The organism is Kribbella sp. NPDC055071 (assembly GCF_053608045.1).
The window spans coordinates 1-57,671 of record NZ_JBSGUS010000026.1 but is presented as its reverse complement, the minus strand read 5'-3'; the positions used below and the strand labels follow the sequence as shown (position 1 = coordinate 57,671).

The following is a 57,671-nucleotide window of genomic DNA, read 5'->3' as shown; positions in this document are numbered from 1 at the left end:
CTCCGAGAATTCCTCAGATTTCTCTGAAACTGCTTCTTTCCCGCGGTAGACAGCGCTCACACCTAGCTGTTTCGGGGTATTTCCGACACCGCCGCGACCGTCGCTCCACAGTGGAGACGCTGTTCAGATCGCTTGTTTGCTTACCGTGCGTACGCGAACACAGAACGTAAGGATTGCCGTCCGCCCGAGCCCAGCTAACGCACGCGGGCTGCGTGGGCTCGGACTTTGGCTCGGTTGCCGCAGGTTGCCATTGAGCACCAGCGCCTGCGGCCGCGAGCGTCCAGGAACAGCCAGCCGCACGACTCCCCCGGGCATCTCCGGACGTGTGCTCGGGACGGTCCTGTCAGCAGGTCGCCTGCGAGTAGCGCGAGGTTGTGGAGCGGTAGGGCGAGATCCTCCGGTAGCTCCCAGGACGCGCCCTCGCCGGCCGGCACGAGTCGACGTCGTGCTGAGGCCTTTTGGATCACCCGGGCGACCGACTCGAACGTCCCGTCGGTCGCCTGGCCGGTGAGAACGTCGTACAGGTCGACTCTGAAGTCCAGCGCGGCATGGAGGCGCGGACCGACCTCGGCCGGGGTACTGCCGGCCTGCTCGATCAGCCGGAACACGGTGGCCGGCGACAGGAGTCCGACGTACGAGTTCCAGATCAGGAAGGCCTCGTACGACGTCAGCCACTCGGTCCGCGCCGGACCACCCGTGGTCCAGTCGGATCGAGTGTTGACGAAGTCGAGCACCGGGTCAGCGCCGACCGGCTTGGGCAGGACAACGCCCTGCACAAGCTCGAGGTGCGACGGGAGACCGGTCATGAGGTCAGCGTGGCGCTGGGGTGGTGGGGGTGGCCGGGACGGGGACCGGGACGCTGACGTTGCTGCCCTGCGGGATGACCATGAACTGGATCTTGCCCGATTCGATCGCGGTCTTCAGCAGGTAGCCGTTCGCCCCGAGCAGCTTGACCTGCTGAGCGACGGACTGCAGCTGGACGGCGACCTGCTGGTTCGTCTGCTCCTGCGTGGCCTTGGAGAGCTCGGCGCGCTGCTTGGCCTCCAGGCCGTCGATGATGCCCTTGTCCAGCGGCGTCGGCTTCTGGATCGTGAACGACAGCTCGCCGCACGCGTTGGAGCCGTTGTACGACGGTCCGCAGAAGTAGTCACCACCGACGGCGGCCGGCAGTAACCGGGTGAACTCCGTCGACGCCGCGGTCTGGAACTCGGACTTCTTCTTCTCGTTGTTGTAGAGCTCGGCCCAGTTGTAGTTGGTCGCGACTGCTGCCAGCGCCCGGTCGATCTGCGGCCGGAAGTAGCTCTGGAGCATGTCGTTCCAGCCATGCTCGGTGTAGGCCTCGGTCTTCAGGCCGATCCGCTCGTGGAAGGACTTGAGCACGTCCTTGTCGCGGTTCAGCGTGAAGTAGACCTGGACCCGGACGCCGAGCCGGACGTTGTCCTTGCTGACCACGGTGACCTCGTCACCGGCGTCGGTGTCCGCGCCGTCGCCGCCGATGATGTACGAGCGCTGGTCGATCGGGTAGTCGTAGACCGTGTCGCCGGGACCGATCAGCTTGTTGGTGGAACCGGGCGGGACGATCGACTTGAATTTCTTGTCCTCGATCACGCCGCCGCCGTAGTGCAGGCCGATCCGGTTCGCGTCGGTGCTCGCGAAGTTGAAAATGTTGAACAAGATGATGAGGAGGATCACGGCAGCGATCAGGCCGCCGACGACCTTCACCTTCGTGCTGCCCTTGGGCTTGATCGCGGCGGTGGCGTTCCCCAGCTTGGCCATCAGTTGTCGAGCTCCTTGCGTGCTAGTTAGATTCCTTCCCCGCCCCACCGCCCCGGTCGCAGACGCCGAATATCGGCGAGGGTCAGGTCGGCGGTGACCGCGACGTCACGCGGCACCGACGGATGCGAGCTGAGCGTACGCAAGCCCTGCTCGGCAGCCGCGACCGCCCGCTCGAGCGACCTGACCTCGTTCATCAACGCACGATGCTCGGCGTTGACCTCGGCCAGAGCCTGCTCCGCCTGGGCGGCCCGGCGGTACGACGCCCACGCGAACCAGCCGGTTCCGACCAGCAGGACGATGACGGGCAGGCCGAGTCTGATCATGTCCCCAGTCTCATTCATCCCAGGGCGAAAAACAGTTGAACGCAGCGGGCCGCCGACGTAGGTTTTCGGTACACGCGAAGGGAGGTGGTCCTAAGAATGAATTCTTATCGGACTCGTGAGGTGGCGGCGGGCTGACCGCCAACCACTAGCTTTTGGGCAAGTGGTCGGCCAATCCAACGCCGCCACCGGACCTGTGGGCAGTCAGGTAGTCCGCCTGACCCTGAATCGCTCGGCCACCCGGTCGGGGGTTCCGGAAGCGCCCACAGGTTTCTTTTGTTCAGCGCCAGGTTCTATTCAGGCGCGGGGCAGTCCAGTCCGAGCGCCAGGCCGATCTCGTAGAGCTGAGCCTCGAAGTAGCTCGCCGCGTCCGGCAAGACCCAGTGCAGCTGGCCGAAGACCTCCATGCAGATCAGGCCGTAGAGCCTGGTCCAGTAGGTGAGCGACAGGTAGATCGCTCCCGGTGGCATGCCCCCGAAGTGTTCCGACTCCTGCGTCAGCTGGCTGACCAGCTCGGTGCCCAGCTGCTCGTCCGGCGGGTACGGGAACGGCTGCCAGTGCCAGATCTGCGCCACCAGCTCCTTGAACAGGCTCCCGAAGCGCATCGCCGCCTGATGCCCGACCGTCTCCTCGTGATCGTCCACGTCCGGGCTCTGGACGGCGGTCCCGAACAGCAGCGCGAACTCGGCCGGGTGGGCCAGACCCCAGTCCCGGAAGCCGTTCGCCAGCAGGTAGAGCCGAGCACCCAGGTCAACCGCCTCGTCGGTGTTCTGCAGGTCCATCAGCGCCGTCGTCAACTCGTCGTACAGGTCTGCGATCAGCGCACCGACGAGCGCCTCGTGGCTCGGGAAGTACCGGTACAGCGCCGGCGGCGTGAGGCCGAGCTCGCGCGCGACCGCGCGCAGCCCGATCGCGGCCGTGCCGCCGGTGACCAGCAGCCGGCGCGCGGCGGCCTTGATCTCGGCGAGCGTCGCCGCCCGGCGTTGCTCGCGTCCGGACTCAGCCAAACCCACTCCTTGACATGACCTCAGGGCGGACGTTTACAGTGTTAACAGTTAACACTGTTCACTCGCTGTCCGCTGCTTCAATCTAACGCCCTGGGAGAGTTTCGTGTTCGAGACGCTCGGCCACTTCACGTATCGGCGCCGCCGGCTGGTGCTCGCGCTGACCGGTGTCTTCGTCGTCCTCGGCCTGGCCTGGGGTACGGGCGTGTTCGGCTCGCTGGCCAACGGCGGCTTCGACGCGCCGGACACCGAGGCGGCCCACGCGGTCGCGACGATCGAGCAGAACATCGGCCGCACCGGCACCGACGTGGTGGTGCTCTACCGCTCGGACCGAACCATCGCGGATCCCGCCTTCCGGCAGTCCGTCGAGAAGCATCTGGCCGACCTGCCGTCCACCGCGGTGACGAGCACAGCGACGTACTGGAGTACGAAGTCGCCGGCGTTCGTCTCCACGGACCAGCACAGCACGTACGCCGTCCTGACGCTGGCCGGCTCGACTCAGGACGAGCGGCTGGACACCTTCCACACGATCGCCGATCAGGTCCGCACCCCACCGCCGGGGCTGGACGCTAAGGTCGGCGGCGAGGTCGCGGTCTTCGACGAGGTGAACACCCAGACCGAGCACGACATCGTGACGGCGGAGTCGATCTCGACGCCGATCGTGCTGGTCCTGCTGGTGGTGGTCTTCGGTGGTCTGGTGGCGGCCGCCCTGCCGCTGTTCGTGGGTGCGCTCGCGATCCTCGGCGCGTTCGTCCTGTTGCGTGGGCTGTCAACGATCACCGACGTGTCGATCTTCTCGATCAACATCGTCACGATGATCGGCCTCGGACTGGCGATCGACTATGCACTGTTCATGGTCACCCGGTTCCGCGAAGAACTTGCCCGCGGCAACGATGTCGAGGCGGCGCTGACCGCGACGATGGCGACGGCCGGGCGGACGGTCGCGTTCTCCGGTGTCACGGTCGGGGTGGCGATCAGCAGCCTCGCGCTGTTCCCGGTGATGTTCCTGAAGTCGATGGCGTATGGCGGGGTCGCCGCGGTCGCTGTGGCGATGATCGCGGCCCTGACCGCGCTACCGGCGTTGCTCGGCGTCCTCGGGCATCGGGTGAACAGTCTGCGGATCCTCAAGCCCCGCAAGGCCGGCAGCGAGCACGGCGCTTGGTATCGACTGGCCCACAGCGTGATGCGGCGTCCAGTGCGGTACGTCGTCGTACTGGTGCCGTTGCTGTTGGTGCTGGGGATTCCGTTTCTCGGCGCGCAGCTCGGTGGGGTCGATCACCGGTCGTTGCCGGCCGGCGCGACGTCGCGGGTGGTGACCGAGACGCTGCAGCGGGACTTCCCCGGCGCCGGTGGATCGGACATCTACGCGGCAGTCTCCTTCGAGTCTGGTGATCCGGACGCGGTCCTGTCGCCGTACGTGGCTCGGCTGCGGCAGCTCCCGGACGTCGAGGACGTGCGGGTCGGCGGCTACAAGAACGGGGTCGCTGAGGTCGTAGTGCACACGCACTTCACGTCGCAGGAACTTGCCGCGCGTGACGTCGTACGGGCCGTGCGGGCTGTCCCTGCACCCAGTGGGACGGAGGTCCAGGTCGGCGGCGAGACGGCGGGGACAATTGACCTGCTGCAGGTGTTGAAGGTGCGGGCGCCGTACATGGCCGGGTTCATCGTGGTGGTCACGTTTGTGCTGCTGTTCCTGGCCTTTGGGTCCTTCGTGTTGCCGGCGAAGGCGTTGGTGATGAACGTGTTGTCGCTGTCGGCGGCGTTCGGGGCGATGGTGTGGATCTTCCAGGACGGGCATCTGTCCGGGCTGCTGGACTTCACGCCGGCAGGGTTCCTCGACGCGACCAATCCGGTGCTGTTGTTCGCCGTACTGTTCGGGTTGTCGATGGACTACGAGGTGTTCCTGCTCAGCCGGATCCGGGAGGAGTACGACCGGACCGGCGACAACACGCAGTCGGTCGCGCTCGGGCTGCAGCGGACCGGCGGGATCATCACCAGCGCCGCGTTGCTGCTGGTGATCGTCGTCGCGGCGTTCTCCACCTCGGGCATCGTGTTCGTGAAGATGATCGGGGTCGGATTGGTGATCGCGATCGCGCTGGACGCGACGATCGTGCGGGCGCTGCTGGTGCCGGCGACGATGCGCTTGCTCGGACGGGCGAACTGGTGGGCGCCGGCACCGCTGGTGCGGTGGTGGTCGCGGCACGGGCTGCGAGAGTCGGGTGACTCTCAGGGCTGGAGCCGGAGCACCTTCCAGACAGATGAGCTGGCCCGCCGATAGACCAAGCGGTCGTGCAGGCGACCGGTGCGGCCCTGCCAGAACTCGAACACCTGTGGCTCGATCAGATAGCCGCCCCAGAAGTACGGGGTGGCTATCTCAGTGCCCTCCGGCCATTGACGCTCGTACGACGCGTACTGCAGGTCGAGCTCCTCGCGGGACTCGACCGGCTGGCTCTGCTGTGAGGCCCATGCGCCGAGCTGCGACCCGCGCGGGCGGCCGGCGAAGTACTCGTCGACCTCTTCGGTCGGGAGCTTGGTGGCCGTGCCTTCGATGCGCACCTGGCGTTCCATCGCGTGCCACGGGAACACCAGCGCGCAGTTCGGGTTCGCCGCGAGGTCCTCGGCCTTGCGGGACTCCTGATTGGTGTAGAAGACGAAGCCGCGCTGGTCCAACCGCTTCAGCAGGACAGTGCGCGCGGACGGGCGTCTGTCGGCGCCGACCGTCGCCAGCACCATCGCATTAGGCTCCGGCAGACCGGCCTCGGTGGCCTGGTTCAACCAGGTCTGGAACTGAGCGATCGGGTTGGGGTCCAGCTGACTCTCGAGCAACTCACCTAGGCCGTACGTGCGCCGCATCTCCGCAAGGTCCACCCCTCGAGCCTACTGAGGTGGTCGCTGGCCCGGGTACGGCGGTTGCTGACCTGGTTGTTGCTGGCCCGGCGGTTGCTGCCCTGGTTGTTGCTGGCCCGGGTACGGCGGTTGCTGGGCCGGGTGCTGTTGTGGCTGGCCAGGGTGCGGTGGTTGTTGCTGCTGGCCCGGATAGCCCCACTGCTGGGGCTGGTGCGCCGGGAACATCGGCGGCTGGCCTTGGAAGCCCTGCAACTGGCCCTGGCCTGACGGGCTCGAAAGCTTGGCGTCCGCGATCCAGCGCCCGATGCCGGCGACCAGGAAGATCACTCCCATGAACAGCACCGATCCGTCCAGCAGCAGGTACGGCAAGTACCTGTCGCCGAACAGCTCGAACACCTTGGACACATCGACCGCCCGGGGCAACGGCAGGAGCTGAACGGCGAGGCCGGACAGGCTCATCAGCAGACCGGTGCCGACCATCACTCCGCCGCCGATCTTGCGGGGAGCCATCAGGAGACCGTTGACGAGGGCGATGACCAGGAGCAGCACGAGCCACTGCAGACCATGGCCGAGAGCGGTGTCGAACGTCACCTGGCGGGCGATCGCCAACCGGTTGGCGGCGTACGACGCGAGGGCGATATCGAGGTAACCGAGCACGAGCCCGAGCACAAGGCCCAGGCCGGGGTTGGGCTTGGCGGGCATGGTGCCGAGAGTAGACCTCTTCGGAGTTCACCGGAACGTGCCGACATGGTCACACATCTGTCCGGGGTGCGCCGGACAGAACTATGCTGCCTGGCATGTCAGATCCGAAGACCGAGGTGCAGCACGGACTGGAAGGCGTGATCGCGTTCGACACGCAGATCGCCGAGCCGGACAAGGAAGGTTCGGCGCTGCGCTATCGCGGCGTGGACATCGAGGATCTCGTCGGCCGGGTGCCGTTCGAGAATGTCTGGGGTCTGCTGGTCGACGGTGCGTTCACACCGGGCCTGCCGCCGGCCGAGCCGTTCCCGCTGCCGGTCCACACCGGTGACGTGCGCGTCGACGTTCAGTCCGCGCTCGCGATGCTCGCACCGGCCTGGGGTCTGCGACCTCTCTACGACATCGATGACACCCAGGCGCGCGAGGACTTGTCCCGGGCCGCGGTGATGGCGTTGTCGTACGTCGCGCAGGCGGCGCGCGGCATCGGGCATCCGATGGTGCCGCAACGCGAGGTGGACAAGGCGACCACGATCACCGAGCGGTTCATGATCCGGTGGCGCGGCGAGCCCGATCCCAAGCACGTGCAGGCGGTCGACGCGTACTGGACGTCGGCTGCGGAGCACGGCATGAACGCATCGACCTTCACAGCGCGAGTGATCGCGTCGACCGGCGCCGATGTGGCCGCTGCACTCTCCGGTGCGGTCGGTGCGATGTCCGGACCGTTGCACGGTGGCGCACCGGCGCGGGTGTTGACGATGCTCGAGGGCGTCGAGCGGTCCGGTGATGCGCGCTCGTACGTGAAGGGCCTACTGGATGCGGGCGAGCGGTTGATGGGGTTCGGGCACCGCGTGTATCGCGCGGAGGACCCGCGGGCTCGCGTGCTTCGTCGTACGGCTCGAGAGTTGGACGCGCCACGGTACGAGGTCGCTGAGGCGCTGGAGCAGGCCGCGTTGGCCGAGCTCCGGGAGCGGCGGCCGGATCGCGTGCTGGAGACCAATGTGGAGTTCTGGGCGGCGATCGTCCTCGACTTCGCGGAGGTGCCGCCGCCGATGTTCACGTCGATGTTCACCTGTGCCCGGACGGCCGGGTGGAGTGCGCACGTGCTGGAGCAGAAGCGGACTGGACGGTTGATTCGCCCGTCCGCCATCTACTCCGGTCCCGGCACGCGGCCGGCTACCTCGATCGAGGGCTGGGATCCCAAGTGGGCTTAGGTTCTTAGCTGCACGGGTCGGGGCGGACGATCGGCGCCAGGGTGCCGTTGACCGCTCCGCCGCTGTCGGCCAGGTTGAAGAACTGCCGTTGCACGGCTTCTTCGGTGGTGTCGTAGGTCCAGAACAGCCAGCCGGTCATGCCCTTCGCACAGGTCGCGCGCTGTACGTCGCGCATCCCGTAGGCGGCCTTGATGACGTCGTTGTCGTAGTCCGGCTTGTAGGCGCCGTACTCGCCGACGACGACCGGGCCTTTGATCAGGTCCCACTCGATGCTGTTCAGCTGCTGCTGCAGACCCGCGGGGGTCGTGTAGAGGTGCAGATCGACGTACGGAAGCTTCGCCCAGGTGGTAAGGCTCGCCAGGCGGACCGGGTACCTGTAGTCCACCTGCGGATTGCAGTCGGTCGAACAATGCGTCGGCAGCCCTTGCGGACCGGGCTTACCGACCGCTGCGTACGTGAACGCGCCCATGGTGGTCAGCGCCTGCGGGTCGGCCTCCTTGACCGCATTGGCCATCGTGATCGCGTAGTGCACGAAGTTCGCGTCCTGCGCCTGCTGCCGCTGGGCCGGGTCGCCCATGTCGTACGACAGTCCGTCGGCGGTCGCGACCTGGCCCGAGGTGAGGCTGAACGGCGGCTGGCTGCCCTCGACGAACGCCTCGTTGTCGGATGCGTACGCGAGCACGCCGGACATGCCCGCGTCACCGACCTCCTCGCGCAGGCCGTTGACGAAGTTCGTCATGTACTCGGCCTTCACCTTCACCAGGCCGGGGTGCAGGTAGTACAGGTTCTGGCCGTAGATCTTGGTCGGGTCGATCGGGCCCATCTGGTTGCGGTAGTAGTCGTTCTGCGGGAACGCATCCATCGAGAACTGCACGTAGACGTGGTGTTGCGTGGCCCGTCGTACGAAGTCGCCGACGTTGTCCAGGTACGGCTGGTAGTACTTGCTGTTGTCACCGGCGCCACGGCCGATGCCGTGCAGATGACCGTGCTCGGCCTGATACCCGTCGCCGGCGTCGATGAACACCCGGACGGTGTTGTACTGATCGTGCTGGAGCTGCGCCAGCATCGCGTCGGCCCGGGTGGCGTCGTACAGCCCGGGCTCGAACGTGGAGTGATAGGTCCGGTCCTGGCCGTCCAGCTGGAACGTGCTCAGCCGGATGTAGTTCACTCCGCGCGGGATGAAGCGCTCCTTGGTGTCCGCCCGGCGCAGGTATCCGCGCTGCCCGTCCGCTGGGGTGTAGGACTCGATCCGGGGCAGCACTATGCGCGGCTGCGCGATCTGCGCGGCGTCAGCGTGACGCAGCGGTCCGCCGGTCAGGCTGAGTGTGGTGAGGGCAACGGAGGCCGTCAGCGCGGCTGCGATCAGGTAGTGGGGCTTACGCACGTTCAGGACGGTAGTAGGGGCCGGGTTCAACGATCCTGACTCGGCGTCCGGCCGGTGCGTTGTTTGTACTGCCGGCTGAAGTACGGGACGTCGGTGTAGCCGAGGGCGGCGGCGGTCTGCGTGACCGTCATACCGCTCTCGGTCAGTAGCTGGTGAGCGCGGTCGATGCGGCACTGGATGAGGTACTGCGCCGGCGACATGCCGAGTTGTGCGACGAACCGGCGAGTGAACTGCGCCCTGGACAGCGCAGCTCGCGTCGCCATCTCCGCAACGGTCCACGCGTGACTGGGGTCCTGCCGAATCTGCCGGCCGACCTCGTCGACCGCGGCGTCGCTGACACTGCGGCCTGGGTTGTGTACGGCGTCCCACACCACGGTGAGTAGTTGTTCCAGGCAAAGTTCCGCTTGGCGCCGGCCGAGCGGGTCCTGACGCCGGTACGCCGCATCACACGTGCGCGCGAGGACACCGAGCAGTTCACGGTCCATCACTTCGCCCGACCGCGGTGACGGCGCCACTCCTCTTGGTGCGACGGTGAAGTGCATGCCGAACACCAGCAGGCGTCGGCGGGGATCGTGTGTCGCGCGCGGGGCGTCGCCTGGTGCGAAGACCGCGCAGACGCCTGGGTGTAGTTCGTACCGCTCGCCTTTGAGTTCGAGTTGGCCACGTCCGTCGAGGACACACCACAGGAGGTGGTCGGTGAGCGGACGGGATGTCCAGGACCAGCTCGGCTCACAACGCCAGAACGTCGGTGGTGTCAGCAGGGTGAGTGCCAGCGGGTCGTGGACTGCGGTGAGCTGCGCTGGCTGTTGAGGTGCTGGGTGCGACAAAAGTTCAACTCCTCGCGTGGATCGTCCGTGGCCCGTCGTACGCGCTGACGGGAGAATTGGTGGTCACAAGCAGAGTAGTTCGGGAGACGCGGGAGTGTGGATGAGCGTTTCGTACAAGCTCGACCAGTCGGCGGGCACGGCGTACAAAGAAGAGTTCGACGAGACCGGGTACACGCTGGTGCGGGGGCTGTTCGGCGCCGACGAGGCCGAACGGCTGCGCGATCACTACATGGAGCTCCGGCATCGCGGCGCGTACCAGAACGATTTCGCCGGCCACAACGGGACCGACCGCGACCCGCTCCGCCGGTATCCGCGGATGGCGCAGATGCACCGATGGGACGAGACGTCGCTGCAGTGGATGATCGACGCGCGCATCGACGAGGTGATCCGTGCCCTGCTCGGCAGGTCGCCGTACGCAGTGCAGACGATGATCTACTTCAAGCCGCCGGGCTCACGGGGTCAGGCGCTGCACCAGGACAACTTCTACCTGAAGGCCGAGCCGGGGACGTGCATCGCGGCGTGGATGGCGCTGGACCATGTAGACGAGGCGAACGGCTGTCTGGAGGTTGTGCCGGGTAGCCACCGCTGGCCGCTCCTGTGCACCGAGAAGGCCGACACGACGGTGAGCTTCACCGACGTGACTGTCCCGGTGCCTGAGCCGCAGGCCGCCGTACCGGTCGAGATGGAGCCGGGCGACATGCTGTTCTTCCACGGCGCGCTCGTGCACGGCAGCAACCCCAACGTCACCGAGGACCGGTTCCGGCGGGCGCTCATCGGCCACTACATCGAGGGTGAGGCCGAGAAGGTCGCGTCGTACTACCACCCGGCGCTGCGGATGGACGGCACCGAACTGACACTCGAGGTCGCCGAAGGCGGCGGAGCCTGCGGCGAGTGGACCGACACACCGGACGGACCGGTCGCCGTACTGACCGGCACGCAGACCATCACCCGCAAACACGAGTAGACGAGCCACCGCGAAACACGAGCCGCGGGGTCGCCCGGGGAGCAGTCGCATGCTCCTCGGGTGAGACCCTCGGCGGTCGTCGTGAGGCGGTGTGACAAGATGGGGTGCGCTGACAGCGTCGTCGGCTTTCTGAAACGCAGACGACGAAGGAGACGCTGGTGACCAGCGAGATTGTCATCCCCGCAGAGCTCAAGCCCGTGGACGGCCGCTTCGGTGCGGGACCGTCGAAGGTGCGGCCGGAGGCTGTCGCCGCACTGGCGACCGAGGGCGCGAAGATCCTCGGTACGTCGCACCGGCAGGCGCCGGTGAAGAACCTGGTGGCCCGGGTACAGCAGGGTGTGTCCGACCTGTTCCAGCTGCCGGACGGGTACCAGGTGGTGCTCGGCAACGGCGGGTCGACCGCGTTCTGGGACATCGCGACGTTCGCGCTGATCCGGGAGAAGAGCCAGCACCTGAGCTTCGGTGAGTTCTCCTCGAAGTTCGCCAAGGCCGCGCAGCTCGCGCCGCACCTGAGCGACCCGACCATCGTGAAGTCGGACCCGGGGACGCGGCCGGTGGCGGTCGCCGAGAGCGGCGTCGACCTGTACGCCTGGCCGCACAACGAGACCTCCACCGGCGTGATGGCGCCGGTCAAGCGGGTCGAGGGCGCCGACCCGGGTGCGCTGGTCGCGATCGACGCGACCTCGGGTGCGGCCGGTCTGCCGGTCGACATCAACGAGGCCGACGTCTACTACTTCGCGCCGCAGAAGTCCTTCGCCTCCGACGGCGGACTCTGGATCGCGGTCATGAGCCCGGCGGCGCTCGCGCGGGTCGAGGAGATCACCGCCTCCGGCCGCTGGATCCCGGCGTTCCTGGATCTGGCCACCGCGATCGACAACTCGAGCAAGAACCAGACCTACAACACCCCGTCGCTGTCCACGCTGTTCCTGATGGCGGAGCAGACCGACTGGATCAACAGCCAGGGCGGCCTCGAGTGGAGCGTCGCCCGCACCACCGACTCGAGCAACCGTCTCTACACCTGGGCCGAGAAGTCCGACTACGCAACGCCGTACGTCGAGGACCCGGACGCCCGGTCGCTCGTCATCGGCACCATCGACCTCGACGACGCCATCGACGCCACCGCGGTCGCGAAAACCCTACGAGCCAACGGAATCGTAGACACCGAGCCCTACCGCAAACTCGGCCGCAACCAACTCCGCGTAGCCATGTTCCCGGCCGTCGACCCCGACGACGTAGAAAAACTAACCCAGTCCATCGACTACGTAGTCGACAACCTCAAGTAACCCAGCCCCACCCCAACGGCCGCCGAGCACACCCCCGGCGGCCGTTGTCACGCCCACCCACCACCCCGGCAGGATGCGCTCGATCCCCCTCCGGCAGCAGTTTCGCGAGGGTCGTCACGCCAGGTGCTCCCGATCCGGGGACCGCGTGGTTCCGGTTCCTGATCGTCGCGAGCCCCGGGCTCCCGCCGGCGACGAGCCTCCAGCTCATGGGTTATCCGCCGAGATTGTCGGTTCTCCCCTGAAATCCCCGTGGGAGAACCGACAATCTCACGGGATATCCCTCGAATTTTCCAGCGTCCGGGGCGCCCAGCTCCCCGACCAGCATCCCGAACCACCAGCCTCACCGCGGTCCACCGCCGCAGGCCCACCCACACCACACCAGACCGCGGCCCACCAGTTCCACCGGTTCCACCGAGTCCACCGGTTCCACCGAGTCCGGCGGTTCCACCGAGTCCGGCGAGGCCGCCGAGTCCGCCGAGTCCGCCGAGTCCGCCGAGTCAAGCATCCCCGCACGCCACCACGCCGCACCGTCAACCCATCCGATCGACCCGGGTGATCAGCCCTGCGTGCGACCACTCGTCACCTCAGCCCGACCACGATCCACTACCCGTGATCACACGGCGCGCGACCACTCCGGTCAGCGGTTCCGGGATAGCTGCGGTCTTTCCTGGTCGGGGTGGTGTGGGTCAAGGGTCGAGATCGCGCAGCGACGCCGAAGGCGCCCTTGAGGCACGCCAGCTCGACTGGCACGATCACGCAGCCCGGAGACCGCGCCACCACAGTCCGCACGCGCAAACCACCCGAGCGGCGGATCCACCACCCGCGCCCGCCGAAGGCGGCAACAAGACCGCCGCCGCGCAGCGGTGACCGCCCGGAACCACGACACCACAGCGCCCCGCGCCGACCAGGTCGGATCGGGACAGCAGCTCGGGCGCCCGCCGAAGGTGGCAACAGGGGAGCCGCCGCGGAGCGGTGACCGATTGGAGTTGGGACTGTCCGCTGGGGGTGGGCGGGGTTAGGCGTGGTGGCGGCCGTGGGGGGTTGGGGGGGATTGGCCGGTCAGGCGGGCGTTTTCGGCCATGCGGTCGAGGCGTTCGCGGCGGCCTGGGGGGAAGGTGAGGATGGTGATGATCAGGGCGAACACGGCGGCGCCTACGAGGATCCAGGTGAGGTTGTGGCTCTTGCCGCTCGAGTCGCCTTCGCCTGCTTCAGCGCCGGCGGGAGGTTTGGCGGCTGCGGTGGTCTTGCCTGGAGGTGGCGGCGAGGCAGCAGTTGGTTTGGCGGGGATCTGGACCTGGTAGACCGCCGAGTTCGCACCTTCGTTGCCGGCGAGGACCGTGGTGTCCGTCGGACCGACGGCGACCGACTCGCCCTGACCGAACGGCACGGCGCCGCGCGCGACCACGGTCGGAGTGTCACCCCACGCCACGGTCGCGATGTCCGTGTACGTGCGGAGCACCACGCTCTGACCGTCCGGCAGGAACGTGCCGTCCGTGATGATCCCGGACGGAGCCGGGCCGAGCTTGCTCAGCTTGTTCGTCCCCTGGCGGGTCGGCGCCGGCGGGGCCGCGTAGATGGAACCCGCGCCCTTGAGGGACTTCGTCACGATGTACAGCTGGTGGGTATCGGGCACGACGAGCAGGGTCTCGGCGTCGTGCGCACCGTCCGGGTAGGTGAAGTCGAATCGGTGGTAGCTGACGGCGGGCTGATCCTGCAGCGACGCCGGCTCCGAGAGGGTGTAGATCTCGATCATGTCGCGGTTCGCCTTGTTGTCGCCGATGTCCGCGATGTAGATCGTTCCATCGCCGTCGACGCCGATCGCCTCGACGTCCTTCAGGTCGGCCTTGAACCCGAGCACGACCTTCACCTTGCCGGTGGTGTCGATGCCGTACAGCCGGGGTGCATTGCCCGAGTCGTTCACCGTCCAGTAGATCCCCGGGTGCTTCACACTCTTCGCCAGCCCCGACGACTCCTTGATCCGCTGATCCCGAATCGTGAACAGCTTCTTAGGCGCCGGCGTCGGATCCGCCACCGGAACCACCCCAGCACGCGCCACCCCAGCACCCGACACACCAGCGGTCGACACGGCAGCACCCGACACGCCAGCACGCGCCACACCAGCGCCCGGCACGGCAGCACGCGCCACACCAGCACCTGACACGGCGGCACTCGACACACCGGTGCTGGACAAATCAGCTGCCGACGCACCGGTCGACGAGCCGAGGGCAGGAAGCGCGGCAGCCGCCACGGCGAACAGTGTCGCGGCGCTCAGAGCCAAACCCGTCCGGAGTCCGCTCACGACACCGCCCCAGGCCCGCCCGCCGAGCGGCCGACCGCTCGGCCCGCCAGGCCATCGACGGGATTGTCACCCGGGCGGTCTGCGGGATCGCCAACTGGGCTGTCCGCAGGAGCATCCACCCGGCCGACCGGAGGAGCCTCAGCCGGCTCGCGCGCAGGACCGTCTGAAGGACGCTGCGCAAGCGCAGCCGCAGCCGCAGTCGCGTCCGCGGCCGCGAGACGCTGTGCGGGCTCGCCCGCCGGGCCGTGTGCCGGCTCCCCTGCAGGATCCTCCGGCTCGCGTGCAGGAGGGTTTGTGGACGGGAGGAGGAGTTGGGCGAGGCGGGGGGTGACGTGCCACTCCGCGATCAGGGTTTCGTACTCGGAGTGGAGGGTGTCGGGGGGTGGTGCGCCGGTTCGGGCGGCGCGGAGGAGGAGATTGCGTGGCGTGTGCTGACTGTCCACGAACTGCACGACCTCCACCCGGTAACCCACCTGTCTCAGCACCGCTGCGCGCAGCGAATCGGTCAGAACGTCGGCGAACCGCTCACGAACGATGCCATATCTGGTCATCAACGCATACGGCGCCGGTGGTGAGACGCTCTTCAGCTGCTTTTGGATGTCGTGATGACAACACGGCGCGGCGAGCACCAGTGGAGCCTCCCAGCCGACCGCCCGGGCGAGCGCGTCATCGGTCGCGGTGTCGCACGCGTGCAGCGCGAGCACCACGTCGGGACGAACGTCGAGCTCCGCGTCCTGAATCGTCGCGTCGACGAAACGCAGATGCTCCTGCCAGCCGAGCGCCTCGACCACTCGGGTGTTCCGCTTCCGGATCGACGGGTTGCGGTCGATGCCGGTCATCCGCACGTCGTGGCCGGCCGTGGTCAGCAGGTGATACGCCGCGAGCGTGAGGTAGGCATTTCCGCAGCCGAGGTCGACGACCTGCAGCGGCCGGTCGGTCGCGATCCGGCCCGCAGCGACGGCATCGGCCACGGCCGGCCCGAGCAGTTTGCAGAACTCGTCGATCTGCCGGTACTTCGACTGTCGCGACGGCTTCACCCGACCCTGGTGATCGCTGATCCCCAGCTCGATCAGGAACGGCGCGTCGGCGTCGAGAGCGCGCTGCTTCACCCGGTCGTGGCCGGTCTCCTGCTCGCGGCTGTCCTCCTGCCGCTGCAAGAGCTCCTTGCCCTTCTTGGTGTACCGCAGCCGCAGCGTCTCGGTGGTCGTCTCGACGTGCCACGTCCCGTAGGGAACGTCGATCAGCTCGTCGACGACCTTCTCCAGGTCGGTCGCGGCGACGTTGCGGGTGTGGGCCTGGCGCTCGTCGTACTCGGTGATCTGCAGGTGGCGGCTGCCCTTGAGGTCGACATACCGCAGCTCCAGCCGGACGTACTCCGGCGGGTCGAAGCCGCGGCGACGGCCGGACGCGAGCGCCCGGACGAGACCGGTCTCGTCCAGCAACGCCGTACGGATCGCTGCCCACGCGCCGGGCTCCCCCGGGGACGCCGGGGCTGAACCGCCGGCGAGCGGATCCGTGTGCACCTCTGCCTGCATCGCGCCATTGTCGCCGACTGCTCCACCGGATCACAAAGTGGTCTCGTCGACAGACCGTGCCGGGCGGCGGGCTCACTGCAGTTTCTCCTCGTCCTGGAGGAGGCCGAGACCTCGCAAACGGGTGGCGATCCCGCCCTCCTGGCGGCCGAGGGCGGCGACGAGCTCGTCCTTGGTGGCCTCCTTGCGGAACATCTCGATCAGGGTCTGCTCGTCCTCGGGGGTCCAGGGCCGGAACGCGTTCGGGTGGTTGCGGCGGGCGGCTTTGATCTTGCGGGTCATCGAGCGTGGGTCCAGCAGCTCCAGTGACCGGATCCGGGCCTGGCGGTGCCGGCCGACCTCCTCCCCGTCACGCCAGAACACCACCGCCCCGTCGTCGAACGTCATCAGGTCGGCGGGAACGTCGCAGTAGTCGGCGTCCTCGAGCATCACTCGCATCACGGTGGGTTTCTCCCTCATCGTGCCGAACCGCCTCGCGGCAGCCGGCGTTGGTCTGGATCGGCATTGATCTGGATCGGCGTTGGTCTGGTCCGGCAGTTGCCTGGACCGGCAGGGCGAGAACCGGCGGCTCGCGGGCGCGCCCGGTTCTTGTCTCACCGGAGAAGATGCCGCGATTCGCCCCCGATCCCGGGACCGATTCGCAGCCTGTGGACAACAGATCGCACAATTTGTTTGCAAAAGGTCTTTGCAAACAGTCTCTGCAGTTCTACGATCAGACCCATGAGCGAGAAGAACGAGCCCGAGGTCATCAGTACGCCGCTGATCCCGGGCCGAACGGTCCGACTGGATCGGCACCTGGTCAAAGCACTCGCACACCCGATGCGGAACCGGATCGTCGGGCTCCTGCGGGTCTACGGCCCGCAGACCGCCACCACGCTGGCCGGACGGCTCAACGTGAATACCGGCGCGACCAGCTACCACCTGCGGCAGCTCGCCGACGCCGGTCTGGTCCAGGAGGACGAGAGCCGGGGCAACGCGCGCGACCGGTGGTGGAAGGCCGCGCACCAGGGGACGGAGTTCGACGCCGTCGAGTTGCTGGATCAGGAGCCTGAGCTGGCGCTGGGGTTCTTGCACGGCATCGGCCAGACCTACGCCGAGAACATCTTCAGCTTCATCGACTCGATGCAGACACTGCCGCCGGAGTGGAAGGAACCGAGCGTCCTGGCGGACTTCATCTTCCACCTGCGGCCGGAGGAGATGGAGGCCATGATGCGCGAGGTCCTGGCGGTCATGGAGAAGTACAAGACGCCGGATCTGACCGCTCCGCTGCCCGAGGGCGCCGAGCAGGTGTCAGTGCAGATCCAGGCCTTCCCGCGCGAGACCCGCACGACCCGAACCGACAACTGAGCCCGAACCGACAACTGAGCCGGGCCTGACAAATGCGCCGGACCTGACAACCGCGCCGGAGCTGACAAGCCAACCGGACCTGACAAGCCAACCGGACCGACAAGTGAGCCTGAACAGACACAAGAGGTGGGGCATATGGAGACCGAGCAGCAGCACAGGGCGCCGTTGGTGGCGTTCCTGGTGGCGAACGTGGTGTCGATCTGCGGGACCCGGATCAGCGCGATCGCGATCCCGTGGTTCGTGCTGGTCACGACCGGATCGCCGGTGAAGACCGGCCTGGTGGCGCTGGCCGAGATGACGCCCCTCGTGCTGGTGAAGGCGTTCGGCGGTCCCTGGATCGACCGGGTCGGTGCCCGCCGGATCAGTGTGCTGGCCGACACCGCGAGTACCGGCGTGGTTGCCCTCGTACCTCTCCTGCACATGCTGCACCTCCTGCACTTCCCGACCCTGCTGGCGCTGGTCGCCGTCGCCGGCGCACTCCGCGGCCCGGGCGACTCGGCCAAGGCGACCCTCGTCCCCGACATCGCACGGGCCGCGAGGGTTCCACTGGAGCGGGTGACCGGCCTGGAGAGTACGACGGAACGCCTGGCCAGCTTCTTCGCCTACGCGATGGCCGGCGGACTCATCACCCTGTTCGGCACGGTCAACGCGCTCTGGATCGATGCCGCTACGTTCGCGGTCTGCGCCGTACTCATCGCCCGTTGGATCCCCAAGCCCCAACTGGCGGAGACAGGTGCCCCCGAGGAGCCCTACAGCCATCGTCTGCTGGAAGGCTGGCGGTTCCTGCGCAAGGACAAGCTGATGATGCCGCTGGTCGTGATGGTCGCCGTGACCAACCTGCTCGACACAGCGGTCGCTGCCGTCTTCCTGCCGGTCTGGATCAGGGAGCACGGCTACGGTCCTGGACACACCAGTCTGATCCTCACGGCGTTCGGTGTGACCGCCACGCTCTTCGCGCTGGTTGCGTCCGCGGTCGGTGACCGTCTACCGCGCAAGCTGACCTTCACCCTCGCCTTTCTGATCTGCGGTGCGCCTCGCTTCATCGTGCTGGCGGTGGGCGCGCCCTTGTGGGCAGTCGTGGCCGTGTACGCCGTCGGCGGCATCGGAGCCGGATTCATCAACCCCGTGCTCGGTGCGCTGTTCATCGAGCGGATTCCGCGGGAGATGCTCGGCCGGGTCAGCTCACTGGCCGAGGCGGTCGCCTGGGTCGGCGTACCCCTCGGTGGCATCGCGGCGGGCGCAGCCATCGCCGGAATCGGTCTCGCACCGGCTTTGCTCGTGGCCGGCGCGGTCAAGCTCGTCGCCACCATGTCGCCGGTGCTGATCGGCCGCCACGAGAACTGGAACGCTACGCCGGCTCCGACGGATCCACCGGAAACGGAGGCTGCGTCGGATCCGGTGGCAGTCCCAGGAGCTTAGGGTCCACAGCGGTCTTCCGGGCGTTCTCCAGCTCACGCCGCATCCGGTCGCGCTCGGCTCGCAGCAGGCCGAGCATGACCAGGTCCAGCAACATCCCGAACGCCGCCGCGAACTGGGCGTTGGCGAACTGGAACACCTGCGTCATCAGCAGCGACACCAGCACCGCCAACTCGAAGAGCCGGACCGCCCGGGCCCGGTTGCCCTTCCGCAGCGCCAGCGCGCCCCGCACCGTGAACGTTGCCGATAGCAAGCTCCCGACCGTCACGCCCAGCACCGGCAGATGATTGAGGCCCTTGCCCACCACTGCCCCGATGACGAGCTCGGCGAGCACCTGTACGGAGAGAACGACGACGGCCACCGTCGCCGCCTTCGGGTGGGTGGCCAGCCGTTCGAACCCCCGCTGCAGCGCCTGCCAGGCCGAGTCGACCGGAGCGGCCAACTCCACCTCGTCGTCCGGGCAGGCCGCCAGCAGTTGCTCGGTCTCGCGCCGGCCCTGGACCCCCGGACCTACCGCCCGCAACAGCTCGACGGCCTGCGCCCGGCGCCGGTGCGACAGTCCGCCCGCGACTCCTTCGACCGCGTGGTCGATGACGTTGGCCAGCTCCTCCCGCTGGTCGATCGGCCGCCGGGTGGACAGGAACCGGAATCCCAGCACGATCAGGACGAAAACGACGTACACGATCGCTGCAGTGGGCTTGTAGAAGTAGTTGTTGTCCGACGTGACGAACTTGCCGACCTCGTCGATGAACAGCCCGAACCCGATCCCTCCGACCGTCGCAGCCGTGGGCCGGACGACCGGACCGACGTACCCGAGCAGCAGTGAGATCGCGATCAGCATCAGCAGGCCACCCGGCAGCACGTGGGCGATGTGAAGCCCCTTGCCACCGATCTGCGGGTACCCACTCAGGCTGAGGAACAGCCGGGTGATCAGCACGGTCGCCACACCGGACACCACGAAGGTGGTGAGGTGCTCCCCCGACCGCACGTTACGGACCAGACCCGCCCGCATCAGGTACGACGACCGCCCACTGGAACTCATGCGGCCAAACCCTAGTCCCCCGAACGCGCACCGGCCTCAGGTCAGCGGACCAGAGCGGCGACAACCACGATGACGACCAGGGCCGCCAGAACGAGCGAAGTCACCAGTCGGCGCGTGCGGGGGTCCACACCGTCAGGGTAGGGGGAAGTTGCTCACCAACGTGCCGAGGGGGTCGACTCGGTGCTTGATCTCCCGCAGCCGGGCCAGGTCCACCTCAGCAATGCTGTCCTGCAGAGTGCCCCAGGCCGATAGACCGGTGGGCGGCATGTCGCCCGCGTGCCACTGCGACAGTGCGTCCTTGAACGCCGTCAGCGCCAACTCGGCCGAATGCTGCAGCTCCGGCACCGGTAGGACCGAAGCGGCCAGCACCATGTACTGCGCGGCCGGATCGGTCGCGGCGACACCCGGATGACCGGTCTGTTCACTGGCCCGCAGATGCCGCACCTGAACCTGGGTGATCAGCGACGGCTGACTGGCGTACTCGAGCAGCGTGTCGATCACCTCTGGCGTGAACTCGTCGAACGTGCTGGTGATCAGTGCTTGCGCCTGTGCCGGGGGCGGCGTCACGTTCCCCTCCCCGACGCCACCGGGCTGCATCGGTCCGATCGTGTCGACGACCGGCGTACCCGCGGCGCGGAGGGACGAAAGCACACCCTCCAGCGCTTCCGGCTCGTACGGCGTGATCGCATCGACCATGCAGAAGGACTTGCCCCGGACCTGATGCGGCAGCGCGGGTGAATGCGGGTAATGCACCAGATAGGCCCACAGCGTCACGTGATCCGGCGCATCCCCCGTCGCTTTCGCGTACGCCGCGAGTACCGCACCGGCCTCCTCGATTCCGTACATCAGCCGGCCACCGGTGATCGCGGGAGCAGGATGCAGATCCACCTCGACCGAGGTGACCACACCGAAGTTCCCGCCACCACCGCGGAGCGCCCACATCAACTCCGGGTCGCTGGAGTCGTCGATCCAGCGGCGAACCCCAGCCCCGTCGACGATCTCGGCCGCGCGCAGACTGCCGGCCCCGCTGCCATAGGGACGGCTGAACCAGGAGAAGCCACCACTGGTGCAGAAGCCGACCACAGAGATGTCCCCGGTTGATCCCGGCAGCCCGGTCAGGCCCGTGCCGTCCAGAGCAATCTGCAGAGTCCCCCACCGAACCCCTGCCCCCACCCGGGCGATTCGGGCGTGCGAATCGACCCACACATCATCCATCGCGTCGGTACGGACGACGATCGTTGCGTCGAGCGCACGGGTCGCGCCGTGTCCGCCGGCCTGAGCCGCGACCTTCAGCTCGTGCGCGCCGGCGTACGCGATCGTGTGTTCGACGTCACTCGGGCCGGCCGCCTCGACCACCGCCAGCGGCTGCTGGTCGACAGACAGGTTCCACGGCCGGCGGACCTGCTCCCAGTCCTCGTGGTCCGGGGTCAGCAGGCGTCCGGTCAGTACCTCACGGAGTTCATCCATCATGCGAATCACGATCGGTGCGGGATCCCCGGAGCGGTATCCCAGGTTTCTGGGTGATCACATCCCACGGTAGGCGCCGGCGATCACGGAAGGATTCATTGGTGTCGTCATGACCACAACGGTGACCCGATCGGGCAGATTCGGGTATCCCAGCAGGCGGGGGACTTCCACTCCCAGATTTCTGGGATGCCTTGGGCACCTATGCGGAGGCACACTGACTGTGTGAAGACCTACCACGCGGAGTCCGCGCGCGCAGGGCTCGAAGCCTGCGCGGACGCCGGACTGTCGTGGCAGGACTTCTCCATGGCCGCCGTCGAGCTTCTGGAACGGGCGATTCCGTACGACGCGCTCTGCGTCGGCATCGCGGATCCGGCCACCGGCATGATGACCGGATCAGCCGGCCTGGATCGCCGGCCCGCTGACCAGCAGGAGTTCCTGCAGCTCGAGTACGGCGCGCCGGACTACAACCTGTTCGCGGACCTGGCCAAACAGCCGGTCGGGGTGGGGATTCTCGCCGAGGCGACGGGCGGTGACCCGGATCGGAGCCCCCGGCAACGAGCGTGGCTCGGTCAGCAAGGACTCGGGCACGAACTGCGCGGAGTGGTCCGCAGCGGCGGCCGAATGTGGGGCGGCTACGCCCTGTACCGATGCCACGGCCGGACCGGATTCTCACCGGCCGAGGCGGCGTTCATGCATCGGGTCGAGCAGACCCTCAGCCTCGGTCTGCGGCGGGGTCTGATCGCCGCGAGCCTGGACAAGAGCTTGCAATCAGCAACGACCGGCGCTGCGGTCGTGGTCTTCGACGCGAACGGCGAGGTCGTGTCCGCGACGCCCACAGCCGAACAGCGGGTCATCGAGCTGGGTGGTGAGCTCTGGTCCGACCTGCCACTGGCAGTGGAAGGGCTGGTGCTGGCCGCGCGCGCCACGGTCGCGGGCACGGGCAGCTTCGTACCGCAGGCCCGAGCCCGGAGCCGGACGGGCGAATGGCTGTCTCTGCACGCCGGACCGATCCGCGACCGCGACGGCTGCACCGGCCACATCGCACTGACCATCGACACTGCCGGTGCGGCCGGAGTCATCCCCCTGGTCGTGTCCGCGTACGGTCTGACCGAGCGCGAGCGGGACGTCGTACAGCAGGTTCTCGAAGGCGCTAGTACGCGGGAGATCGCGGCCGCACTGCACCTGTCGCCGTATACGGTCCAGGACCACCTGAAGGCTGTCTTCGACAAGGTCGGGGTCTCGAGTCGACGCGAGCTGACCGCACGCATCTTCTTCACCCAGTACGCCGGACGCATCGACACCGACGACCTCAACGCCGCCGGCTGGTTCGACCAGTGAAGACCTACCACGCGGAGTCCGCGCGCGCGGGGCTGCAATCGGCGTCTGACGCCGGACTGACCTGGCAGGACTTCTCGACCGCCGCAGTCGAATTGCTGGAGCGGGCCATCCCGTACGACGCGATCTGCATGGGCATCACCGACCCGGCGACCGGTCTGGTCACCGGGCGGGTGCTCCTGGACATGAACGAGGAGAGGGACCAGAGGTTCGCTCAGCTGGAGTACGGCGTACCGGACTTCAACCAGTTCAGGGATCTGGCCAGGCAGTCGATCGCGATCGGCAACCTCGCGGAGGCTACCGGTGGCGATCCGGCCCGCAGCACACGGCAACGGGAGATCTTGGCGGAGCAGGGGGTGGCGCACGAGTTGCGCGGCGCCGTCCGCGGGGGCAGCCGGATGTGGGGCGCCTGGGCCTTGTTCCGAGACCAGCGCCGCAGCGGTTTCTCCCCGGCCGAATCCGACTTCATGCACCGGGTCGAGCCGCTGCTGTCGGCGGGCCTGCGTCGGGGCCTGATCGCAGCGAGTGTGAACCGGGCCATGCGGCCGGACAACCCCGGCGCGGCGGTCATCGTGTTCGACGAGGCCGACCAAGTGGTGTCGGCCACCCCGTCGGCTGAACACCGGTTGGCCGAGCTGGACGGGGACCTGTGGACACACGTCCCGCTGGCCGTCGCCGGCCAGGCCGTCGCAGCCCGCGCCATCATCAGCGGCCGGAGTGCTCCCGGCTTCGTGCCGGCCACCCAGATCCGGACCCGGTCCGGTGATTGGCTGTCGTTGCATGCGGCACCGATCCGGAATCGGGACGGGTTCACCGGCCACGTCGCGGTGACGATCGAAGCGGCCGCACCGGGCGGAGTGATCCCCTTGATCGTCGCCGCCTACGGGCTGACCGAGCGGGAGCGTGACGTCGTACAGCTGGTCCTGGAAGGCGCCAGTACGCGAGAGATCGCAGCTGGCCTGCACCTGTCGGCGTACACCGTGCAGGACCACCTCAAGGCGATCTTCGACAAGGTCGGCGTCACCAGCCGACGCGAGCTGACGTCCCGGATCTTCTTTGCCCAGTACGCCGGACGTCTCGGCGGCGACGTCAGCGCCTCCGGCTGGTTCGAGCAATGAAGACCTACCACGCGGAGTCGGCCAGCGCCGGGCTGGAAGCCGCAGCAGACGCGGGCCTGCGCTGGGACGACTTCAGCCGCGTAGTCGCCGAGCTGCTCGAGCGAGCGATCCCCTTCGACTCGATCTGCATCGGTACGGCGGACCCCACGACCAACCTGCTCACAGGCGCGGTCCTGCTCGACCTGGAGCTACTCGACACCGCGCAGTTCGTCGAATACGAGTACAGCGTCCCCGACTACAACCACTACATGGACCTGGCCCGCAAAGACGTTGCCGTCAGCATCCTTGCCGAAGCAACAGGCGGGAAGCCGGACCAGAGCACGCGCTACCGGGACTACCTGACCAAAGCCGATCTCAACCACGAGATGCGTTCCGCAGTGCGGACCGGTAGCCAGATGTGGGGCGTCTGCACGCTCTACCGGACCCTAGGAAGGACTGGGTTCTCGCCGGCCGAAGCAGACTTCATGCGGCGGCTCGAGCCGGTGCTGGCCCGTGGTCTGCGGCGCGGACTGATCGCCGGCGACGTCGGCCGGCGACTGGCCGGCGCGGGCAGCGCAGTGCTGATCCTGGACGCCGCGAACCGCGTGGTCTCCGCGACCGAGGCAGCCGAGCAGCGGATCGCGGAGCTGGGCGGGGACTTGTGGTCACGGCTGCCGGCGGGAGTGGAGGTCGTGGCCGCCGCCGCTCGCGGCCTGCCCGTCGCGGCACCGGTCCCGGAAGGACGAACCCGTCTGCCCAGCGGTGAATGGATCATGCTGAAAGCAGCACAGGTTCGCGGTCAGGACGGCCTCACCGGCGACGTTGCCGTGACGATCGAAGCGGCCGCACCGGGCGGGGTGATCCCCTTGATCGTCGCCGCCTACGGACTGACCGAGCGGGAGCGTTCCGTCGTACAGCAGGTGTTGGGCGGCGCTAGTACGAATGACATCGCGCAGCGGCTGCAGTTGTCGCCGTACACCGTGCAGGACCACCTCAAGGCAATCTTCGACAAGGTCGGCGTCACCAGCCGACGCGAGCTGTCGTCCCGGATCTTCTTCGACCAGTACGCCGGACGCGTCGGCGGCGGCGTCGACGCCTCCGGCTGGTTCGAGCAGTGAAGACGTATCACGCGGAGTCTGCGCGGGCGGGCCTTGAGGCTGCGGCTGGGGCCGGGTTGTCGTGGGAGGACTTCGGGCTGGCTGTGATCGAGCTGTTGGGGAAGGCGATTCCGAACGACGGGATCTGTCTCGGGCCGGCGGATCCGGCGACCAGTCTGCTGACCGGGCGGGTGAAGATCGGGATGCACGATGCGGACGAGATCGCCTTCGTCCAGCACGAGTACGGGATGCCGGACATCAACCGGTTCGCCGAGCTGGCCCGGCGGGACGTCGGGGTGAGCATCCTCGACGAGGTGACCAACGGGCACCCGGAGCTCAGCATGCGACACCAGGAGCTGCTCAAGAGCGGCCTGCGGCACGAGATGCGCGGCACGATGCGATCCGACCTGCGGATGTGGGGTTTCTACACGCTCTACCGGGAGACCGGACGCATCGGCTTCTCACCGGCGGAGGCCGAGTTCATGCACCGGCTCGAGCCAGTCCTCACCCGTGGCATGCGACGCGGTCTGATCGCGTCCGACGTAGCTGTGACGCACGAAGGATCCGGTGCGGCCGTTGTGATCGTGAATACCGCCGACCAGATCATCTCGGCGACCCCCGCGGCCGAGGAGCGGATCACCGACCTCGGTGGCGAGCTGTGGTCCAGACTGCCCGTTTCGGTCGCGATTGTGGTGGCTGCGGCCCGCGGCGCCAACGAGCTCCCGCAATTGCGCTTAAGGACGAGGTCAGGTCAGTGGCTCACCGTGCACGCCGCACCGGTTCGAGGGCCGGACGGGCTCACGTCAGACATCGCCGTCACCATCGAGACTGCTGGAGCGGCGGCGATCATCCCGTTGATCGTGGCTGCGTACGGACTGACCGAACGGGAGCGTTCCGTCGTACAGCAGGTGTTGGGTGGCGCTAGTACGAACGAAATCGCGCAGCGGCTGCAGTTGTCGCCGTACACCGTGCAGGACCACCTCAAGGCAATCTTCGACAAGGTCGGCGTCACCAGCCGACGCGAGCTGTCGTCCCGGATCTTCTTCGAGCACTACGCCGGGCGGCTCGGCCAGGACCTCGACGCGAGCGGATGGTTCCGACCATGAAGACCTACCACGCGGAGTCGGCACGTGCCGGGCTGGAAGCCGCAGCCGACGCAGGCCTGAGCTGGGACGACTTCAGCCGGGCAGTCGCCGAGCTACTGGAGAAGGCGATCCCGTTCGACTCGATCTGCATCGGTACGGCGGACCCCTCGACCAGCCTGCTCACCGGGGCCGTGCTGCTCAACCTGGATCACATCGACACCGCGGAGTTCGTCGAGTACGAGTACGGCGTCCCCGACTACAACCACTACATGGACCTGGCCCGCAAGGACATTGCTGTCAGCATCCTTGACGAGGCGACCGGTGGGAAGCCGGATCAGAGTCGGCGCTACCGGGAGTACCTGACCAAGATCGACCTCCCGCACGAGATGCGCTCATCGGTCCGGGCTAGCAACCGGATGTGGGGCGTGTACACGCTCTACCGGACAACCGGCCGGACCGGGTTCTCGCCGGCCGAGGCGGATTTCATGCGGCGGCTAGAGCCGGTGCTTGCCCGCGGACTCCGGCGTGGACTGATCGCCGGCGACGTCGGCCGGCGAGTGGCCAGCGCCGGCAGTGCAGTGCTGATACTGGACGCCGCGAACCGGGTAGTCTCCGCGACCGAGGCCGCAGAGCAGCGGATCGCCGAGCTGGGTGGCGAGTTGTGGTCACGGCTCCCGGTAGAGGTGGAAGGCGTGATCGCCGCCGCTCGCGGCCTGCCCTTCGCGGCGCCGGTCCCGGAAGGGCGACGCCGCCTGGCCAGCGGCGAATGGATCGTGCTGCGGGCCGCACCGGTCCGCGGCCGGGACGGCCTGACCAGCGACGTCGCCGTCACGATCGAACCGGCCGGACCGGCGCAGGTGATTCCGCTGGTCGTCGCCGCCCACGGGCTGACCGAACGTGAGCGCGATGTCGTCCAGGGAGTTTTCGGCGGCTCGAGTACGAACGAGATCGCCCAGCGGCTGCACGTCTCGCCGTACACGGTGCAAGACCATCTGAAGGCGATCTTCGACAAGCTGGGCGTATCGAGTCGGCGCGAGCTCTCCTCCCGGATCTTCTTCGAGCACTACATCGGCCACCTCGGCGAGGACATCGGTTCGCGCGGATGGTTCGTCTAACTGATCAAGGGTTCGGGCCGGTGGACGCCGCGGGGACGATACCCCAGGGCGTCGGCGCGGCCGAGGTAGTCCGAGAGCAACCAGATGACGGCCAGCCACATCTCGGTCCCTTGCAGGCCAGGGATCGCGCGGTCGTCGGTACCGTCCGGGGCGAACGCGAAACCGGCGCCGTCGACCCAACGGTCGAGGATCCGACTGAGCTGGTCCTCGGCCCAGCGCTTCCCCTCCTGCTGACCGTAGGTGGTCTGCTTGCGCGCGAGCCAGAGCGGATGGATCACGTCGAGGACGTTGCAGGCGTTGTAGTTGTCGCCGATGAACATCCGTCGGTCGTTGCTGTGGGCAAGTACTGTGGCAACGGCTTGTTCGGGGTACGGCAGCGGGAGGCCGAACTGGGAGTACGTGCCGCGAGTGAGGCGGTAGAAGCCGTTCACCACTTGCAGCCAACCGTCGTCGGGATGCGTGTGTCCCCACGCGCCTGAGGTCGGGTCGGCCCGGGTCAGCAGCCATCCCAGCAGGGGTTCCAGCGGGCCGGACTGTTTGTGATCGTGGAGGTTTCGGGCGATCGCCGTACCGAGTGCGTCGATGGCGGCACCGGCCGACCACGATCTTCTTGCCCAGGGCAAGTTGTCGAGTTGATCCAGGGTGAAGTCGGTGCGGATCGGGTATTCGAAGGTGCTGTCCAGGACCTGGAGTGCGTAGCCGACACAGAGGACGTGATAGCTCGCGGGCCCTTCCAGCACAGCGAGTTCGGCGTCCGATGGTTGATCAAGGCCCGCATCGGAGAGGTCCCCGGGTGATACCAGTCCGGTGGACGGATCCTGGCGAGCGCGGAGTCGACGGACCAGGTCGTCGCGAGTGTGACCGTCCGGCGTACGACGAACCAGCAGGTCGGCGATCTCGATGGCGTCACACCAGGGGCGGATAGCTGGCTCGTGGTCGAGACCAGGCCGGTCGACGACTCGCTCACCGTCCCAGGAACGCGCGAGTACGTCGTCCACCTGGTCGCGAGCCTTGGCCGCGAAGGCCGTCAGCTTGTCGGCTCCCGAACTGGAAGACGTGCGCGACCGAAGCACCCGGGCAGGATTGCCGGCGGCAATGGTGTTGGCGGGCACGTCCTTCGTCACGACCGCGCCGGCACCGATGATCGAGTGCGGCCCGATCGTCACGCCGTCCAGGATGGTGACGTTCGACCCGATCCAGACATCGTCGGCGATAGTGATGCCGACGGCCGTGTGGGGTTGCTGGAAGATCGGACGGCCCGGCTCGGTGCCGTGATTGAAGGCGAGGATCGAGGTATGAGCGCCGATCCGGACACCGTCGCCGATCGTGACCCGACCGCGGACGGTGGTGAAGGGATTGATGGTCGAGTCCGATCCCAGCACGATCTGGCCGGTGACGTAGGCGTGCGCCGCGATGTACGAGCGCTCCCCCAGCCGAAGCTCGTCGCAGTACACCGCTGCCGACTCCGCGACGTACACGTCGGCCGCGAGCTCGACCGATCCGTCGAGCCGCGCCTGCCGTTCGGTCTGCCGCTCACGCTCCTCGTCGGACGCCTTTCGCGCGTACTCCCAGGGCAGGAAATCCAGCCGCAACGGCTCAGCAGAGGTCATGGGAAAACGCTATCCCGAAGTGCTGGGTCCCGCTAGCCCGGGAGAGCCGCTGCTAATCTCCCGTCTGTGCGGGGAGGCAGGCAACGATGACGACTACCGGGTCCCTGGCGGACGGTGAGGGCGCCGACGACGGTACGGCGAGCACTGGCGGCCGCCGGAATCACCGCGTCACGATCAGCGACCTCGCGCGCCGCCTGCAGATCTCGAAGGCCTCTGTCTCGTATGCGCTGAACGGCCGCGCAGGCGTCAGCGAAGAGACCCGCCGGCGCGTGCTCGACCTCGCCGAGGAGCTGGGATTCCACCCGAACTCGGCCGCCGTGGCACTGTCGGCCAGCCGGACCCAGACGATCGGCATCGTGGTCGCCCGCGACCCCGCGCTGATCTCGACCGAGGCGTTCTACATGCGCACGCTGGTCGGCATCGAGCAGTACCTGAACGAGGTCGACTCGTCGCTGCTGCTCCGGCTGACGGGCGAGCACGGCGAGGACCTCGAAGTACTGCGCCGGTGGTCGCGGCAAGGCCGGGTCGACGGGTTCATCCTGTTCGACGAACACAGCAACGACCCACGGATCCCGCTACTGAAGGAGCTCGGCGTACCGTGCGTCGTGGTCAGCTCGAACGATCCGGGTGACGGGGTCGGACGCCTGGTCAGCTCGCCCGAGGAGACCGTCACCCTGCTGCTCGATCACCTGGCCTCGCTCGGTCATCGCGAGATCGCGCACGTCAGCGGGCCGTTCACGTTCCTGCACGAGCAACTGCGGGAGCGGATGCTCAAGGAGCGCGCGGCGCAGCTCGGCATCACAGTGCGCCACGTCGAGGGCAGCTACCGGTACGACGACGGCGCCGAGCTGACCCGCCGATTGCTGACCGGGCCGAACCCGCCGACCGCGATCATCCTCGGCAACGACCTGATGGCGGTGGCCGCACTCCGGGTCGCGATGGAGCTCGGTACGCCGGTGCCCGGCGGCGTCTCGATTCTCGCCTGGGACGACTCGCCGCTGTGCGAGCTCGCCGGACCCGGGATCACCGCGGTCGACCAGAAGACGATGGAACGCGGCCGGGCTGCCGCCGACCTGCTCCTGCGGATCGCCGCCGGCCAGACCGAGCTGCACGAAGAGGCCCCCGAGGGCGAACTCCGCGCCCGCGAGTCCTCCGGCCCCGCCCGCACCTGACCCCACCCCCGCGAACACCCACCCCGACCCCGGCCAACACGAGGGGATATCCGGCTCTTGTGTCGGATGTGTGGGTCGCTTGGTCACCGCTTCGCGGCGCTGGTCCGTTTGCCGCCTTCGGCGGGCGCGCAGGTCGTGGATTGCCGCTCGTGTGGTTTTGCGCGAGGCGACTGTGGTGGCGCGGTCTCCGGGCTGCGTGATCGTGCCAGTCGCGGTGGCGTGCGTCAAGGGCGCCTACGGCGTCGCTGCGCGATCTTCGACCCTTGACCCACACCACCGCGACCAGGGAAGGATCGCAGCTATCCCGGAGCCGCTCACCCGAGTGGTCGCACGCGTGGGGTGTGCTCACGGGAGTGGACCGTGGTGAGGGCGGGCTGGGTCTTTCCGGAAGTAAATCTGCGGATAGCGACCAGGAAGTTCCGGAAAGACGGCGGCGGCCGCGGTCGGCGCATCGAGTCGTGGCGAGTGGTTCGGGCCGGGATATCGAGTCGTGGATATCGGCGAATCTCGCCGCCGATTCCTGACCCGGATCCACGACTCGATCACCTGAACCCGGCTCACAACTCCCCGCGGGGTTCGGAGACCGCGATGACCACGTCGCCGGCACCCGCTGTCACCACCCGGCTCGCGAACACGACCTGAGCGCACAACAGCCATCTGCGCGCCCGCCGAAGGCGGCAAACGGGCCAGGCGCCGCGGGGCGCTGTCCGCATCAACCCACACATCCGACACAGGAGCCGGATGTCCCCTGGCGTGGTTCTGGCCGGTCTTTCAAGACTGTGTGAATTCGGGTGGATGCGGAGGGTGTTGGATTGCGTTTTCCCGACGGGCTTGGGAGGTTGGAGGAGTTACGAGGTCGTAACGAACCTGCCTCCACTTAACCGGTTAGGGTTTCGAAACTTAACCGGTTAGGCCACTATGGGGCCGATCCGCCTTCGCAGGTCCGCGGAGGCTCGAATCGACGAGGGAGTCCGACGTGAGACTGCGTTCGCTGGTAGCCGCGGCAGCGGTGACCGCCTTGGGAATCAGCCTGGCCGCCTGCGGAGGCGGCGACTCGGGCGACTCCTCCGGCGGAGGTTCGGGTGGTGACCAGACGCTGACCTACTGGGCCAGTAATCAGGGCACCAGCCTCGACAACGACAAGCAGGTGTTGACCCCGGTCCTGGAGCAGTTCACCAAGGACACCGGGATCAAGGTGAACCTCGAGGTGATCGGCTGGAACGACCTGCAGACCCGGATCCAGACCGCGATCACCTCCGGCCAGGCACCCGACGTGGTCAACATCGGCAACACCTGGGCGGCCTCGCTGCAGGCCACCAAGGCGTTTCTGCCGTTCGACGGCGACGCGATGAGCGCTATCGGCGGGAAGGACAAGTTCGTGCCGACGGCCCTGGCGACCGGCGGCAAGGAAGGCACCGACCCGACCTCGGTTCCGCTCTACGGTCTGGCCTACGGCCTGTACTACAACAAGGCGATGTTCACCGCGGCCGGCCTGCAGCCGCCGAAGACCTGGGAAGAGATGGTCACCGACGCCCAGAAGCTGACCAACCCCGCCAAGAAGCAGTGGGGAATGGCGCTGGCGGCCGGCAGCTACACCGAGAACGTGCACTTCGCGTTCATCAACGGCGCGCAGAACAAGGCCTCGTGGTTCGACGGCGACGGCAAGCCGACCTTCACCGGTGACGGCAACGTCCAGGGCATCCTGCGGTATCTCGACCTGATGCAGAAGGACAAGGTCGCGAACCCGTCCAACGCCCAGTACGACAACGGCACCAAGTCGGTGAACGACTTCGCGACCAAGAAGGTCGCGATGGTGATCAACCAGAACAACGCCGACTCCTCGATCGTTGCCAACGGCATGAAGGCCGGCGAGTACGGCGTCGTACCGTTCCCGGCCCCGTCCGGTGCCGACCAGGTGGCCAGCCACGTGGCCGGTATCAACCTGTCGGTCTTCAAGAACACCAAGCACAAGGACGCGGCGCTCAAGTTCGTCAAGTACATGACCGACGCGACCACCCAGACCACGCTGGGCAAGCCGTTCTCGTCGCTGCCGGTGCTGAAGGACGCGAAGCCGGTGTTCACCACCGACGCGACCGAGGCGGCGACGTTCCAGGACATCTACAACACCAAGTCCAAGCCGCTGCCGCTGGTGCCGGCCGAGGACCAGTTCGAGAGCACCGTCGGCAAGGCGATGAACACGATGTTCGCCAAGATCGCCACCGGCGGGACGGTCTCGGCCGACGATGTGAAGGCGGCACTGCAGACCGCCCAGGATCAAGTGGCCGCAGGCAACTGATGCGGTGAGGGTGGCCCGGACGAGTCCGTCCGGGCCATCGCCAGCGTCAGCCCTCGACCGACCCCGAGAGACAGGAGGCGACCAGAAGGATGACCGTCGCCACGCAGGAAGCGACGCCGGCCGCCGCGAAGCCTGCCAAGAAGAAGCTCAAGCGCCGCCCCGAACACCGGCCGGGTCTGAACCGGTGGCTCCCCTACCTGCTGCTCGCGCCGGCCGTGCTGGCCGAGTTGCTCATCCACATCATCCCGATGGTCGTCGGAATCTGGATGAGCTTCGTGAAGCTGACCAAGTTCTTCATCGCGAACTGGTCGGCCGCGCCGTGGACCGGGCTCGGCAACTACAAGGTCGTGCTCGACTTCAACAACGCGGTCGGCGAGGGGCTGCTGAAGTCGTTCGGCGTCACCGTCGCGTTCTCGCTGATCACGCTCGCACTCTCCTGGATCTTCGGGATGGCCGCGGCCGTCGCGCTGCAACCGGCGTTCCGCGGCCGCAGCATCGTCCGCACCCTCTTCCTGGTGCCGTACGCGCTGCCGGCGTACGCCGGGATCCTGACCTGGAACTTCATGCTGCAGCGCGACACCGGCGTCGTTAACCACGTGATCGTCGACAACCTGCACCTGACGTCGAACCGGCCGTTCTGGCTGATCGGCAGCAATGCGCTGATCTCGCTGATCGCGGTCGCCACCTGGAAGCTGTGGACGTTCGCGTTCCTCACGCTGATGGCCGGCCTGCAGAGCATCCCGGGCGACATCTACGAAGCCGCGTCGGTAGATGGTGCCGGCAACCTGCGGCAGTGGCGCCACATCACGCTGCCGTCGCTGCGACCGGTCAACGTGGTCCTTGTGCTGGTCTTGTTCCTCTGGACATTCAGCGACTTCAACACGCCGTACGTGCTCTTCGGTACGGCGCAACCGCCGGCCGGTGACCTGATCACGTTCCACATCTACAACGCGTCGTTCCTGACCTGGAACTTCGGCACCGGGGCGGCGATGTCCGTACTGCTGCTGGTCTTCCTGATGATCGTCACCGGCGCCTACCTGCTCGTCACCGGAAGGAGGTCTCGTCGTGCGTGAGACCAGAGGCTTCAAGGTCTACCGCGGTGTCGTCCTGGTCGTGCTCGGGTTGTTCGTCCTGATCCCGCTGTACGTGATGGTGACGTCGTCGCTCAAGCCGCTCAAGGACGTGCAGGGCGCGTTCACCTGGTGGCCGTCGAACCTGACGCTGGCGCCGTTCGTGGACATGTGGAAGACGGTGCCGCTGGCCCGGTACTTCGTGAACAGCACGATCGTTTCGGTCGCCGCGACGGTGTTCTCGGTGGCGCTCGCGATCCTGGCCGCGTTCGCGGTGTCGCGATTCCGGTTCCGCGGGCGGACCGTGTTCACCACCACGGTGTTGTCGACGCAGATGTTCCCGGGGGTGCTGTTCCTGCTCCCGCTGTTCCTGATCTTCGTGAACATCAACAACACGTTCGGCATTCAGCTCGTCGGGTCACGGCTCGGGTTGATCATCACGTACCTGACGTTCAGCCTGCCGTTCTCGATCTGGATGCTGGCCGGGTACTTCGACAGCATCCCGCGCGAGCTGGACGAGGCGGCACTGGTCGACGGCTGCGGCCCGATGGGTGCGCTCTGGCGAGTGGTCCTCCCGGCCGCGCGCCCCGGCGTGATCGCGGTCGCGATCTACTCGTTCATGACGGCGTGGGGCGAGGTCCTGTTCGCGTCGGTAATGACAACCGAGTCGAACCGGACGCTGGCGGTCGGACTGCGCCAGTACTCGACGCAGACCAACATCTACTGGAACCAGATCATGGCCGCGGCCCTGGTCGTCAGTGTCCCGGTCGTGATCGGCTTCCTGCTGGCGCAGCGTCACTTCGTCGCGGGAGTCACTGCCGGCGCAGTTAAATAGGTCACGTCCGGAATTCGACCGCGGCCTTGAATCAAGTGATCGAATAGGGGTATGTACTTCGAGGACTATGTGCCGGGTCGGCGGACAGCTCATCCCGCCACCATGGTGGTCGAGCAGGCCGAGATCATCGACTTCGCCCGGCGCTTCGATCCTCAGTACATCCACCTCGACCCGGGCGCCGCGGCCGACGGTCCGTACCACGGTCTCATCGCGAGCGGCTGGCACACGGCCGGGCTGATGATGCGGTTGTACGCCGATCACTACCTGTCGAAGGTCGCGAGTCTTGGCGGCCCGGGCGTGGACGAGCTCCGGTGGCTGATGCCGGTGCGGCCCGGGGACACTCTGCGGCTGACGACCGAGGTGCTGGAGGCGCAGCTGTCGCGGTCCAAGCCGGACCGAGGTCTGGTCCGGACGCGGGCCGAGCTGCGCAACCAGCACGACCACGTCGTCCTGTCGTGCATCGTGCTGAACCTGATCGCAGTTAGGCCGTGAACAGCTTCTCGCCCCAGTAGGTGCCCGGGGTGACGCCGCCAGGACAGGCGAAGATCCCCGAGCCGACGTGGTGGATGTATTCGTTCATCGTGTCGCTGCGGGCGAGCTGGTTCTGGATCGGGATGAACTGCTTGCGCGGATCGCGCTGGTAGGCCAGGAAGAACAAGCCCGCGTCGAGCCGGCCCAGCCCGTCGGATCCGTCGACGAAGTTGTAGCCGCGGCGCAGCAGCTCGGCGCCCTTGTTGAAGTCCGGATGCGCGAGCCGGACATGCGAGTCCGTCGGCACCTTCGGCTCGCCGTCCGAGCTCTTGGCGGCGAAGTCGATCGCGTCGAACTCGTCCGCCTTGCCCAGCGGCGCGCCGGTGCCCTTGCCCCGGCCGATGATCGATTCCTGCTCGCCCAGCGACGTACGGTCCCAGATCTCGATGTTCATCCGGATCCGTCGCGACACCAGGTACGAGCCGCCGACCATCCAGGCCGGTCCGTCCTCGGGTTGCACCCAGACCTGCTGCTCGAGCTTGTCCGCGTCCTCGAGCTTGAGGTTGTTCGTCCCGTCCTTGAAGCCGAACAGGTTCCGCGGCGTCGCCTGAGCCCGCGAGGTCGACGACGTACGCCCGAAGCCCAGCTGGGAGTAGCGGATCGCGACCCGGCCGAAACCGATCCGGGCCAGGTTGCGGATCGCGTGCACTGCGACCTGCGGATCGTCGGAACAGGCCTGTACGGCGATATCCCCGCCCGACCGCGCCGGCTCCAGGTCGTCGCCGATGAAGTGCGGCAGGTCGACCAACGCCTTCGGGCGCTGCGCCGCGAGCCCGAACCGCTTGTCGAACAAGGACGGACCGAACCCGATCGTCAGCGTCAACCGCGCCGGCGGCAGGCCGACCGCCTCACCGGTGTCCTCCGGCGGAGCCTCGTCCGGCCCGTTCACCGCGCCGTACTGACCGATGTCGCGACCGGCTGTGACCAGTGCAGCCGCCGCCGTCCACTCCTTCAGCAACGCGATCAGCTCGTCGCGCTTCGTCGTCGTCACATCGAACGCCGCGAAGTGCAGCCGATCCTGCACCGGCGTCACAATCCCGGCTTGATGTCCCCCATGAAACTCAACCGGCCCGTTGGTATCCGCCGCCTGCGACTCTTCCCCCGACAGCGCCGAGTGAGCCACATACCCAGCAACTCCGGTAGCAACCGCAGCCCCCGCGGCGCCGATCAGCCCGCGACGAGAGATTCCCTTGCGTTGAACGTTGTCTGAAGTCATTTCTTGGCGATTACTCCGGCTACTTTGCTGACTGGCTCGGCCAGGCCGTCAACTACTTGGCTGAGCTCTTTTTGTTGGGCGGGCTTCAGGTTGTAGATCTGGAAGCCGTCGCCTTCGCGGTACTTGTCGACGGCGGCGAAGACCGCCTTGAAGTTCGCGTCCAGCTGGGCGACCAGCGCGGCGTCGCGCGTCTGCAGGGCCGGACGCAGCGCCTGTACGGCGGCCTGCGACCCCTCGACGTTGGCCTGGAAGTCCCACAGGTCGGTGTGGGAGTAGCGATCCTCTTCACCGGTGATCTTGCCGGTCGCGACCTCGTCGAGCAGCTCCTTGGCGCCGTTGGCCAGCTGCAGCGGAGTGAGCTTCACGACCTTCGACTTCGTCGCCAGCGTCTTCACGTCGACCAGCAGCTGGTCGGCGTACTTCTCCATGCCCTTGGTGGTCTTGCCGACCCAGAGCCCCTGCTCGATCCGGTGGAACCCGGTCCACTCGTCCCCCGGCTCGACATCGTTGACCCGGGCATCGATCTTCGGGTCCAGGTCGCCGAACGACTCCGCGACCGGCTCCATCCGCTCGTAGTACGTCCGGGCCACCGGGAACAGCGCCTTCGACTTGTCCAGGTCGCCCGCCTTCACCGCCGTGACGAACTCGGTCGTCTTCTGCTCCAGCGCGACCGCCTGCGAGCTGATGTAGCGCTGGTAGCTCTCGGTGGCCTGCTTGAGCAGGGTGTCCTCGTCGACCTGCGAGGCAGCGTCACCCGTCACCGTCAGGTCGCCGCGGATTCCGTCGCCGACCATGCCCGGCTTGCAGACCGCCTGGTACTTGCCGGACGGCAGCTCCACGATCAGGTCACGCTTGATCCCGGGGCCGATGTTCTCGACCTCACCCATCACCCGGTCGCCCTCGGCGTACACATAGAACTCAGTCACCTTGCTCCCACTGTTGGCGACGGAGAAGGTGCTGGTGCCGGACTTGACGTCGCGGCGGCTGAGGTCGCACACGGAGTCGGTCGCCTTGACCGAGACCGGGCCGGTGCCGTCGTCCTTCGCGGCCGGCTCGGCTTTCGCACAGCCGGTCAGCGCGGCGAGCCCGACGACAATGCCGAGCGTGGTGACTCGGCGCGCCAGAGGTAGGGACGTGAACATGATTCTCCTGGACGGGTGAGAGGTGGATCAGGCCGCTTCTTCGGCGGTCTTGGCCGCGACGGCCGGTGGCCGGCTGCTCTTGACGGGCCGGAAGTACAGCACCAGCACGGGGACGAGATAGACGAGCCAGGCGGACGCCTCGAGGACCGTCGGCGCCGGGTTGAAGTTGAAGATGCCCTTGAGCAGTACGCCGTACCAGCTGTCCGGCGGGATGGTGCCGGAGATGTCGAACGCCTGCGACTGCAGGCCGGGCAGGATGCCCGCTTCCTGCAGGTCGTGGAAGCCGTAGGCGAAGATGCCGGCCGCGACCAGGATCAGCACCGCGCCGGTCCACTTGAAGAACACGGCCAGGTTGATCTTCACCGCGCCCTTGTAGATCGCGACGCCGAGCACGACCGAGGTCGCCAGGCCGAGCAGGACGCCGACGAACGGTACGGCGGTGGTCGCGAGGGCGGCCGACGCGTACACGATGAACGCGGTTTCGATGCTCTCGCGGAACACCGCCAGGAACGCCAGGATGACGACCGCCCGAGAGCCGATCTCGAGCGCCTGCGTCATCCGGTCGCGCAGCTCCCTGGCGATGCTGCGCGACGCCTTGCGCATCCAGAAGATCATCCAGGTGACGAAGCCGACCGCGATGATCGACATCACCCCGCCGACGGTCTCCTGGGTGGTGAAGGAGCGAGCCGTCAGCGCGGTGACGAACTGCAGCAGGCCCCACGCGGCAGCTGCCACCACCAGCGCCGAGACGACGCCGATCCAGACCAGTTTCAGCCGGTCCTTGTGGCCTGACTTGACCAGGAAGGTGGCGAGGATACTGACGACCAGCGAGGCCTCGAGTCCTTCACGGAGTCCGATCAGGTAGTTCGCGAGCATGGCAGAGATCCTTTAGGGCATTAGGTACGGCTAACCTTCCTGAGGTTAACCTAAGAACTCCCATTCGCCCACTGTGGAGTACGCCGCACTGTGTCCCGGGCCCTCACCCAGCCGGGACTCGATCAGTTGCACGCTCTCGGCGGTCCAGACCGGTCCGTCGTACGTGTCGAAAACCCTGACCCACTTGGTCACATCGATCGGCTCCCGCAGCCTCGCGAGAGTGACGTGCGGCGTGAACTTCCGTCCTTCCACCTCGACGCCGGCCCTGCTGGCCGCCGCTCGCGTCGTCATCGACAAGTGTTTGAGTGACTCGGATTCGTCGCGCACTCCGGCGTACAGGACGCGCGCGTTGGGGACTCCGGGGAACGCCCCGGCTCCGGTGAGTTGCAACTCGAACGGCTTCTGCCGCTTGGCGGCCGCCTCCAGCCGCTCCCCCAGCTCGTCGGTCTTCCAGTCCGGCACCTCGCCGAGGAACGCCAGCGTGATGTGCCAGTGCTGCTCCGACGACCACCGGATGTCGTCATCCGGATGATCCCGCCGGGGCTCGACGAACGCGCCCAGATCCTCCACAACTTCGATGGGTGGCACCACGGCCACGAACAATCGCATCCCGAGATCTTATCGAGGGTGGAAACTGGGTTTGTGGAGCTGAAGCTGCCGTCGCCGTGTGTGGTGATCCTGGTTGGACCGGGAGCGTCGGGGAAGTCGACGTGGGCGGCGGAGCATTTCGGCGCGGAGCTGATCGTGTCCAGCGATCGGCTCCGGGCGCTGGTCGGGGCCGGCGAGGACGACCTCGCGGCGAGCGCGGATGCGTTCGCGCTGCTGGAAGAGGTGGTGCGGCAACGAATCGGGCGACGACTGACGACGGTGATCGACACACTCGGGCTCGATCGCGACCGACGCTTGCGGTGGCTCGGACTCGCCCGCGAGGCCGGAATGCCTTGTGCAGCGGTCGGTTTCGACACTCCGGCCGCTGAGTGCAGACGCCGGAACCGAGCGCGCTCCAAGCCGATCCCCGCGGACGTCCTCAGCACCCAACTGCGGACCTGGACCGCAGTGAAGAAGCAACTACCCACCGAGGGGTACGACGAAGTCCTGCAGCCGACCGTATTGCGAGTAGTACCCGAAGCCTTCGTCGAGACCGGAGCCGCCGCGGCCCGACAGCTCGAAACCCCCACTGGATTGCGATTCGGCCTGCAGTTGAGCAGTTACACGCACAAGGCCGGCCGGACCGGGACCGCAGCCTGGATCCGCGAGGTCGCGACCAAGGCCGAGGCGGTCGGGTTCGACGCGATCTACGTCATGGATCACTTCCGCCAGATCCCGCAGGTGGGCCGAGCCTGGGACGACTTCCTGGAGAGCTGGACGACGCTGGCCTACCTGGCCGCCTGTACGACGAGGGTCCGCCTCGGGACTCTGGTCTCGGGGATCACGTATCGCAACGTTGCTCACCTGGGGAAGATCGCCGCGACTCTCGACGTACTGAGTGGTGGGCGTGCCGTGTGTGGCGTCGGGTTGGCGTGGTTCGAGGCCGAACACAAGGCGTATGGATGGGAGTTCCCCACGGTCGGCGATCGTTATGCCTTACTCGAGGATGCCCTGCAGTTGTTGCCGATTTTGTGGGGACCAGGCAACAAACCGTTCCACGGCACGGTGCTCGACGTACCGGACACCACGTGTTATCCGCGACCACTGCAGGAGCATCTGCCCGTGCTGGTCGGCGGGAGTGGGAAGCGCACGCTGCGGTTGGCCGCGCGCTACGCCGACGCGGTGAACGTGTTCGGTGATGCCGCCGCGGTCCGCCGGCACGCGGAGTACCTGCGCAGCGTGTCGTCGAGACCGGTCGGGCTGACACATCTGTCGACAACCCTTGTGGGTAAGGGTTCCCGGGAGGTCGACGAGCTGGTCGATCGGCTCCGGCCGCGTAACCAGAACCCGGCCCGTTACGCCGCGTCGGTCAATGCGGGCACGGTCGACGATCAGATCGGCCGGTTCCGCGAGCTCTCCGAGGCCGGCGTCGCCGAGGTGATGATCAGCCTGCCCGATCTCGCCATGCTGGACACCGTCGGCGACGTGATCTCAGCCTTCCGCGTTCAGTCCTAGCTTCAGGAGCGCGTTCTCGATCAGTTCGGTCATGGCGGGGTGGATCCAGTACTGGTTGCGTGCCATCGAGTGGGCGTCGAGGCCGAAGCTCATCGCCTGGATGACGGGCTGAATCATCGCGGACGCCTGCGGGCCGAGGATGTGGCAGCCGATGATCTGGCCGGTCTCCGGGTCGGCCAGGACCTTCGCGAAGCCGGTGGTGTCCTCCATCGCCCAGCCGTACGCGATGTCGGCGTACCGCTCGACGCCTTTGCTGTAAGGGATTCCGCGATCGCGGGCCTCCTGCTCGGTGAGGCCGACCGACGCGATCTGCGGTGACCCGAAGACGGCGTGCGGGACGAACCGGTGATCGGCCTTGATCGGCTTGTCGGGGTTGAGCAGGTTGTGCTTGACCACGCGGGCCTCGTGGTTCGCGACGTGCTTCAACTGGTGTGGTGTGGTCACATCACCGAGCGCATAGATGCCGTCGACGGTGGTCCGCTGGTATTCGTCCACGACCACCCGGCCGTCGCTGTCGACCTCGACGCCGGTCGCGCCCAGGTTCAGCAGGTCCGAGTTCGGGGTCCGGCCGACCGCGACCAGGAGTTCGTCGACCTCGACCTCGTCGGCGCCGTCCGGGAAGAGCATCCGGATCCGGATCGCGTCGTTGTCGAGCCGCTCGACCCCGACCGTCTCGTGTTCCAGGTGGACGTCGTACTTGCCGCGGGCAAGCTCGGTGTAGCGCTCGGCGATCTCGTGGTCCTCGTGGCGCAGGAGCAGATCCGATCGCGCGATCACCGTGACCTCGACGCCGTACGACGAGAAGATGTGCGCGAACTCGGCGGCGACGAAACCGCTGCCGATGATGCCGAGGCGGCGGGGCAGCTCGGGGATCCGCATGATCGTGTTCGAGGTGTGGTACCCGACCTCCTCGAGACCGGGGATCAGCGGGATCACCGGGCGACTGCCGGCCGCGATCACGAACCGGTCCGCGGAGAACACGCTGGTCGTGCCGTCGTTGCCGTCGACAGTCAGCTCCTTGACCCCGCTGAACCGGCCGGTGCCGTCGTACACATGCACGTTGGCGTTGTCGGGGTGGTGGTGCCGGTACTCCGAGCCGCCCGCCGAGATCGGGTCGATCCGGCCGAAGATCCGGTCCCGGACTTCCGGCCAGCGGACCCCGACCAGTTGCTCGTCGACGCCGTACCGGGAACTGACCGACGGCGTGGCGGCCAGGTCGGCGGTGTGTACGAACATCTTCGTCGGGATACACCCGACGTTCAGGCAGGTGCCGCCGAACACACCGCGCTCGACGATCGCCACCTTCCAGTCCTTGAACCGGTGGTTCACGATCGTGTTCCCGGAGCCGGTGCCGATGATGACGAGATCGTAATGAGTCACACCCCATTGTGGGGGTGACGCCAAAGAACCTGCGATGAACCCACCAACCGGGGATCATGGACAGGTGGCGGTCGGTGAACTGAAGGGCGCGAACGGGACGGTTGGCTGGGACGGCGCGGGGATGCTCCGCGTGCGGTACGACGGCTCGCCGGCCGGACTGAGCAAGCTCAGCAGTTCGCTCCGTGAGCGGCTGGGCGAGCGGGTCGTGCCGATCGAGGCGGTCCGGGCGGTCGAGGTGGGGTCGGAGCTACGGCTGATCCTGCGGGAGGGCGCCGATCCGCTGCAGTCGGTGCGGGGTGGGCTTTTCGACGCGTTGATCGACCCCTACCGGTTCCCGTTCGATCCGGGTGATCGGGAGCTGGCCGAGCGGATTGCGGCCGACCTCAGGATCACGCTCGCACGGAGAGATGTTCCCGCGACTGCCTCCGTGCGGTGGCTCGTTGCACCGCCGGCGGCGCCGGATCGGCTCGAAGGGCGGGACGCGACGCTGTCCGTGGCGAACGGGAGGCTGGTGTTCGCCTATCCGCGGACGGCCGGGCGGCGGAAGCGCGCGGACGGCGACCCGTGGTCGGTACCGCTGCCCGACATCACCGACGTCGAGTGGGCGCCGAACCAGGGGCGGTTCGACCGTGGCGGCTACCTCCGGGTCAGTACGGTGCGCACGTCGCCCGAGCGGCCCAAACCGCGCCACGACCCGGCGGCGATGCTGACCGCACGGCACACCGACGTCGACGCCCTCTTCTTCGCCGCCAGGCTCCTGACGCGCATCCGGCCTTAACCCTCAGGGGCCTCATCCGGCCGGCCTCAAGCGACCTGCGGACCCTTCTCCTTGATCGGAGCAGCGTCGATCAGGGCCTTTTCGCCGAGGAGGTCGGACTGTGGGAGCACCTCGAGGTGCGGGCGGGGCAGCAGCCGTGGCCGGATGGCCAGGCCGCGCCTACGGGAGAAGTACAGGACCGAGGCGGCCGTGCCGATCACGGTCAGCCCGCCGCCGACGAGCAACGAATAACGGGCGCCGAACTCCTGCCCGACCCATCCGATCAGCGGCGAGCCGATCGGCGTACCGCCCATCAGGACCGTCATGTACAGCGCCATCACCCGGCCGCGCATGGTCGGCTCGATGCTGAGCTGCATGGTCGCGTTGGCCGAGGTCAGCATCGTCAGCGACGCCAGTCCGACCAGCGGAAGGACCAGGGCGAACGTCAGGTACGTCGGCATCAGCGCGCTCACGATCTCGAACGCACCGAACGCCAGCGCCGCGCCGAGCACCAGGCGAGCGCGGATCCGGACCCGGCGAGCCGCGAGCAGCGCACCCGAGAGTGAACCGATCGCGAGCACCGAGCCGAGGATGCCGTACTCCCCGGCGCCCTTGTGGAAGACCTCGGTCGCCATCAGCGCGGAGGTGAGCTGGAAGTTCAGCCCGAACGTGCCCGCGAAGAACACCGCGACCAGGACCATCATCAGGTCCGGCCGGCGCCACAGGTAGCGCATGCCGTCGCGGATCATGCCCTTCTCGCGCCCGGCGACCTTCGGGGTGTGCAGCTCGGAGACCCGCATCATCCGCAGCGACACGATCACCGCGGCGTAGGTGAACCCGTTGACCAGGATCACCGGGCCGGTGCCGATCCAGCTGATCAGCAGGCCGGCCAGCGCCGGGCCGAGCAGGCGGGCGGCGTTGAAGGACGCCGAGTTCAGCCCGACGGCGTTGGAGAGCTCGTCACGGCCGACCATCTCGACCACGAACGACTGCCGCGCCGGGGCGTCGAAGGCGGTGCCCAGACCGAAGAGCAGCGCCAGCAGGTACACATGCCAGGGCTGAACCACGCCGGCGATCGTCAGACCGCCCAGTGTCAGGGCGACGGAGGCCATCGCGACCTGGGTCACGGTCAGGACCTGCCGCTTCGGGAAGCGGTCGGCGACGAGTCCGGCGTACGGACCGAACAGGAGGGCCGGGAGGAACTGCAGCCCGGTCACGATGCCGAGCGCCGTCCCGGAGTGGGTCAGCTCCAGGACCAGCCAGTCCTGGGCGACGCGCTGCATCCAGGTGCCGACGTTCGAGACGATGGCGCCGGTGGCGTAGAGACGGAAGTTACGAACTTTGAACGCGCGGAACGTCGGGCTCATGAACCTGCCAGACGTTCCAGCACGGGGGCTGCTTTACGCAGGATGTCGCGCTCCTCGGGAGTCAGTTGCTTGAGTTTCGTCTGCAGCCACTCGTCGCGGCGCCGGCGGTTGGCCACGATCAGCTCGTCGGCCTTGGCGGTGAGCTCGACCATGATCTGGCGCTTGTCGGTCGGGTGCGGGCGGCGGACGACCAGGCCCGCCTCCTCCATGTTGGTCACGACCCGCGTCATCGACGGCGGCTTCACCTGCTCGTGGGAGGCCAGCTCGCCGATCGTCATCGCGGCGTGCTTGGACAGCGCGCCGAGCACGCTGAGCTGGTTGGCGGTGAGGTCGTGACCAGGCTCACGCTGCCGCCGGATCTGCCGGGACAGCCTGAGGGTGGACGACCGCAGGGCACTCGCCAGCCCGACGTCACTCTTGACCTGCTGGGCTACGACTTCGGGCATACCTTTACCTTAACTCATTACCTTTGCTAAGGAAAACGCCCGCTTGACCGCCGGTATTCCCGCCGACCGCTAGAGTTCGCGGACATGGGGACGAGTGCTGAGCTCGCGCGGTACGAGCAACGCTTCCGGCGGGCCGGGCTTCCGCTGTTCATCGAGGACTTCTCGCCGACGCACGACATCTACACGCGCGCCACGCCGCTGCTGGCGCTGGTGTTCCTGGCGGAGATGCTCGGAGCCACGTCATTGGACTGGCCGGCCTGGGTGAATCTGCTGGCCGCACTCGGCGCACTGGTGGTGCTGATCGCGGGATTCGGCCTGCTGAACGGCTACCGTGGCCGGCCGTTCTGGTCGCTGCCGACGCGCTTCGGTCTGCCCGAGCTGGCCGTGTTCGTCCTGCTTCCGGCGCTGTTGCCGCTGCTCACCCAGGGTCAGGTCCGGCAGTTCTTCGGAATTGCCGTGGGCAACCTCCTGCTGATCGGCATCGTGTACGTCGTCGTCGGCTACGGCCTGATCGCGACGACGTACTGGGGTCTGCGCACGCTGGCCACCGAGCTGGGCAACTCGGTGGCCAGCCTGGTCCGGGCGCTGCCGCTGCTGCTGGTGTTCTCACTGGTGCTGTTCGTGAACACGGAGATGTGGCAGGTCTTCGCCGGGATGCCGGTGGTCTTCATCGTGTTCGCCGTACTGGCGTTCACGCTGCTCAGCACGCTGTTCCTGCTGATCCGGCTGCCGCGGGAGGTCGACGCGATCGAGCGGGACGCGGGCTCCGGCCCACCACTGCGCAGGATCCAGCGCTTCAACCTCAGCATCAGCCTGGTGATCCGGCAGTGGCTGCAGGTCTTCGTGGTCAGCGCCGGCGTCGGCCTGTTCTTCGTTGCCTTCGGCATGCTCGCGATCAGTCAGCACATCTACGACCAGTGGGGCATCAGCCCAGGCTCATGGGCCTACCACATCGACCTGCTGCACCATCCGATCCTGATCAGCGCCGCCCTCGTGAAGGTTGCCATTGGCATCGCCAACTTCACCGGTCTGTACTACTCGATTGCGCTCCTGACCGACTCGACCTACCGAACCGACTTCCTCGACAACCTCAGCACCGAACTCCGCGACCTCTTCACGGCCCGGACCGAGTACCTCCGGCTACGCTCCGAAGAGCTCGTCGACGCGAGCTGACCAGGCCGGGTACTTCACCGCCTTCTCGGCCACTTCGGCGTACATCGCCCGGCCGACCTCCGGGTCGTCGTCACCGAACCGGACGGCGCTCATCCGCTCGAGCTTGTCGAGGATCAGCTCGTCGCCGGCCAGGTGCACCGGGTCCCAGGTGTACCGCTTGAACGCCTCGAGGTCGGGTAGCGCCGCGAGGTACGCATGGGTAAACCCGTCGGCAGGGTCACCCAGATCGGCCCCGACGACACCGAACGCGGTCGACTCCAACGACGCCGTACGACGCATCGCCGCGAGCACCTCGTCCCGCTCCGCCGGGGTCACCGTGTCCTTGAACCGGAACCTGAGCACATTCACGAACATCTCGTCCTCCTTGGATCTGCACTGGTGAGTGCAGATTACAACACTCGGAGGTTTGATGGGATAACCTTGCCGGGTGACAACGACGCGAGGACGGATCGACAAGCGACAGGCGATCCTGGCTGCCGCGTTCACGGTGTTCGCGCGGGACGGGTATCGCCAGACCACGCTCGACGCGGTCGCAGCCTCGGCGCGGGTCGCGAAGCACACGATCTACAACCATTTCGACGACAAGCAGACGCTGTTCAGGGCGGCCGTCGTGGCCCTTGCCGAGGACGCGCGGGCCCGGAACCTCGCCGTACTCGAAGACCTGCGACCTGACCGCGACCCGGTCCAGGCACTGACCGAGGTCGGCATCCGGCTCGCGGAGTGCTACTGCGACGAGAGGTCGTTCGCACTCCGCCGGCTGTTGCAGGCCGAGCTCACCAATCTCCCGGATCTGCCGGGGCTCGTCGATGCGCACGCAACCGGCCCGATCAACGCAGCCTTGGCCGACCGGCTCGCCAGACTCGCTGTCGCCGGCCGGTTGCGGCTCACCGACCCGGATGTGGCCGCCGAGCAGTTCGGCGCCCTGCTGTGCGGTCCGCTGGAGTCCCGGTCACAGCTCGGCACCCGGACGATCCCACCCGCCGAGCAGGCCGAGGTCGCGACGAACGCCGTCCGGACGTTTTTGCGTGCCTTTGGCAACGAATAGGGTCAGGTGAGCCAGTCGCCGAGGGGACCGATGGCGAAGTAGACGACGAAGAGGGCGGCGACGACCCAGAGGAGCGGGTGGATCTGGCGGGCCTTGCCACGGACGGTCTTGAGGATCACGTACGCGACGAAGCCGGCGCCGATGCCGGCCGAGATCGAGTACGTGAACGGCATCAGGATGATCGTCAGGAACGCCGGGAACGCGACCTCGATGTCGTCGAAGTCGATCCCCTTCACCTGCGTCATCATCAGGAACCCGACCAGGATCAGCGCCGGGGTCGCCGCCTCGTACGGGACCAACGTGACCAGCGGCGCGACCACCATCGAGATCAGGAAGCAGATCCCGGTCACCACGCTCGCCAATCCGGTCCGCGCGCCTTCCCCGACACCGGACGCGGATTCGATGTACGACGTGTTGCTCGACACGGATGCGGCACCACCGGCGGCGGCCGCGAGGCTGTCCACGATCAGGATCCGCTGCGCGTTCGGCGGGTTGCCGTCCTTGTCGAGCAGGCCGGCCTCGGCGCCGATCGCGGTCATCGTGCCCATCGTGTCGAAGAAGTCGGCCAGCATCAGCGTGAAGATCAGCAGCACCGCCGACACCACGCCGACCTTCTCGAACGAGCCGAACAGGCTGAACTCGCCGATCGTGTCCAGATTGGGCTTGGTGAACCAGTCGTCCGGCAGCTTCGGCACGCTCAGGCCCCAGCCGCCGGGGTTGTCCGCCGTCCGGGCACCGACGTTCGCGACCGCCTCGATGATGATCGCGAGGATCGTGGCGGCCAGGATGCCGATCAGGATCGCGCCCTTCACCTTCCGCGCGTACAGCGTGATGATCAGGATCAGGCCGACCACGAACACCAGCACCGGCCAGCCCCGAAGGTTGCCGCCGACACCGAGCTCGACCGGCGGGCCACCGGCGGCAGCGGGTCGCCGGACGAAGCCCGCGTCGACGACACCGATGAACGCGATGAACAGGCCGATGCCGACGCTGATCGCGATCTTGAGCTGCAACGGGACCGCCTCGAAGACCGCCTTGCGGAACCCGGTCAGCACCAGGACCAGGATGATCAGGCCCTCCAGCACGACCAGACCCATGGCGTCGGCCCAGGTCATCTTGGTCGCGACCGAGAACGCGATGAACGCGTTCAGGCCGAGGCCGGTCGCCAGCGCGAGCGGGAAGTTCGCGACCACACCCATCAGGATCGTGACCACTCCGGCCACCAGCGCGGTCGCGACCGCGATCTTGGCGATCGACGCGGCCGGATCGGTCCCGCCGCCGACGAACTGGCCGGTGCCGTCCTTGACGGTGCCGATGATCAGTGGGTTCAGCACGACGATGTAGGCCATCGTGAAGAACGTGACCAGCCCACCGCGGATCTCCCGGCTGACCGTGGAGCCGCGTTCGCTGATCTTGAAGAACGAGTCGAAGACGGTGGATCCGGACCGGGCGACGGCAGCCTTGGACGAGCTCATGAGCGCATAGTGCCAGTTCGCATGGTCTGGTTGCGAGCACTAATCGCAGCTGGGTCTAAGGTTGAGGCTGTGACGGAGGAGCAGGCGGCGCCCAAGAAGCGCAACGACCCGACGAGTCAGCTGGCCCGCGGTGAGCTGGTCCACGCCGAGGTGAAGCCGCTCGACCTGTCCGGCATCCCCAGCGTGATCACCGGCATCACGCTCTGGGTGGTTGCGTTCGTCGTGCTCCTCGTCTTCCGCCACGACCTCGCCAAGGACGACCTCGACTGGTGGCTCTGGGTCCCGGTCGCCGGCTTCGGTCTCGGCCTCGTCGGCCTGTGGTACTGCACCCGCCGCTGGAAGGCCATCCAAGCCGGCCACCGCCCAGCCACCGAAGACTGACCGACGGACACCGCCCCGACAGGCGATGTCCGTCGGTTCGTTGCCTGGGTTATTTCACTTCGTACGCGCGGGTGATGGTTTGGGCCAGCTGGTTACCTGCCGAGTCCTGGGCTTGGGCTCGGAGCGTGATGTAGCCGGCGGCGGGTTGGTTGAGGTGGGCATTCCAGGTGTTCGCGCTGGTTCGGGTCACGCGGACCGGGGTCCAGGTGTGGCCGTCGTCCGTGGAGGACTCGAGGGTTAGCGCGGTGATCGGGTGTTGGGGCGCCTGGAACGCAGTCTGGACGGTGACCGGGAAGGCGAAGTTGCCTCTCGGTGCGCGGTTGGATTCGTCGAGGGCGGGCGTGTAGCGGACATTCAGGAGTGGGAGTGCGGTGTTCACACCGTCGGGCGTCTGCTTCGAGCGAAAGGTGTAGTCGGAGCTGATCTCGGTCGAGAGGTTGGTGAAGGCGGGCTCAGCGGCACGCTTGATCACCTTGCTCAGCCGGTACGTCGCCGCACCGGACGGCAACGCGAACGTCTGCAACTGCAGTGCATCGGTCGACGCGATCTGCTCGCCGTTGCGGTACAGCGTGGTCTGTTCCGAGCCGATTCTCGTCTCGCCAAGGTTGTCCGGCGTACCGTCCGCGAAGGCCGGCGTGTAGACCGACAGACTGTTGCCGTCGCGCGATACCCACGGGAGCGGCCGGCGTCCGGGGTTGCCGGTCCGCGGGTCTGGCAGGCTCGGCCCGAAGACTCCACGCTGCCAGTTGAGCTTCGTCGTACGCCCGGCCTTGTAGGTCGTCGACGGCGACTCGACCACCGCGAAGTAGTCGTACCCGTCCTCGGGCGTGAATCGGTACAGCTCGTTGGTGAACGACCACACCACACCCTTGGTGGAGTAGTACTCGTCCCGCTGGAACGGCAGCCGCATCGCGATCGCCGGCACGAACACGAACGCCGGCGGGTGACCGGCCGTGGCGAGCGCCGGGAAGCTGTAGTTGTTCGCGCTGATCCCGTCCACTCCGGCGTACGACGCGTCCATGTGGGCGTAATCGTGAGCCGCCGTGATCAACGACGGCTTCGCCGGGATCTTGCCTGACCAGGTCATCACGTCGTGGTAGTAGTACGGGCTGTTCAGGTACGGCTCGTTCTCCGTACCCTGACCATCCGCCATCCCGGCCCAGCTGGCATCGGCAAATGCAGTGAAGTTCTTCGCGATGCCAGTCGTGTTCGGTACGACGTACAGCTCCGGCACGTACGCCGGATCCGTCAGATTCGTCACCCCGACGCCGCTGATGTAGTTCTGGTCCCCGACAGGCCGGACGAATCCGACGCCCGCGGTCACCGCGGTCGCGCCGGTCACCGGCGGTCGGGTCGCCACCTTCACCGCTCGGCGGCCGTCCAGGACAATCGGACCGGCCTTGGCGATCACGAGGTCCGGCTCGCTGAAGTACGTGACGTCCTTGAAACCACCGCCATCGGAGTTGAACGTCGCCTCGTACCCATCGACGATGTAGTGCCCGGCCGGCAGGTCCACGTCCGAGCCTGCTTCGACGGAGTAGATCTGCTGGCGATCAACATCGAGGAAGTAGCTACCGGCAACATGTGTCGCGTCGTTGGTTGCCACGGCACCGCTTCGGTCCAGCATCTGCAGTGTGTGCGGATAGGTCGTCACTTCCTTGCCCACACCAACGGTGCTGCGGATCACCTGACCATTGCCGCTGGCAACAAGCCATGCATCGTAAGCGCCCTCGGCCTCCGGGCCTGACATCGTCGCAGTGACATCGACAGTCGCACTTCCGTGCGCCGGAACCATCACCGATGCCCGGCTCAGCCGGAACACTGAAGCGCCCTCGAGCTTCAGCGACAGCCGCACTGCGGAAGCTCCGTCGTTGAAGTACGTCACCGGCTTGGCCACGGGCTTGTCGTCCGCATGGGGCGCCTTCTGCAGTCCGAAGTTGAGCGCGCTGGGGAGGGCGAGAACCGTCTGTTGCAACGCATGTGCGACATCGACTCGACCCGCGCCTTGCGTGTAGATCCCCTGACCGGCCAGCCCGAGCGCCGACCCCATCAAGGCGGACTTCAGTTGCGGAGCCTTCCAGTCCGGATGCGCCTGTGCGAGCAGCGCGGCCGCGCCGGACACATGCGGAGCGGCCATCGAGGTGCCCGAGAGTTCGGCGTACGACGCGTTGACCGCATACGGATCCAGTGGGGCGCCGGCGGCCCGCGCGGCCACGATCTTGCTCCCCGGCGCGGAGATGTCCGGCTTGACGGCCAGGTCGGTCAGCCGCGGACCCTGGCTGGAGAAGTCGCTGTGCCCGTCCGCTTTGGTGACTGAGGCAACCGACAGGGCGGCGTCGGCGGTGGACGGCGCAGAGACCGACCCCTCGAGTCCGAAGTTCCCCGCCGACACCACGAACAGCGCACCGGTCTCGGCGGTCAGCTTGTTGATCGCCTGGGAGAGTACGTCGGTGCCGTCGGTCGGACCGCTGCCGATGCTCAGGTTGATCACGCGCGCACCGGACGTCGCGGCCCACTCCATGCCGGCCAGGATCGCGGACTGCTCACAGTTCTGCGAGGCACACACCTTGCCGATCATCAGGTCGGCATCCGGCGCGACCCCGCGGTACTTGCCATCCGACGCGGCGCCTGTGCCCGCGACCGTCGATGCGGTGTGCGTCCCGTGGCCGACCGTGTCCTTGACGTCGTTCTCGTCGACCGTGCCGTCGTCTTCGGAGGTGGTGAAGCCCTTCGTCGCGATCACCCGGCCCTTCAGGTCCGGGTGGGTGGCGTCGTACCCGGTGTCGAGCATGGCGACCTTGACGCCCTTGCCGGTCAGCCCGGCCTGCCACGCGGCCGGTGCGCCGATCTGTGGGACGCTGCGATCGAGCATCGGCGTGACTCCACCGTCCAGCATGACCTTCGTGACCGTCCCGGCTAGACCGGTACGCCGTTTAGCCGCCGTACTGTTCATCCAGTTCGACCACAGGTCACCGGCCTGGGACCGCTCCTGCCCGATCGCCACCGCGTCGACGATCGGCAGAGTCCGCTTGACCTGCGTGCCTTCCGGGAGAGCCGACCGTACGGCGTTCGCGCTGCCGTTCGCGCCGTACTGGACCAGAAGCGGCAACCGCGGCGCCGACTTGTCGTCCAGGCCGAGATTCGCGAGCAGGGCAACGTCGAACAGCTTCGCATCGACCACGCCGGCAGTCACAAGCGGAGCCGCGTCCAGCGGGATCACCAGCTGCTGGTTGCCGAACGCAAGCTTGTGGAACGCCATCTTGTCGCGGCCGGGCCCAGGCTTGACGTCGACGACCGTGATACCGGTGCCGGTACGGCGGGCGATCACCTGGTCGCCGGTCACGAGCGTGACCGTCAGCGGCGTGACGGAGTCGACGTTCCGGGTCGCATCCAGTGGCGCCACCGTTGAGATGGTGGGTTGTGGGCTGCTTTGGGTGCCGGCCGCCGGTGGGACCGCGGCGGCGAGTGGCAGGAGGCCGACGACGGCGAGCGTCGCGAACCTCCGGCTCCGGGAGCTGGGCAAGATTCACCTCGTGTGAGTGGGCGGTTACGCCTACTCTTGCCCGAACCCCACCGGCCCCTTCTCACAGGCTGGAGCCGCCCAGCTCGTCAAGGTGTTCCGGGCGGCTGTTGTTCGCGGTGCAGCGTGAGCTCTTCGGCAAACTCGCAGGTCGAGGCTTCGATGACCTGAGGTACCGGCACGGTGCGGGTGATCAGGCCTCGGTGAGGTCGTCGTCGGACTCGGGCTCGGCGGCGGCCTCTACCTCGATCTGGGTAGCGTCCGAATCGGCGAGCTCGTCGGCGGCGCGGTCGGTGAGGTCGACCTCGGCCTCGACCGCGTCGGTGTCGTCGACCTCAGCCTGAAGGTCGGCGTCAATGATCACGGCCGAGGTGGTCAGCTCGAGGGCGTCGTACCCGGTGGTGTCGAAGGCGTGCTCGGCGACCGGCGGCTCGGAGATGTCGATGACGGTGTCGGAGTGGGCTCCGCAGCCGTAGTCGTAGGCGACAACGCGGCCATCGCCCGGCGCCATCTCGTTCGTGCAGGCGCCGAAGGCCTGACCGAGGCTGTCGGCCAGACGGATCCAGTAGCCACACGAGTTGCACTTGTACGGCACGGCCTGGGCGATCGCGGCGGACGGGCCGAAGTCTCCGGCGTACCAACGCTCTGCCGCTTCTTCGCGCCCGAACGGCGAGAGCACGCGCTCGCGGCCCAGTCCGAGCTCCTCGACGACCGCGAGCACGTCATCCGGAGCGCCGGTGTCGGTGAAGCCGGGCTCGAGGCGCGGGTCGTCCGGAAGCGTCGGGAACAGGTCGCCGGGGCGCAGGTCGCCGGGCTGGACCCGATCCGACCACGGCACCCACACCGGCGCGACGATCGCCTCACTGCCGGGCAGCATGACGACCTCGTTGACGGTGACCGTTTTCGCGCGGGAGGCGCGGGTGACGGTGACCGCCCAGCGCCAGCCGCGATACCCGGGATGGGTCGAGGCGAAGTAGTGCGTGACGAGGCGCTCACCCTCGACCTGGTGACCGAGGTGCTCGCCGATCTGCGCGGCGCCGGCCTCGGCGATCGCGGCCTCGCGCGCCGGTTCCACGGCGGCGACACAGACGGCGTCGGCCTTGGAACGCACCGGGTCGGGAGTTCTGACGGGAGTCACAATCGCCCATTCTCGCACGCCCGACACAATGCTCCGAACCCCCCGTGGACCGTCCGCATTCCACCGATCCCACGCGCGGTGACTGCGGTCTGTCCCCGGGAAGAGGCAGGATGGTTCCATGCACCCCGCGGACCCGTCCGACCCGAAGGCGACGCCATCCGGCGAGCCCTCGCGCGGCGGCACGGGAAACGGTCGCCCCAGCAGCCCCGGGAGCCGTCCTGCAAGCGGCACCGGGAGCGGTCGCGCGGGTGGCGGCCGGGATGCAGCTGCGGGGAAGTCTGCCGGCGAGCGGCTGGCCGGGGCGCGGGAGAAGTTGGGGATCGCGGGGAAGAAGGTCGGCCACGCGTCGAAGATCGGCGCCGAGGGTGTCGCGTCCGCGTCGAAGAAGACGGCCACGGTCGGCGGGAAGGTCGGCCGGGCGACCGGCCGGCGGATCAGCGGGCTCACCGGCGCCCAAGGAGCACGCGAGTCGGGACTCTCCCGGCTGATCGAGCTGGGCGCGGTCAACGCCGCCGGCGACACCGCCTTCGCCGTATCACTGGCCGGCACCGTGTTCTTCACCGTCCCCAGCGACCAGGCCCGGGACCGGGTCGCGTTGTTCCTCCTGCTGACGATGGCGCCGTTCGCGTTGATGGCTCCGCTGATCGGCCCGATCCTGGACCGGTTCCGGCACGGTCGCCGGTGGGCGATCGGGGCGACGCTCGGCCTGCGCGCGTTCCTGGTCTGGAGCCTCGCCTCCTCGATCTCCGGCGGTGGCTCCGCCTGGCTGTATCCGGCCGCGCTCGGCTGCCTCGTCGCATCCAAGGCGTACGGCGTCACCCGGGCCTCCGCCGTACCACGGCTGCTGCCCAAGGGGATCACCCTCGTCACGGCCAACTCCCGGATCTCGCTGGCCGGTGTCGCCGGTGCGACGATCGGAGCCGGGATCGCGGGTGCGTTCGCCGCGATCGGGCCGGCGTGGTCACTGCGCTGGGCCGCCGTGGTCTATCTGGTCGGGTTGATCCTCGCGATCCGTCTACCCGCCGCGGTCGACTCCCCCGCCGGCGAAGAGATGACCGGTACGGCGGGACGCGATGCGAGGCGGCGTGCGATCACGGCAGCCGTATCGCGCGGGATCCGCTGCAATCTCGGGCTGCGGTTCGTGTCCGGGTTCCTGACCATGTACTTGGCGTTCCTGCTCCGAGATCAGCCGATCAGCGGGATCAACGGAACCCTCGCGGCCGGTGCGGTGATCGCCGCGGCCGGGCTCGGCAACAGCGCCGGGACCCTGATGGGATCGTTGCTCAAGGCCCGTAAACCCGAGGGCGTCGTTCTGGTCGTGCTGCTCGCGGACGCGGCGGTCGCGGTCGGGGTGGCGGTGTTCTACGGGCTCCCGCTGCTGATCGCGCTCGGTCTGGTCGCCGGTCTCTGCAGCTCGCTCGGCAAGCTGTCGCTGGACGCGATGATCCAGCGTGACGTGCCGGAATCCGTGCGTACGTCGGTCTTCGCCCGGTCGGAGACCGTGCTTCAGCTCGCCTGGGTGATCGGCGGCGGCTGCGGCATCGTGCTGCCGCTGATCCCTCGCCTGGGCTTCGGCTTCCTGGCCGTCGTGCTCGTGATCGTGGTCTTCCTCGTGCTGCGGATGCGTCCTGCGCCGCAGCCCGCCGCCGGTCCGCTCAAGCCCGGCGGCCTCGGCGGCCCCCGCTCCGGCGATACCCGTCACCGCCCTCAGGACACTGCACCCGACCACACTCCGCCCGACCACACTCCGCCCGACCACACTGCGCACGACCACCCGGACAGCACGACCCGGACCATCCTCACCACCAGCGTCGCCGAGCAGCGCGCCAACCGGGCCCAACGCTCCGGCGGGCACGACGAGCCCACCATCGAGTGGAACGCCGACCCTTCACGCCGACCCGAACCCCCGCCCACTCCCCCGTCCACTCCCCCGGCCGATCAGCCGGTGAGCCGCTGGTGGAGCGGCCAGCCTGACGAAGACGACGACTCCACCACCGACGGATCCGAAGAACCGACAGTCGAACGCGACCGAGGCGTCTTCCGCCGCCGCCCCGGCGGCGACACCCCCCGCCGCCCTCCGCGCTGAACAGCGCCCCCACGCCACCCTCCCCGCTGAGCAGCACCCCCCACGCCCCCCGCCGCACTGAGTGGCACCTCCGCGCCCGCCGCTGAGCGGCACCTCGGCGCCCGCCGCGCTGAGTGGCACCTCGGCGCCCGCCGCGCTGCGCGGCACGCAAGCGGCGGCCGAGTGGAGTACTCGGCCGCCGCGGTGGTGGGGGGATCAGGAGGTGAGTTGGAGCTGGTTGGAGTCGTCGGTGGGGGTCGGGGTTTCGGTCGGGGTTGGCTGCTGCGGGGTGTGGGTGGTGCCTCGGAGGGTGAGGACGCTGGCTACTGCGGTGGTGAGGAGGAGTACGCAGCCGACGATCGCGACCACGGTGAAGCTGTGGGTGAAAGCGTGGCGGGCGGTGTTGAGCAACGCATCGGCCGCTTGGCCCGGAAGGTGGGTGGCTGCAGCGGTCGCGGACGGCAGACCTTCACGCAGCGGGCCGGATGCGTTGGCGGGCAGGTCCGAACGGTAAGCCGCCGTACCGATCGAGCCCAGGACTGCGATGCCCAGAGCGCCGCCGAACTCGGCGCAGGTCTCCATCACCGCTGACGCCGAGCCGGCGCGCTGCGGGTCGACCGAACCAACCACGGCCTCGGTGACCAGCGACATCACCATCACCAGACCCGCCGCGAGCAGGCCGGCGCCGGTCAGCACCACGGCCAGGGACGAATCCGGGTGCAGCTGGGTGAGAACGCCGTACCCGGAAGCAGCCAGGACGAACGCGCCACCGATCACATACGCGCGGTCCATCTTCCCGGCGAGCACGGCGGCAAGCGGTGCGGCGCCACCGACCACGACAGACGGTGCAAGCGACCACAACGCCGCCTTGAACGGGCTCAGGCCGTGCACGAGCTGCAGGTACTGAGTCAGGAACACCGCGTTGCCGACCAGCGCCAGGGTGCCGACGGTGTTGGCCGCGAGCGAACCACTGAACGCGCGGTTGCGGAACATCGACAGATCGAGCATCGGGTGCTTGGCAGTCCGCTGCCGCTGGACGAACAGGATCCCGAAGACCAGCCCGGTCACGATCGCAGCCACCGGCAGCGTGGAGAACCCGTTCGCCGCCAGCTCCTTGATCCCCCAGATCACCGGCAGTACGGCGGCCAGCGACAGCGCCGACCCGATCAGGTCGAACCGTCCACCGGTCGGCGCCTTGAACTCCGGCAGCAGGGTCGGCGCGAGTACGAGCAGCAACAGCATCGCCGGGGTGTTGATCAGGAACACCGAACCCCACCAGAAGTGCTCGAGCAGGAAGCCGCCGAGCACCGGGCCGAGGGTGATCCCGCCCATCATCACCGCGCTCCAGAACGCGATCGCCTTCGACCGCTGCGCCTGGTCGTGGAACATGTTCCGGATCAGCGCCAGGGTGGACGGCATCAAGGTCGCACCACCGATGCCGAGGACGGCGCGGGCCGCGATCAGCTGCTCGGGGTTCTGTGCGTACGCCGCGGCCACGGACGCGAGACCGAAGGCGACCGCGCCGAAGATCAGCAGCTTGCGCCGCCCGATCCGGTCACCGAGCGAGCCCATGGTGATCAGCAGGCCGGCGAGCACGAATCCGTAGATGTCGAAGATCCACAGCTGTTCGGTCGCGGTGACGCCGAGGTCCGCGCTGATGAACGGGACCGCGAAGTACAGCACCGACACATCCATCGAGACCAGCAGCAGCGGCAGTGCGAGCACGCCGAGCGCGATCCACTCCTTGCGTCCCGCTCGTTCCGTCGTACTCATGACACCCTCCCGGGGATCTGTCTACGCCGCACACTGTGTGCGCCATACACAGACCATACACATCACTGTCTATGGTGTAAACAGATAGAGTGAAAGCCATGGAGAACGAACTGCCGCGGGTGCTTCAGCAGCTCTGGGGGATTGAAGGGCCGACGCGGCCGGGACCCAAGCCTGCATTTCAGCTCAGCGACATCGGGCGGGCGGCGATCAAGTTGGCCGACCTGGGCGGGCTCGGTGCGGTGTCGATGAGCAAGGTGGCGGCCGAGCTCGGCTTCACGACGATGTCGCTCTACCGCTACATCGAGGCCAAGGACGATCTGTACGTCGTGATGCTCGACGAAGCGTTCGGACCGCCGCCCGAAATGAGCCACCTCAGCGGCGGCTGGCGGGAGCGGATCACGGCCTGGGCAGAGGCGTTCCAGGCGTCGCTCCAGCACCACCCGTGGATCCTGCAGGTGCCCGTGGTCGAACCACCGCTCTCACCCAACCAGCTGGGCTGGATGGAGGCGGGTCTGCGCGCGTTCGACGACACGCCACTGACGCCGGCAGACCGGCTGTCGGCGATGCTGCTGGTCAACATCTACGTCCGAGGTACGACGCAACTCACCGCGGGCATGTACAGCCTGAAGCCCGAGGAGGCCGCCGCGGCCAGCCTGCGGTACGTCCAGCGGCTGCGATTCCTCGCCGAGCCCAACAAGTTCCCGACCATCGCCGCCGGCCTGGACGAGCCCCAGGACTACATCGCGAACGACCCCTCGGACTTCTACTTCGGCCTGACCACAGTCCTCGACGGCATCGAGTCCCTGATCACCAAGCGCACCCCCTGAACCTCACACAGATATCCGACTCTTGCGCCGCGCGTGTGGGTCGATCAGACACCGCTCCGCGGCGGCTGACCTGCTACCGCCTCCGGCGGAGGCGCGGATCGCGGATCCGCCGCTCACCTGGTATGCGCAGAACGACTGTGCTGCGGCCCGGCCTTGCGGAGGAACTGTGGTGTCGCGGTCTCCGGGCTGCATGATCGTGCCAGTCGGCGCGGCGTGCATCAAGGGCGCCTACGGCGTCGCTGCGCGATCTTCGACCCTTGACCCACACCGCCCCGACCAGGGAAGGACGCAGCTGATATGGAGTGGTTGGTTGTCAAGAGGGCAGG

The 57,671-nt window shown here is 67.6% G+C and carries 48 protein-coding genes and 1 pseudogene; 23 read left to right on the top strand and 26 right to left on the bottom strand.

All coding sequences use genetic code 11. The features are described 5' to 3' along the window. Positions 1–194 precede the first annotated feature (194 nt). The 4 genes from ACWF4Z_RS32760 to ACWF4Z_RS32745 form a co-directional block, all read right to left on the bottom strand. Positions 195–806 carry a CGNR zinc finger domain-containing protein gene (locus ACWF4Z_RS32760; RefSeq protein WP_452247061.1) on the bottom strand — a complete coding sequence of 204 codons (612 nt, stop codon included), beginning with the start codon at positions 804–806 and terminating at the stop codon, positions 195–197. A gap of 4 nt (positions 807–810) precedes the next feature. Then, positions 811–1,776 carry an SPFH domain-containing protein gene (locus tag ACWF4Z_RS32755; protein WP_452247060.1) on the bottom strand — a complete coding sequence of 322 codons (966 nt, stop codon included), beginning with the start codon at positions 1,774–1,776 and terminating at the stop codon, positions 811–813. Between the two features lie 26 nt (positions 1,777–1,802). Continuing rightward, positions 1,803–2,099, bottom strand: a complete 297-nt coding sequence (locus tag ACWF4Z_RS32750; RefSeq protein ID WP_452247059.1) for a hypothetical protein — start codon at positions 2,097–2,099, stop codon at positions 1,803–1,805. 290 nt (positions 2,100–2,389) lie between these two features. Further along, positions 2,390–3,103 carry a TetR/AcrR family transcriptional regulator gene (locus tag ACWF4Z_RS32745; RefSeq protein WP_452247058.1) on the bottom strand — a complete coding sequence of 238 codons (714 nt, stop codon included), beginning with the start codon at positions 3,101–3,103 and terminating at the stop codon, positions 2,390–2,392. Between the two features lie 103 nt (positions 3,104–3,206). On the opposite strand from ACWF4Z_RS32745, the gene ACWF4Z_RS32740 reads away from it, so the two are divergent. Continuing rightward, positions 3,207–5,378: an MMPL family transporter gene (locus ACWF4Z_RS32740; RefSeq protein WP_452247057.1), complete on the top strand. Its 2,172-nt coding sequence runs from the start codon at positions 3,207–3,209 to the stop codon at positions 5,376–5,378. Here ACWF4Z_RS32740 and pdxH read toward each other — a convergent pair. Both pdxH and ACWF4Z_RS32730 read right to left on the bottom strand, forming a co-directional pair. Further along, entirely contained in the window at positions 5,327–5,968 is a 642-nt protein-coding gene (pdxH, locus tag ACWF4Z_RS32735) for a pyridoxamine 5'-phosphate oxidase (protein ID WP_452247056.1), read from the bottom strand. The genes ACWF4Z_RS32740 and pdxH overlap by 52 nt on opposite strands. A gap of 9 nt (positions 5,969–5,977) precedes the next feature. Beyond that, entirely contained in the window at positions 5,978–6,649 is a 672-nt protein-coding gene (locus ACWF4Z_RS32730) for a hypothetical protein (protein WP_452247055.1), read from the bottom strand. A 95-nt stretch (positions 6,650–6,744) separates the two neighbouring features. Here ACWF4Z_RS32730 and ACWF4Z_RS32725 point away from each other — a divergent pair, with 95 nt between their 5' ends. Beyond that, complete coding sequence (locus ACWF4Z_RS32725; RefSeq protein WP_452247054.1) at positions 6,745–7,857, top strand: citrate synthase 2; 1,113 nt, start codon at positions 6,745–6,747, stop codon at positions 7,855–7,857. 4 nt (positions 7,858–7,861) lie between these two features. Here the strand turns inward: ACWF4Z_RS32725 and ACWF4Z_RS32720 are convergent, their stop codons facing one another. Both ACWF4Z_RS32720 and ACWF4Z_RS32715 read right to left on the bottom strand, forming a co-directional pair. Continuing rightward, positions 7,862–9,241 (bottom strand): hypothetical protein, encoded by a 1,380-nt coding sequence (locus ACWF4Z_RS32720; protein WP_452247053.1) that lies wholly within the window; start codon positions 9,239–9,241, stop codon positions 7,862–7,864. 26 nt (positions 9,242–9,267) lie between these two features. After that, on the bottom strand, positions 9,268–10,068 hold the full coding sequence (locus ACWF4Z_RS32715) for a helix-turn-helix domain-containing protein (protein WP_452247052.1): 801 nt from the start codon (positions 10,066–10,068) through the stop codon (positions 9,268–9,270). 100 nt (positions 10,069–10,168) lie between these two features. On the opposite strand from ACWF4Z_RS32715, the gene ACWF4Z_RS32710 reads away from it, so the two are divergent. After that, positions 10,169–11,032: a phytanoyl-CoA dioxygenase family protein gene (locus ACWF4Z_RS32710; protein WP_452247051.1), complete on the top strand. Its 864-nt coding sequence runs from the start codon at positions 10,169–10,171 to the stop codon at positions 11,030–11,032. Between the two features lie 158 nt (positions 11,033–11,190). Then, on the top strand, positions 11,191–12,315 hold the full coding sequence (serC, locus tag ACWF4Z_RS32705) for a phosphoserine transaminase (RefSeq protein ID WP_452247050.1): 1,125 nt from the start codon (positions 11,191–11,193) through the stop codon (positions 12,313–12,315). Between the two features lie 1,015 nt (positions 12,316–13,330). Here the strand turns inward: serC and ACWF4Z_RS32700 are convergent. The 3 genes from ACWF4Z_RS32700 to ACWF4Z_RS32690 all read right to left on the bottom strand — a co-directional run bounded on the left by ACWF4Z_RS32700 (position 13,331) and on the right by ACWF4Z_RS32690 (position 16,605). Next, a complete protein-coding gene (locus ACWF4Z_RS32700) occupies positions 13,331–14,347 on the bottom strand; it encodes a hypothetical protein (RefSeq protein WP_452247049.1) in 1,017 nt (338 codons plus the stop codon). A gap of 263 nt (positions 14,348–14,610) precedes the next feature. Further along, positions 14,611–16,149 carry a class I SAM-dependent methyltransferase gene (locus tag ACWF4Z_RS32695; RefSeq protein ID WP_452247048.1) on the bottom strand — a complete coding sequence of 513 codons (1,539 nt, stop codon included), beginning with the start codon at positions 16,147–16,149 and terminating at the stop codon, positions 14,611–14,613. A 72-nt stretch (positions 16,150–16,221) separates the two neighbouring features. After that, on the bottom strand, positions 16,222–16,605 hold the full coding sequence (locus tag ACWF4Z_RS32690) for a hypothetical protein (RefSeq protein WP_452247047.1): 384 nt from the start codon (positions 16,603–16,605) through the stop codon (positions 16,222–16,224). Positions 16,606–16,866: 261 nt separating this feature from the next. Here ACWF4Z_RS32690 and ACWF4Z_RS32685 point away from each other — a divergent pair, with 261 nt between their 5' ends. Next, positions 16,867–17,493: an ArsR/SmtB family transcription factor gene (locus tag ACWF4Z_RS32685; protein ID WP_452247046.1), complete on the top strand. Its 627-nt coding sequence runs from the start codon at positions 16,867–16,869 to the stop codon at positions 17,491–17,493. A gap of 135 nt (positions 17,494–17,628) precedes the next feature. Further along, positions 17,629–18,912, top strand: a complete 1,284-nt coding sequence (locus tag ACWF4Z_RS32680; protein WP_452247045.1) for an MFS transporter — start codon at positions 17,629–17,631, stop codon at positions 18,910–18,912. Here ACWF4Z_RS32680 and ACWF4Z_RS32675 read toward each other — a convergent pair. Then, on the bottom strand, positions 18,842–19,951 hold the full coding sequence (locus tag ACWF4Z_RS32675) for a hypothetical protein (RefSeq protein ID WP_452247044.1): 1,110 nt from the start codon (positions 19,949–19,951) through the stop codon (positions 18,842–18,844). The genes ACWF4Z_RS32680 and ACWF4Z_RS32675 overlap by 71 nt on opposite strands. Positions 19,952–20,083: 132 nt before the next feature. After that, positions 20,084–21,421 (bottom strand): FAD-binding oxidoreductase, encoded by a 1,338-nt coding sequence (locus ACWF4Z_RS32670; RefSeq protein ID WP_452247043.1) that lies wholly within the window; start codon positions 21,419–21,421, stop codon positions 20,084–20,086. A gap of 219 nt (positions 21,422–21,640) precedes the next feature. On the opposite strand from ACWF4Z_RS32670, the gene ACWF4Z_RS32665 reads away from it, so the two are divergent. From ACWF4Z_RS32665 to ACWF4Z_RS32645, 5 genes are read left to right on the top strand one after another with little or no spacing between them, the layout of a single operon-like run. Then, positions 21,641–22,756 carry a helix-turn-helix transcriptional regulator gene (locus tag ACWF4Z_RS32665; protein WP_452247042.1) on the top strand — a complete coding sequence of 372 codons (1,116 nt, stop codon included), beginning with the start codon at positions 21,641–21,643 and terminating at the stop codon, positions 22,754–22,756. Then, the gene (locus ACWF4Z_RS32660; RefSeq protein WP_452247041.1) at positions 22,753–23,871 is read left to right on the top strand and encodes a response regulator transcription factor; all 1,119 of its coding nucleotides are present in this window, start codon (positions 22,753–22,755) and stop codon (positions 23,869–23,871) included. Before ACWF4Z_RS32665 ends, ACWF4Z_RS32660 begins: the two co-directional genes overlap by 4 nt. Further along, positions 23,868–24,968: a helix-turn-helix transcriptional regulator gene (locus ACWF4Z_RS32655; protein WP_452247040.1), complete on the top strand. Its 1,101-nt coding sequence runs from the start codon at positions 23,868–23,870 to the stop codon at positions 24,966–24,968. The genes ACWF4Z_RS32660 and ACWF4Z_RS32655 overlap by 4 nt, the downstream gene beginning before the upstream one ends. Further along, positions 24,965–26,053 (top strand): helix-turn-helix transcriptional regulator, encoded by a 1,089-nt coding sequence (locus ACWF4Z_RS32650; RefSeq protein ID WP_452247039.1) that lies wholly within the window; start codon positions 24,965–24,967, stop codon positions 26,051–26,053. The genes ACWF4Z_RS32655 and ACWF4Z_RS32650 overlap by 4 nt, the downstream gene beginning before the upstream one ends. Then, positions 26,050–27,147: a helix-turn-helix transcriptional regulator gene (locus ACWF4Z_RS32645; protein WP_452247038.1), complete on the top strand. Its 1,098-nt coding sequence runs from the start codon at positions 26,050–26,052 to the stop codon at positions 27,145–27,147. Before ACWF4Z_RS32650 ends, ACWF4Z_RS32645 begins: the two co-directional genes overlap by 4 nt. On the opposite strand, the gene ACWF4Z_RS32640 is transcribed toward ACWF4Z_RS32645, so the two are convergent. Next, positions 27,144–28,757, bottom strand: coding sequence for an acyltransferase (locus tag ACWF4Z_RS32640; RefSeq protein ID WP_452247037.1), 1,614 nt, complete (start codon positions 28,755–28,757; stop codon positions 27,144–27,146). The genes ACWF4Z_RS32645 and ACWF4Z_RS32640 overlap by 4 nt on opposite strands. An 86-nt stretch (positions 28,758–28,843) precedes the next feature. On the opposite strand from ACWF4Z_RS32640, the gene ACWF4Z_RS32635 reads away from it, so the two are divergent. From ACWF4Z_RS32635 to ACWF4Z_RS32615, 5 genes are all read left to right on the top strand, one after another. Then, positions 28,844–29,929 carry a LacI family DNA-binding transcriptional regulator gene (locus ACWF4Z_RS32635; RefSeq protein WP_452247036.1) on the top strand — a complete coding sequence of 362 codons (1,086 nt, stop codon included), beginning with the start codon at positions 28,844–28,846 and terminating at the stop codon, positions 29,927–29,929. Between the two features lie 976 nt (positions 29,930–30,905). Continuing rightward, on the top strand, positions 30,906–32,225 hold the full coding sequence (locus tag ACWF4Z_RS32630; protein WP_452247035.1) for an ABC transporter substrate-binding protein: 1,320 nt from the start codon (positions 30,906–30,908) through the stop codon (positions 32,223–32,225). Positions 32,226–32,314: 89 nt separating this feature from the next. Beyond that, the gene (locus ACWF4Z_RS32625) at positions 32,315–33,298 is read left to right on the top strand and encodes a carbohydrate ABC transporter permease (RefSeq protein ID WP_452247034.1); all 984 of its coding nucleotides are present in this window, start codon (positions 32,315–32,317) and stop codon (positions 33,296–33,298) included. Continuing rightward, positions 33,291–34,130, top strand: coding sequence for a carbohydrate ABC transporter permease (locus tag ACWF4Z_RS32620; RefSeq protein WP_452247033.1), 840 nt, complete (start codon positions 33,291–33,293; stop codon positions 34,128–34,130). The genes ACWF4Z_RS32625 and ACWF4Z_RS32620 overlap by 8 nt, the downstream gene beginning before the upstream one ends. A gap of 51 nt (positions 34,131–34,181) precedes the next feature. Beyond that, on the top strand, positions 34,182–34,622 hold the full coding sequence (locus tag ACWF4Z_RS32615) for a MaoC family dehydratase (RefSeq protein ID WP_452247032.1): 441 nt from the start codon (positions 34,182–34,184) through the stop codon (positions 34,620–34,622). Here the strand turns inward: ACWF4Z_RS32615 and efeB are convergent. From efeB to thpR, 4 genes are read right to left on the bottom strand one after another with little or no spacing between them, the layout of a single operon-like run. Then, positions 34,612–35,877 (bottom strand): iron uptake transporter deferrochelatase/peroxidase subunit, encoded by a 1,266-nt coding sequence (gene efeB, locus ACWF4Z_RS32610; RefSeq protein WP_452247031.1) that lies wholly within the window; start codon positions 35,875–35,877, stop codon positions 34,612–34,614. The genes ACWF4Z_RS32615 and efeB overlap by 11 nt on opposite strands. Next, positions 35,874–37,019: an iron uptake system protein EfeO gene (gene efeO / locus ACWF4Z_RS32605; protein WP_452247030.1), complete on the bottom strand. Its 1,146-nt coding sequence runs from the start codon at positions 37,017–37,019 to the stop codon at positions 35,874–35,876. Before efeO ends, efeB begins: the two co-directional genes overlap by 4 nt. A 27-nt stretch (positions 37,020–37,046) precedes the next feature. Then, positions 37,047–37,895: an iron uptake transporter permease EfeU gene (gene efeU, locus ACWF4Z_RS32600; protein ID WP_452247029.1), complete on the bottom strand. Its 849-nt coding sequence runs from the start codon at positions 37,893–37,895 to the stop codon at positions 37,047–37,049. A 45-nt stretch (positions 37,896–37,940) separates the two neighbouring features. Continuing rightward, positions 37,941–38,504: an RNA 2',3'-cyclic phosphodiesterase gene (thpR, locus tag ACWF4Z_RS32595; RefSeq protein ID WP_452247028.1), complete on the bottom strand. Its 564-nt coding sequence runs from the start codon at positions 38,502–38,504 to the stop codon at positions 37,941–37,943. A gap of 33 nt (positions 38,505–38,537) precedes the next feature. Between thpR and ACWF4Z_RS32590 the strand changes: the two genes are divergently transcribed. Beyond that, positions 38,538–39,998: an LLM class flavin-dependent oxidoreductase gene (locus tag ACWF4Z_RS32590; protein WP_452247027.1), complete on the top strand. Its 1,461-nt coding sequence runs from the start codon at positions 38,538–38,540 to the stop codon at positions 39,996–39,998. Here the strand turns inward: ACWF4Z_RS32590 and ACWF4Z_RS32585 are convergent. Then, a complete protein-coding gene (locus ACWF4Z_RS32585) occupies positions 39,975–41,378 on the bottom strand; it encodes a mycothione reductase (RefSeq protein ID WP_452247026.1) in 1,404 nt (467 codons plus the stop codon). The two genes, ACWF4Z_RS32590 and ACWF4Z_RS32585, sit on opposite strands and share 24 nt — an antisense overlap. A 64-nt stretch (positions 41,379–41,442) precedes the next feature. On the opposite strand from ACWF4Z_RS32585, the gene ACWF4Z_RS32580 reads away from it, so the two are divergent. Continuing rightward, a complete protein-coding gene (locus ACWF4Z_RS32580) occupies positions 41,443–42,156 on the top strand; it encodes a DUF4429 domain-containing protein (RefSeq protein ID WP_452247025.1) in 714 nt (237 codons plus the stop codon). 26 nt (positions 42,157–42,182) lie between these two features. Here the strand turns inward: ACWF4Z_RS32580 and ACWF4Z_RS32575 are convergent, their stop codons facing one another. Both ACWF4Z_RS32575 and ACWF4Z_RS32570 read right to left on the bottom strand, forming a co-directional pair. Beyond that, positions 42,183–43,502, bottom strand: coding sequence for an MFS transporter (locus ACWF4Z_RS32575; RefSeq protein WP_452247024.1), 1,320 nt, complete (start codon positions 43,500–43,502; stop codon positions 42,183–42,185). Beyond that, positions 43,499–43,948 (bottom strand): MarR family winged helix-turn-helix transcriptional regulator, encoded by a 450-nt coding sequence (locus tag ACWF4Z_RS32570; RefSeq protein ID WP_452247023.1) that lies wholly within the window; start codon positions 43,946–43,948, stop codon positions 43,499–43,501. Before ACWF4Z_RS32570 ends, ACWF4Z_RS32575 begins: the two co-directional genes overlap by 4 nt. A gap of 84 nt (positions 43,949–44,032) precedes the next feature. On the opposite strand from ACWF4Z_RS32570, the gene ACWF4Z_RS32565 reads away from it, so the two are divergent. Beyond that, entirely contained in the window at positions 44,033–45,121 is a 1,089-nt protein-coding gene (locus ACWF4Z_RS32565) for a hypothetical protein (RefSeq protein WP_452247022.1), read from the top strand. Here ACWF4Z_RS32565 and ACWF4Z_RS32560 read toward each other — a convergent pair. After that, positions 45,089–45,475 (bottom strand): Dabb family protein, encoded by a 387-nt coding sequence (locus ACWF4Z_RS32560; RefSeq protein ID WP_452247021.1) that lies wholly within the window; start codon positions 45,473–45,475, stop codon positions 45,089–45,091. The genes ACWF4Z_RS32565 and ACWF4Z_RS32560 overlap by 33 nt on opposite strands. A 73-nt stretch (positions 45,476–45,548) precedes the next feature. Here ACWF4Z_RS32560 and ACWF4Z_RS32555 point away from each other — a divergent pair, with 73 nt between their 5' ends. After that, the gene (locus tag ACWF4Z_RS32555) at positions 45,549–46,166 is read left to right on the top strand and encodes a TetR/AcrR family transcriptional regulator (RefSeq protein ID WP_452247020.1); all 618 of its coding nucleotides are present in this window, start codon (positions 45,549–45,551) and stop codon (positions 46,164–46,166) included. A 2-nt stretch (positions 46,167–46,168) separates the two neighbouring features. Here ACWF4Z_RS32555 and ACWF4Z_RS32550 read toward each other — a convergent pair whose 3' ends face one another. Beyond that, entirely contained in the window at positions 46,169–47,641 is a 1,473-nt protein-coding gene (locus ACWF4Z_RS32550; RefSeq protein ID WP_452247019.1) for an NCS2 family permease, read from the bottom strand. Positions 47,642–47,710: 69 nt separating this feature from the next. Between ACWF4Z_RS32550 and ACWF4Z_RS32545 the strand changes: the two genes are divergently transcribed. Beyond that, complete coding sequence (locus ACWF4Z_RS32545; RefSeq protein ID WP_452247018.1) at positions 47,711–48,022, top strand: DUF2530 domain-containing protein; 312 nt, start codon at positions 47,711–47,713, stop codon at positions 48,020–48,022. Between the two features lie 49 nt (positions 48,023–48,071). Here ACWF4Z_RS32545 and ACWF4Z_RS32540 read toward each other — a convergent pair whose 3' ends face one another. Both ACWF4Z_RS32540 and ACWF4Z_RS32535 read right to left on the bottom strand, forming a co-directional pair. Beyond that, positions 48,072–51,545, bottom strand: coding sequence for a S8 family serine peptidase (locus ACWF4Z_RS32540; protein ID WP_452247017.1), 3,474 nt, complete (start codon positions 51,543–51,545; stop codon positions 48,072–48,074). Positions 51,546–51,930: 385 nt separating this feature from the next. Continuing rightward, positions 51,931–52,683 (bottom strand): annotated as a pseudogene (locus ACWF4Z_RS32535) (DUF3027 domain-containing protein); the annotation flags it as partial. Between the two features lie 115 nt (positions 52,684–52,798). Between ACWF4Z_RS32535 and ACWF4Z_RS32530 the strand changes: the two are divergent. Next, positions 52,799–54,766: an MFS transporter gene (locus ACWF4Z_RS32530; RefSeq protein WP_452247016.1), complete on the top strand. Its 1,968-nt coding sequence runs from the start codon at positions 52,799–52,801 to the stop codon at positions 54,764–54,766. 195 nt (positions 54,767–54,961) lie between these two features. Here the strand turns inward: ACWF4Z_RS32530 and ACWF4Z_RS32525 are convergent, their stop codons facing one another. Then, complete coding sequence (locus tag ACWF4Z_RS32525; RefSeq protein ID WP_452247015.1) at positions 54,962–56,518, bottom strand: MFS transporter; 1,557 nt, start codon at positions 56,516–56,518, stop codon at positions 54,962–54,964. 98 nt (positions 56,519–56,616) lie between these two features. On the opposite strand from ACWF4Z_RS32525, the gene ACWF4Z_RS32520 reads away from it, so the two are divergent. After that, a complete protein-coding gene (locus ACWF4Z_RS32520; protein ID WP_452247014.1) occupies positions 56,617–57,345 on the top strand; it encodes a TetR/AcrR family transcriptional regulator in 729 nt (242 codons plus the stop codon). Positions 57,346–57,671 lie beyond the last annotated feature (326 nt).

Excerpts from the sequence above, each read along its gene's own strand:
- ACWF4Z_RS32760 (WP_452247061.1), bottom strand. The coding sequence starts at position 806 with ATGACCGGTCTCCCGTCGCACCTCGAGCTTGTGCAGGGCGTTGTCCTG.
- ACWF4Z_RS32755 (WP_452247060.1), bottom strand. The coding sequence starts at position 1,776 with ATGGCCAAGCTGGGGAACGCCACCGCCGCGATCAAGCCCAAGGGCAGC.
- ACWF4Z_RS32750 (WP_452247059.1), bottom strand. The coding sequence starts at position 2,099 with ATGATCAGACTCGGCCTGCCCGTCATCGTCCTGCTGGTCGGAACCGGC.
- ACWF4Z_RS32730 (WP_452247055.1), bottom strand. The coding sequence starts at position 6,649 with ATGCCCGCCAAGCCCAACCCCGGCCTGGGCCTTGTGCTCGGGCTCGTG.
- ACWF4Z_RS32725 (WP_452247054.1), top strand. The coding sequence starts at position 6,745 with ATGTCAGATCCGAAGACCGAGGTGCAGCACGGACTGGAAGGCGTGATC.
- ACWF4Z_RS32710 (WP_452247051.1), top strand. The coding sequence starts at position 10,169 with ATGAGCGTTTCGTACAAGCTCGACCAGTCGGCGGGCACGGCGTACAAA.
- ACWF4Z_RS32695 (WP_452247048.1), bottom strand. The coding sequence starts at position 16,149 with ATGCAGGCAGAGGTGCACACGGATCCGCTCGCCGGCGGTTCAGCCCCG.
- ACWF4Z_RS32690 (WP_452247047.1), bottom strand. The coding sequence starts at position 16,605 with ATGAGGGAGAAACCCACCGTGATGCGAGTGATGCTCGAGGACGCCGAC.
- ACWF4Z_RS32685 (WP_452247046.1), top strand. The coding sequence starts at position 16,867 with ATGAGCGAGAAGAACGAGCCCGAGGTCATCAGTACGCCGCTGATCCCG.
- ACWF4Z_RS32680 (WP_452247045.1), top strand. The coding sequence starts at position 17,629 with ATGGAGACCGAGCAGCAGCACAGGGCGCCGTTGGTGGCGTTCCTGGTG.
- ACWF4Z_RS32675 (WP_452247044.1), bottom strand. The coding sequence starts at position 19,951 with ATGAGTTCCAGTGGGCGGTCGTCGTACCTGATGCGGGCGGGTCTGGTC.
- ACWF4Z_RS32670 (WP_452247043.1), bottom strand. The coding sequence starts at position 21,421 with ATGATGGATGAACTCCGTGAGGTACTGACCGGACGCCTGCTGACCCCG.
- ACWF4Z_RS32655 (WP_452247040.1), top strand. The coding sequence starts at position 23,868 with ATGAAGACCTACCACGCGGAGTCGGCCAGCGCCGGGCTGGAAGCCGCA.
- ACWF4Z_RS32645 (WP_452247038.1), top strand. The coding sequence starts at position 26,050 with ATGAAGACCTACCACGCGGAGTCGGCACGTGCCGGGCTGGAAGCCGCA.
- ACWF4Z_RS32640 (WP_452247037.1), bottom strand. The coding sequence starts at position 28,757 with ATGACCTCTGCTGAGCCGTTGCGGCTGGATTTCCTGCCCTGGGAGTAC.
- ACWF4Z_RS32635 (WP_452247036.1), top strand. The coding sequence starts at position 28,844 with ATGACGACTACCGGGTCCCTGGCGGACGGTGAGGGCGCCGACGACGGT.
- ACWF4Z_RS32625 (WP_452247034.1), top strand. The coding sequence starts at position 32,315 with ATGACCGTCGCCACGCAGGAAGCGACGCCGGCCGCCGCGAAGCCTGCC.
- ACWF4Z_RS32615 (WP_452247032.1), top strand. The coding sequence starts at position 34,182 with ATGTACTTCGAGGACTATGTGCCGGGTCGGCGGACAGCTCATCCCGCC.
- efeB (WP_452247031.1), bottom strand. The coding sequence starts at position 35,877 with ATGACTTCAGACAACGTTCAACGCAAGGGAATCTCTCGTCGCGGGCTG.
- efeO (WP_452247030.1), bottom strand. The coding sequence starts at position 37,019 with ATGTTCACGTCCCTACCTCTGGCGCGCCGAGTCACCACGCTCGGCATT.
- efeU (WP_452247029.1), bottom strand. The coding sequence starts at position 37,895 with ATGCTCGCGAACTACCTGATCGGACTCCGTGAAGGACTCGAGGCCTCG.
- thpR (WP_452247028.1), bottom strand. The coding sequence starts at position 38,504 with ATGCGATTGTTCGTGGCCGTGGTGCCACCCATCGAAGTTGTGGAGGAT.
- ACWF4Z_RS32575 (WP_452247024.1), bottom strand. The coding sequence starts at position 43,502 with ATGAGCCCGACGTTCCGCGCGTTCAAAGTTCGTAACTTCCGTCTCTAC.
- ACWF4Z_RS32570 (WP_452247023.1), bottom strand. The coding sequence starts at position 43,948 with ATGCCCGAAGTCGTAGCCCAGCAGGTCAAGAGTGACGTCGGGCTGGCG.
- ACWF4Z_RS32565 (WP_452247022.1), top strand. The coding sequence starts at position 44,033 with ATGGGGACGAGTGCTGAGCTCGCGCGGTACGAGCAACGCTTCCGGCGG.
- ACWF4Z_RS32560 (WP_452247021.1), bottom strand. The coding sequence starts at position 45,475 with ATGTTCGTGAATGTGCTCAGGTTCCGGTTCAAGGACACGGTGACCCCG.
- ACWF4Z_RS32550 (WP_452247019.1), bottom strand. The coding sequence starts at position 47,641 with ATGAGCTCGTCCAAGGCTGCCGTCGCCCGGTCCGGATCCACCGTCTTC.
- ACWF4Z_RS32530 (WP_452247016.1), top strand. The coding sequence starts at position 52,799 with ATGCACCCCGCGGACCCGTCCGACCCGAAGGCGACGCCATCCGGCGAG.
- ACWF4Z_RS32525 (WP_452247015.1), bottom strand. The coding sequence starts at position 56,518 with ATGAGTACGACGGAACGAGCGGGACGCAAGGAGTGGATCGCGCTCGGC.
- ACWF4Z_RS32520 (WP_452247014.1), top strand. The coding sequence starts at position 56,617 with ATGGAGAACGAACTGCCGCGGGTGCTTCAGCAGCTCTGGGGGATTGAA.